Origin of the sequence: Allobosea sp. LC85, from assembly GCF_000735605.1 — a bacterium.
Lineage (GTDB): Bacteria > Pseudomonadota > Alphaproteobacteria > Rhizobiales > Beijerinckiaceae > Allobosea.
Window position 1 is genome coordinate 1 of the sequence record NZ_JPKG01000008.1, and the last position, 56,810, is coordinate 56,810.

The 56,810-nt window shown below is 65.2% G+C and carries 56 protein-coding genes and 1 pseudogene (1 of these 57 running past the window's edge); 31 read left to right on the forward strand and 26 right to left on the reverse strand.

Going from position 1 to position 56,810, the window contains the following annotated elements:
- The 3 genes from FG93_RS32270 to FG93_RS04490 all read left to right on the forward strand — a co-directional run.
- Positions 1-128, forward strand: a 128-nt coding sequence (locus FG93_RS32270; RefSeq protein ID WP_152579303.1) for an aldehyde dehydrogenase family protein, incomplete at its 5' end; no start/stop codon positions are given.
- A gap of 244 nt (positions 129-372) precedes the next feature.
- Positions 373-1,353, forward strand: a complete 981-nt coding sequence (locus FG93_RS33480) for a hypothetical protein (RefSeq protein WP_244448494.1) — start codon at positions 373-375, stop codon at positions 1,351-1,353.
- Complete coding sequence (locus FG93_RS04490) at positions 1,301-2,146, forward strand: LysR family transcriptional regulator (protein WP_244448499.1); 846 nt, start codon at positions 1,301-1,303, stop codon at positions 2,144-2,146. The genes FG93_RS33480 and FG93_RS04490 overlap by 53 nt, the downstream gene beginning before the upstream one ends.
- 18 nt (positions 2,147-2,164) lie before the next feature.
- Here FG93_RS04490 and FG93_RS04495 read toward each other — a convergent pair whose 3' ends face one another.
- The 3 genes from FG93_RS04495 to FG93_RS04505 form a co-directional block, all read right to left on the reverse strand.
- Complete coding sequence (locus tag FG93_RS04495) at positions 2,165-3,118, reverse strand: NmrA/HSCARG family protein (RefSeq protein WP_043232363.1); 954 nt, start codon at positions 3,116-3,118, stop codon at positions 2,165-2,167.
- Positions 3,119-3,907: 789 nt separating this feature from the next.
- Positions 3,908-6,229 carry a molybdopterin guanine dinucleotide-containing S/N-oxide reductase gene (locus FG93_RS04500; RefSeq protein WP_043232519.1) on the reverse strand — a complete coding sequence of 774 codons (2,322 nt, stop codon included), beginning with the start codon at positions 6,227-6,229 and terminating at the stop codon, positions 3,908-3,910.
- A gap of 203 nt (positions 6,230-6,432) precedes the next feature.
- Positions 6,433-8,031, reverse strand: coding sequence for a gamma-glutamyltransferase family protein (locus tag FG93_RS04505; RefSeq protein ID WP_043232365.1), 1,599 nt, complete (start codon positions 8,029-8,031; stop codon positions 6,433-6,435).
- Positions 8,032-8,531: 500 nt separating this feature from the next.
- Between FG93_RS04505 and FG93_RS04510 the strand changes: the two genes are divergently transcribed.
- From FG93_RS04510 to FG93_RS04530, 5 genes are all read left to right on the forward strand, one after another.
- Complete coding sequence (locus tag FG93_RS04510) at positions 8,532-9,197, forward strand: RraA family protein (RefSeq protein WP_043232368.1); 666 nt, start codon at positions 8,532-8,534, stop codon at positions 9,195-9,197.
- 65 nt (positions 9,198-9,262) lie between these two features.
- Positions 9,263-10,792 (forward strand): ABC transporter substrate-binding protein, encoded by a 1,530-nt coding sequence (locus tag FG93_RS04515; RefSeq protein ID WP_043232370.1) that lies wholly within the window; start codon positions 9,263-9,265, stop codon positions 10,790-10,792.
- 180 nt (positions 10,793-10,972) lie between these two features.
- Positions 10,973-11,890 carry an ABC transporter permease gene (locus tag FG93_RS04520; RefSeq protein WP_043232373.1) on the forward strand — a complete coding sequence of 306 codons (918 nt, stop codon included), beginning with the start codon at positions 10,973-10,975 and terminating at the stop codon, positions 11,888-11,890.
- Entirely contained in the window at positions 11,890-12,771 is an 882-nt protein-coding gene (locus FG93_RS04525; RefSeq protein ID WP_200878065.1) for an ABC transporter permease, read from the forward strand. Before FG93_RS04520 ends, FG93_RS04525 begins: the two co-directional genes overlap by 1 nt.
- 222 nt (positions 12,772-12,993) lie before the next feature.
- Positions 12,994-13,977, forward strand: a complete 984-nt coding sequence (locus tag FG93_RS04530; protein ID WP_052513371.1) for a LysR family transcriptional regulator — start codon at positions 12,994-12,996, stop codon at positions 13,975-13,977.
- Between the two features lie 66 nt (positions 13,978-14,043).
- Here the strand turns inward: FG93_RS04530 and FG93_RS04535 are convergent, their stop codons facing one another.
- From FG93_RS04535 to FG93_RS04545, 3 genes are all read right to left on the reverse strand, one after another.
- Positions 14,044-15,285, reverse strand: a complete 1,242-nt coding sequence (locus FG93_RS04535) for a Zn-dependent hydrolase (RefSeq protein WP_043232376.1) — start codon at positions 15,283-15,285, stop codon at positions 14,044-14,046.
- A gap of 531 nt (positions 15,286-15,816) precedes the next feature.
- Entirely contained in the window at positions 15,817-16,497 is a 681-nt protein-coding gene (locus FG93_RS04540; RefSeq protein WP_052513372.1) for a redoxin domain-containing protein, read from the reverse strand.
- Between the two features lie 222 nt (positions 16,498-16,719).
- Positions 16,720-17,625, reverse strand: a complete 906-nt coding sequence (locus tag FG93_RS04545; RefSeq protein WP_043232378.1) for a S1C family serine protease — start codon at positions 17,623-17,625, stop codon at positions 16,720-16,722.
- A 346-nt stretch (positions 17,626-17,971) separates the two neighbouring features.
- On the opposite strand from FG93_RS04545, the gene FG93_RS33790 reads away from it, so the two are divergent.
- Positions 17,972-18,091, forward strand: coding sequence for a VOC family protein (locus FG93_RS33790; protein ID WP_280114119.1), 120 nt, complete (start codon positions 17,972-17,974; stop codon positions 18,089-18,091).
- A gap of 2 nt (positions 18,092-18,093) precedes the next feature.
- Positions 18,094-18,366, forward strand: a complete 273-nt coding sequence (locus FG93_RS04550; protein ID WP_280114120.1) for a VOC family protein — start codon at positions 18,094-18,096, stop codon at positions 18,364-18,366.
- 95 nt (positions 18,367-18,461) lie between these two features.
- Here FG93_RS04550 and FG93_RS04555 read toward each other — a convergent pair whose 3' ends face one another.
- Positions 18,462-19,610, reverse strand: coding sequence for an NAD(P)-binding domain-containing protein (locus FG93_RS04555; protein ID WP_081881301.1), 1,149 nt, complete (start codon positions 19,608-19,610; stop codon positions 18,462-18,464).
- Between the two features lie 76 nt (positions 19,611-19,686).
- Between FG93_RS04555 and FG93_RS31030 the strand changes: the two genes are divergently transcribed.
- The 10 genes from FG93_RS31030 (at position 19,687) to FG93_RS04605 (ending at position 29,641) form a co-directional block, all read left to right on the forward strand.
- Positions 19,687-20,286 carry a M15 family metallopeptidase gene (locus tag FG93_RS31030; protein ID WP_052513373.1) on the forward strand — a complete coding sequence of 200 codons (600 nt, stop codon included), beginning with the start codon at positions 19,687-19,689 and terminating at the stop codon, positions 20,284-20,286.
- Between the two features lie 89 nt (positions 20,287-20,375).
- Positions 20,376-21,158: a GntR family transcriptional regulator gene (locus tag FG93_RS04565; RefSeq protein WP_043232379.1), complete on the forward strand. Its 783-nt coding sequence runs from the start codon at positions 20,376-20,378 to the stop codon at positions 21,156-21,158.
- The gene (locus FG93_RS04570) at positions 21,155-22,660 is read left to right on the forward strand and encodes an ABC transporter substrate-binding protein (protein ID WP_043232381.1); all 1,506 of its coding nucleotides are present in this window, start codon (positions 21,155-21,157) and stop codon (positions 22,658-22,660) included. Before FG93_RS04565 ends, FG93_RS04570 begins: the two co-directional genes overlap by 4 nt.
- Positions 22,661-22,666: 6 nt before the next feature.
- Positions 22,667-23,593, forward strand: coding sequence for an ABC transporter permease (locus FG93_RS04575; protein ID WP_043232383.1), 927 nt, complete (start codon positions 22,667-22,669; stop codon positions 23,591-23,593).
- On the forward strand, positions 23,590-24,444 hold the full coding sequence (gene nikC / locus FG93_RS04580) for a nickel transporter permease (protein WP_043232386.1): 855 nt from the start codon (positions 23,590-23,592) through the stop codon (positions 24,442-24,444). The genes FG93_RS04575 and nikC overlap by 4 nt, the downstream gene beginning before the upstream one ends.
- Positions 24,445-24,455: 11 nt before the next feature.
- Complete coding sequence (locus tag FG93_RS04585) at positions 24,456-25,241, forward strand: SDR family NAD(P)-dependent oxidoreductase (RefSeq protein WP_043232388.1); 786 nt, start codon at positions 24,456-24,458, stop codon at positions 25,239-25,241.
- 11 nt (positions 25,242-25,252) lie between these two features.
- Positions 25,253-26,161, forward strand: coding sequence for a polysaccharide deacetylase (locus tag FG93_RS04590; RefSeq protein ID WP_043232529.1), 909 nt, complete (start codon positions 25,253-25,255; stop codon positions 26,159-26,161).
- A complete protein-coding gene (locus FG93_RS04595; protein WP_152579304.1) occupies positions 26,161-27,705 on the forward strand; it encodes a gamma-glutamyltransferase family protein in 1,545 nt (514 codons plus the stop codon). The genes FG93_RS04590 and FG93_RS04595 overlap by 1 nt, the downstream gene beginning before the upstream one ends.
- The gene (locus tag FG93_RS04600; RefSeq protein ID WP_043232392.1) at positions 27,702-28,682 is read left to right on the forward strand and encodes an ABC transporter ATP-binding protein; all 981 of its coding nucleotides are present in this window, start codon (positions 27,702-27,704) and stop codon (positions 28,680-28,682) included. Before FG93_RS04595 ends, FG93_RS04600 begins: the two co-directional genes overlap by 4 nt.
- Positions 28,679-29,641: an ABC transporter ATP-binding protein gene (locus FG93_RS04605; protein ID WP_043232395.1), complete on the forward strand. Its 963-nt coding sequence runs from the start codon at positions 28,679-28,681 to the stop codon at positions 29,639-29,641. Before FG93_RS04600 ends, FG93_RS04605 begins: the two co-directional genes overlap by 4 nt.
- Positions 29,642-29,656: 15 nt before the next feature.
- On the opposite strand, the gene FG93_RS04610 is transcribed toward FG93_RS04605, so the two are convergent.
- Both FG93_RS04610 and FG93_RS04615 read right to left on the reverse strand, forming a co-directional pair.
- On the reverse strand, positions 29,657-30,577 hold the full coding sequence (locus FG93_RS04610; RefSeq protein ID WP_052513374.1) for a dihydrodipicolinate synthase family protein: 921 nt from the start codon (positions 30,575-30,577) through the stop codon (positions 29,657-29,659).
- A 391-nt stretch (positions 30,578-30,968) separates the two neighbouring features.
- Positions 30,969-31,322, reverse strand: coding sequence for a hypothetical protein (locus FG93_RS04615; protein WP_043232396.1), 354 nt, complete (start codon positions 31,320-31,322; stop codon positions 30,969-30,971).
- Positions 31,323-31,929: 607 nt separating this feature from the next.
- Between FG93_RS04615 and FG93_RS04620 the strand changes: the two genes are divergently transcribed.
- From FG93_RS04620 to FG93_RS04650, 6 genes are all read left to right on the forward strand, one after another.
- On the forward strand, positions 31,930-32,139 hold the full coding sequence (locus FG93_RS04620; RefSeq protein ID WP_043232397.1) for a cold-shock protein: 210 nt from the start codon (positions 31,930-31,932) through the stop codon (positions 32,137-32,139).
- Positions 32,140-32,275: 136 nt separating this feature from the next.
- Positions 32,276-32,488, forward strand: coding sequence for a hypothetical protein (locus tag FG93_RS04625; RefSeq protein WP_043232535.1), 213 nt, complete (start codon positions 32,276-32,278; stop codon positions 32,486-32,488).
- Entirely contained in the window at positions 32,485-34,083 is a 1,599-nt protein-coding gene (locus FG93_RS04630; protein ID WP_043232400.1) for an alpha-amylase family glycosyl hydrolase, read from the forward strand. The genes FG93_RS04625 and FG93_RS04630 overlap by 4 nt, the downstream gene beginning before the upstream one ends.
- A gap of 94 nt (positions 34,084-34,177) precedes the next feature.
- Complete coding sequence (locus FG93_RS04635; protein ID WP_200878067.1) at positions 34,178-35,119, forward strand: glycosyltransferase family 4 protein; 942 nt, start codon at positions 34,178-34,180, stop codon at positions 35,117-35,119.
- Between the two features lie 301 nt (positions 35,120-35,420).
- The gene (locus tag FG93_RS04645) at positions 35,421-36,428 is read left to right on the forward strand and encodes an SDR family NAD(P)-dependent oxidoreductase (protein ID WP_052513375.1); all 1,008 of its coding nucleotides are present in this window, start codon (positions 35,421-35,423) and stop codon (positions 36,426-36,428) included.
- Between the two features lie 50 nt (positions 36,429-36,478).
- The gene (locus FG93_RS04650; protein ID WP_244448495.1) at positions 36,479-37,114 is read left to right on the forward strand and encodes an HAD family hydrolase; all 636 of its coding nucleotides are present in this window, start codon (positions 36,479-36,481) and stop codon (positions 37,112-37,114) included.
- 246 nt (positions 37,115-37,360) lie between these two features.
- Here the strand turns inward: FG93_RS04650 and FG93_RS04655 are convergent, their stop codons facing one another.
- Positions 37,361-37,807, reverse strand: coding sequence for a CBS domain-containing protein (locus tag FG93_RS04655; RefSeq protein ID WP_043232408.1), 447 nt, complete (start codon positions 37,805-37,807; stop codon positions 37,361-37,363).
- A 430-nt stretch (positions 37,808-38,237) separates the two neighbouring features.
- Here FG93_RS04655 and FG93_RS04660 point away from each other — a divergent pair, with 430 nt between their 5' ends.
- A complete protein-coding gene (locus FG93_RS04660) occupies positions 38,238-38,594 on the forward strand; it encodes a hypothetical protein (RefSeq protein WP_052513376.1) in 357 nt (118 codons plus the stop codon).
- A 171-nt stretch (positions 38,595-38,765) separates the two neighbouring features.
- On the opposite strand, the gene FG93_RS04665 is transcribed toward FG93_RS04660, so the two are convergent.
- Entirely contained in the window at positions 38,766-38,972 is a 207-nt protein-coding gene (locus FG93_RS04665; protein ID WP_043232410.1) for a hypothetical protein, read from the reverse strand.
- A 244-nt stretch (positions 38,973-39,216) separates the two neighbouring features.
- Here FG93_RS04665 and FG93_RS33130 point away from each other — a divergent pair, with 244 nt between their 5' ends.
- Together FG93_RS33130 and FG93_RS04675 are read left to right on the forward strand one after the other, a co-directional pair.
- The gene (locus FG93_RS33130; protein WP_152579305.1) at positions 39,217-39,540 is read left to right on the forward strand and encodes a hypothetical protein; all 324 of its coding nucleotides are present in this window, start codon (positions 39,217-39,219) and stop codon (positions 39,538-39,540) included.
- 681 nt (positions 39,541-40,221) lie between these two features.
- Positions 40,222-40,455 (forward strand): hypothetical protein, encoded by a 234-nt coding sequence (locus FG93_RS04675; RefSeq protein WP_043232415.1) that lies wholly within the window; start codon positions 40,222-40,224, stop codon positions 40,453-40,455.
- 240 nt (positions 40,456-40,695) lie between these two features.
- Here the strand turns inward: FG93_RS04675 and FG93_RS04680 are convergent, their stop codons facing one another.
- The 9 genes from FG93_RS04680 to FG93_RS33260 form a co-directional block, all read right to left on the reverse strand.
- On the reverse strand, positions 40,696-41,802 hold the full coding sequence (locus FG93_RS04680) for a hypothetical protein (protein ID WP_152579306.1): 1,107 nt from the start codon (positions 41,800-41,802) through the stop codon (positions 40,696-40,698).
- A 17-nt stretch (positions 41,803-41,819) separates the two neighbouring features.
- Entirely contained in the window at positions 41,820-43,142 is a 1,323-nt protein-coding gene (locus tag FG93_RS04685; protein WP_081881305.1) for an HlyD family type I secretion periplasmic adaptor subunit, read from the reverse strand.
- A 7-nt stretch (positions 43,143-43,149) separates the two neighbouring features.
- Positions 43,150-44,865, reverse strand: coding sequence for a type I secretion system permease/ATPase (locus FG93_RS04690; RefSeq protein WP_244448496.1), 1,716 nt, complete (start codon positions 44,863-44,865; stop codon positions 43,150-43,152).
- Positions 44,866-44,948: 83 nt separating this feature from the next.
- Complete coding sequence (locus tag FG93_RS04695) at positions 44,949-45,227, reverse strand: hypothetical protein (RefSeq protein WP_043232419.1); 279 nt, start codon at positions 45,225-45,227, stop codon at positions 44,949-44,951.
- Between the two features lie 196 nt (positions 45,228-45,423).
- A complete protein-coding gene (locus tag FG93_RS04700; RefSeq protein ID WP_200878068.1) occupies positions 45,424-45,840 on the reverse strand; it encodes a DUF2809 domain-containing protein in 417 nt (138 codons plus the stop codon).
- Positions 45,841-45,848: 8 nt separating this feature from the next.
- Entirely contained in the window at positions 45,849-47,402 is a 1,554-nt protein-coding gene (locus tag FG93_RS04705; protein ID WP_052513395.1) for a cell wall metabolism sensor histidine kinase WalK, read from the reverse strand.
- Positions 47,403-47,473: 71 nt separating this feature from the next.
- Entirely contained in the window at positions 47,474-48,178 is a 705-nt protein-coding gene (locus FG93_RS04710) for a response regulator transcription factor (RefSeq protein WP_043232421.1), read from the reverse strand.
- 13 nt (positions 48,179-48,191) lie between these two features.
- Positions 48,192-49,766: a DUF4153 domain-containing protein gene (locus tag FG93_RS04715; protein ID WP_052513378.1), complete on the reverse strand. Its 1,575-nt coding sequence runs from the start codon at positions 49,764-49,766 to the stop codon at positions 48,192-48,194.
- Between the two features lie 542 nt (positions 49,767-50,308).
- Complete coding sequence (locus FG93_RS33260; protein ID WP_200878069.1) at positions 50,309-51,067, reverse strand: hypothetical protein; 759 nt, start codon at positions 51,065-51,067, stop codon at positions 50,309-50,311.
- Positions 51,068-51,205: 138 nt separating this feature from the next.
- Here FG93_RS33260 and FG93_RS33485 point away from each other — a divergent pair, with 138 nt between their 5' ends.
- A complete protein-coding gene (locus FG93_RS33485; protein ID WP_052513379.1) occupies positions 51,206-51,850 on the forward strand; it encodes a hypothetical protein in 645 nt (214 codons plus the stop codon).
- A 24-nt stretch (positions 51,851-51,874) separates the two neighbouring features.
- Positions 51,875-52,363, forward strand: a complete 489-nt coding sequence (locus tag FG93_RS04740) for a hypothetical protein (RefSeq protein WP_161783771.1) — start codon at positions 51,875-51,877, stop codon at positions 52,361-52,363.
- Here FG93_RS04740 and FG93_RS04745 read toward each other — a convergent pair.
- From FG93_RS04745 to FG93_RS04770, 6 genes and pseudogenes are all read right to left on the reverse strand, one after another.
- Positions 52,348-52,647, reverse strand: a complete 300-nt coding sequence (locus FG93_RS04745; RefSeq protein WP_043232429.1) for a hypothetical protein — start codon at positions 52,645-52,647, stop codon at positions 52,348-52,350. The two genes, FG93_RS04740 and FG93_RS04745, sit on opposite strands and share 16 nt — an antisense overlap.
- Before the next feature lie 973 nt (positions 52,648-53,620).
- Complete coding sequence (locus FG93_RS04750) at positions 53,621-54,136, reverse strand: 2'-5' RNA ligase family protein (protein ID WP_043232432.1); 516 nt, start codon at positions 54,134-54,136, stop codon at positions 53,621-53,623.
- Positions 54,137-54,229: 93 nt separating this feature from the next.
- Positions 54,230-54,562: pseudogene (locus FG93_RS04755) on the reverse strand (cytochrome c family protein); the annotation flags it as partial.
- Positions 54,563-54,738: 176 nt separating this feature from the next.
- Positions 54,739-55,062 (reverse strand): hypothetical protein, encoded by a 324-nt coding sequence (locus tag FG93_RS04760; RefSeq protein ID WP_210165823.1) that lies wholly within the window; start codon positions 55,060-55,062, stop codon positions 54,739-54,741.
- A gap of 26 nt (positions 55,063-55,088) precedes the next feature.
- Complete coding sequence (locus FG93_RS04765) at positions 55,089-56,405, reverse strand: sulfite oxidase (protein WP_244448497.1); 1,317 nt, start codon at positions 56,403-56,405, stop codon at positions 55,089-55,091.
- Between the two features lie 100 nt (positions 56,406-56,505).
- Positions 56,506-56,810 carry the 3' portion of an anti-sigma factor gene (locus tag FG93_RS04770; protein WP_152579309.1) on the reverse strand. The gene runs 499 nt beyond the window's last position, so the window shows 305 of its 804 coding nt (coding positions 500-804); its start codon lies beyond the right edge, outside the window; its stop codon occupies positions 56,506-56,508.

Sequence of the window (56,810 nt, forward strand, 5' to 3'; positions counted from 1 at the left end):
GCTACCGCATCGAGATGTCGCCCTTCGGCGGCATCAAGGATTCCGGCCTCGGCTACAAGGAGGGCGTCGTCGAAGCCATGAAGAGCTTCACCAACGTCAAGACCTGGTCCCTGCCCTGGACGAGTTGATCTCGCGCGGCAAAGCGCATGCCGGCATCACGATACCAAGCCCCTGGCTCTGCCTTTCATCGACCACACATGAAGGCTTGGCCAGGGGCGCGCGCTTCATCCGGCGCGCGCCAGATGGCCGCAGCAGCCCAGAAACAGACTTAGCCGGCTCGTCAGTCATGCCATCCACAAGCCAGATTCATCCTCCCGCTGGCGAACGACCGGAACCCCTCTGTATGGTTGCGCAGGGTCTGGGGGGACGGTCGTGGCTTTTCTGTTCGAGCAATTCATCGGCGGTTTTTTGATTGCCCTCGTATTGACGACGATCATCTCCGCGATCGTCGGCAGGTTCACCACCTCGTCCCGCGTTTTTATCGCCAATGGGTTATCGCTGATCATCGCGACGCTGCTGAGCGGCCTTGGCAGGGCCGACGGCAACGATCCAGATTTTGTCAGTGCTTTTGGCGACTACGCCCTTCCTCAGCTGGTGGTGTTCGCCATCGATTTTCTGCGCAGTCGTGGCGCTGCCGCACGGCGGCGGTCGAAGGCGGAATCGATGGCGTTCAATCGTCCTGATCCGCCGATGAGCGATGCCACACCAGCAGACGTCAAGCCTGGGGCCCTATCGAACCCGGCGGCCCCGTCCGACCTCGAGATCGATCCGCAGCAGCGCATGCTGGCACCGCCGGCTGCACAGGCCGGCCCAGCCCATCCCGGGAGGAACATCATCGCCCGGCATTGGCGCGGCGAGCTGCGCCTCGGCTGGTCCTTCTGGGGCATCGCCGTCCTTGGCAACATCGTCGCGCTGTTCACGATCCTGGCGCTCAACCTGATCTTCTCCACCGACACGGGATACGATCCGGCACCGATCTTTTGGCTCAATGTCCTGACCTGGCTTGTCGTGACGCTCATCGCGATCTGGCAGGTCGTCGGCACCTGGAGGTCAGCGACACATCACGCGGAGCGGCGTGCGGCGTTGAACCGGGGTGCTTTTTGGTCCAGGGCCGCCAAGGTCAGTCTCGGTCTCGGCGTTCTCAGGTTCCTGAGCGATCTCATCAATGGGCCAGCGCCTCAGCTCGCCGAGCTCTACGATATGGCCTGGAGAGGCGACTCCCGTCTCCCCGCCTATTCCTTGCGGGCGATGCGAGACGGGACGGAGATCGAGATCGAAGGGGGGATCAAGTTCGGCCTGGCTGCGGATTTCACTTGGCGTAGGCCAATCGACGGTGACACGACATCTCAATGAGCTCGAGGACGCTCTTGGCGTGCCTCTCCTCAGTCGCACTACGCGGCGCGTCATGCTCACCGACGAAGGCAGTCGCTACTATACAAATTGCCTTCAGATTCTACGCCTGGTCGAACAGGCCGCCGAAGAAGCCCGGGATGCGCGACAGGCTCCCGCAGGGGCCATTCGACTTTCCTGCACGGCAGCGCTCGGTGTTATGCACGTTACGCGCCTTATTTTCAAATTCCAGGACAAGCACCCGGATATCAGGGTTGACCTCAATCTCACCGACGAGCGTATCGACCTTGTCCGCGAAGGTGTGGACGTGGCATTGCGACTTGGACCCACAGCCGATAGCTCGATGAAGCTTCATGCTATCGGAGAAAGCCGTCGCCTGCTGGTGGGATCACCCGGTTATCTGTCCGTTCATGGACGGCCGGAGCGTCCAGCCGATCTGTCACGGCACGAAAGCGTCGTGATGTCCAATGTGGCGGGAAGCGACCAGATTGTTTTCTCCGCCCGCGAGGGGACCAGCCTGATGGTGCCGGTCAGCGGGACGTTGCGTGTCGATCACGGACTTGCCGCACGTGCCGCCTTCGCCGCCGGACGCGGCATCGGCCCTGCCCACCTTTGGCTGGTTCACGATCTGCTAGACAACGGCGAGCTCGAAGTCCTTCTTGACGAATATAGCCTTGCCAGCGTTCCTCTGAGCCTGCTTATTGTGCCTGAGCGCGCGGGCATCGCCCGCGTGCGACTTCTCATCGATTTTCTCGTGGCCGAACTTTCGAAACTACCCGGTATCGGCGCGTCCTGACTTAAACTTCTCAAGCTCTCAGAGCCCGAAGGATCGCTTATCGCCGCGCCATCCCGTCGAGCGCAGATATCGCTCCCAATTGAGTGTATCCGGGTTTAGGCGGCGGCTCCAATCCAGATCGTGCTCTTTGCCATAATATCCGTATTCGACCGCATACTCGACCATTCCTAGAAGTTCCCGGACAAGCAGTTCGTTAGCGGCGAACTCCGGAAAATGGCGCAGCAGGCCATCACGCGTGAAAGCGTTTCGATATTCGGCCTTGATACCGGTCACCCGCTGGAAGGCTTCGACCATTTCGCGCGGTGAGATGACATCGCCAACGATCGGGAGGGTTTTTCCATTGTAAAGCGCAGGGTTCGAGAAGATCTCAAGAACAACCGGCCCGGTCGCGGTGAGCGGATCGACGAAAGGTGCGCGGAAATCTTCGGGAAGGTAGATAGGCAGCAGGATCGTGTCGCCCTCAAAGCGCGGCACATAATATTCGAGCAGGTTCGTGTAAAAGAATGCCAGCATGACGAAGGAATGGGAGATGGGCAGGCCGCGAATATAGTCGGCAACATGCGCCTTGTCCGTGAAGTGCGGCGCATATTTCGTTCCTTTCGAGACCTTGTCGACATTCTCGAGGGTGCTGAAAACGATATGTCCAACGCCAGCCTCAACCGCAGCGTCGGCCAGCTGCCGGCCTAAAGGCGCTTCGATCGTCTCCGGTGGCGCGATGGGCGGCGTCATCAGGAATGCGCCATCCGCGCCCTTCAACGCCGCGACAAGGTCCTTCTGATGGCCGAGTTCGAGTGGCACCGTTACGATTTCGGCACCAAGCGCTTCGAGGCTTTGAGCCGCGGAAGTGTCCTTCTTCCGAGTCAGCGCGCGAACGCGGAAACGCTGGCTTTGCAGAAGCGCCGTGACGACGCTGCGGCCTTGCTTACTGGTTGCGCCAACAATCGCGATCAGCGGCTTCTCAATTGTGGGCATTGCAGGGTCTCATATCTTTTTCCTATGACTAGCGAACTACTGCGCAACCAAGCGTCTTGCAGGGCGTTTCTTCGCCGTGACAGTCGTATATCTTCCCAGCACCTGGGTTCGATACCGATGCGAGCCTGACGCGGCGCGACATCGCTCGCATCGTGAAGGACTCGCTGCAGCGTTACTGCGCGAAGCCATCCGAACAACAAGCAGCCTAACAGAGCGAATTTCGTCGCACTACAAAGGCAGGATGGATAACATTATGCCCTTTCATGGATAAATGAGACCTCGACATATGCCGATCCTCATATGCTTAAGGTGTCATTTCGCGACGATCTTCACCGCGAACTTTCCGAGCGGCCACGCAACCTGTCTGCGATCACATTCCTGACGCTTGGCGCCCTGTTGTCTCAGGAAACGACGACAGGAGGGTCAGGGCTTATCCGATGTCTCTGGCAATCCTCCTGACAGTGGCAGTCGGCCTCAGCCGCACTATCTCAGCACGCATTATCCGAGCGATGTCCTGGCGGGATGGTGCATTGGCAGCGTCGGGGCAACGCTATGCTGGACCCTTGGACTTCGCCTCCAGCAGCGCCGCGACTTGCAAGAGCCCGCGGCAGTGCCGGCAAAGCCATAGCGCTGCCCTGCTCTGCCATTCGAGGGAGCCACTTTCGCCTGCCCGTTGCCTCCACTTGCGCTTGCGCCTTCCAGAGCCGTTGCCCGTGAAGCACAAACGCCGGGGGTATGCGCCAGGTCCTGGGGCCCTCCTGCCCGGGCCCGCTGTCTCCAGCCGGGCTGCTAGGCCGGCACCACTTGGCGGGCGGGCGGGTCATAGGCCTGGATCGGCGGCAGGTTGCCGTCGAAGCGTTCGACCTGGACCGTCGTCAGCTGTCCCGTGCAGCCCTGCGCCAGGGCCGAGGTTCCGATATCCCGGGTCAGGACATTGGGGTTGCCATGGACGCAGAGCGACTTGTCCTCGCTCGGGTCGGCGGGATCGTACCAGGCGCCGGTCGGGAGCTGGATCACGCCCTGGCGGATGCCGTCGGTGACGTGCACGCCGGCAAGGCAGGCGCCGCGCTCGTTGGATATCCTGATGATGTCGCCATCGGCAACGCCGCGCGCGGCCGCATCGTCCGGATGCATGCAGGCGACCTCACGGCCGCGACGCTTGGCCTTGCTGCTATGGCCGCCGAAGTCGAACTGGCTGTGCAGCCGGGTGCGCGGTTGGTTGGCGACCAGCACGAAAGGCGATGTCTGATCGGGCACATTGGTCGGTCCGAGCCAGGTCGGGTGTCCCGGGCAATCCGCCTCGCCAAAGCTCGCGATCGTCTCCGAATAGATCTCCAGCTTGCCGGTCGGCGTCGGCAGCGGATGCCGGGCCGGGTCCTCGCGGAATTTTCGCAAGCGCCCGCCATCATCGGGCAATTGCGGCAGCTCAAAACCCTCGCCCGCCCAGAATTCCTGGAAACTCGGCGCCGGCAGGCCCTGGGCGGCGAGTTCGACCCGGGTCGGCTCGTAGAGATGCTCCAGCCATTGCCGCACCGAGCGGCCCTCGGTGAAGGCCTGGCGGGTGCCGAGCCGCTCGGCGAGATCGGCGAAGATCGCATAATCGTCGCGCGCTTCGCCATAAGGCTCGACGACGGGCTGCATGGGCACGAGCAGCGGGTCGTTGGAACTGCCGCCGATATCCTCGCGCTCGAGCGTCATCGTGCAGGGCAGCACGATGTCGGCATGGCGCGCGGTTGCCGTCCAGGCCAGCTCATGCACGACCAGCGTGTCGAGCCGGGCGAAGGCCTGGCGCAGGCGGTTCAGGTCCTGGTGATGGTGGAACGGATTGCCGCCGGCCCAGTAGACCAGCTTGATTTCGGGATAGATCCGGGTCTGGCCGTTATAGCGATAGCTCGTCCCAGGGTTCAGCAGCATGTCGGCGATGCGGGCGACCGGAATGAAGTCGGAAACCGGGTTTCGTCCCTGCGAGAATGTCGGCACCGGGGCAGCATTGTAGCGCCGCCCGTAATAGGCGATCGCCCCGAGCGCATAGCCGTAGCCGCCGCCAGGCAGGCCGATCTGGCCGAGCGCGGCCGCCAGCACCATGCCCATCCAGACCGGCTGCTCGCCATGCTCGGCGCGCTGCAGCGCATGCGCCACGACGATCAGTGCGCGCCGGCCATGCAGCCGCGTCGCCAGCGCCGTGATCGCATCGGCTGGAACGCCGGTGATCGCCGCAGCCCAGGCCGCATCCTTGGGCTGGCCGTCGGTCTCGCCCAGGAGATAGCGCTCGAAGACCGGCCAGCCGACCGTGCAGCGCTCGAGGAAGTCGCGGTCATGCAGCCCGTTGACGACGAGGCTGTGGACGAGCGCCATCATCAGCGCCGTGTCGCTGCCGGGAATGCAGGAGAGCCATTCGGCGCCGGCCTCCTCCGGCAAGTCGCCCCGGAGCGGCCCCACCAGCACGAACTGGCAACCGCGTGCCCTCGCCCGGTCCATCGCACCGCGCTCGACATGCTTGCTGATGCTGCCGCCGGCCACCATGCTGTTCTTCAGGGCCATGCCGCCAAAGGCGAGCACGATCTCGCTGTGCTCGGCGATCTGCTCCCAGGAGACATTGCGCTTCACCAGGTCCTCGTAGTCGCCGATGACATGCGGCACCAGGACCGAGGAGGCGCCCGAGGAATAGCTGTTGACCGAGCGGACATAGCCGCCGACCGAGGTGTTCAGGAAACGGTGGATCTGGCTCTGGGCGTGGTGGAAACGCCCCGCGCTCGCCCAGCCATAGGAGCCGCCGAAGATGGCGCCCGGGCCGTGGTTGTCGCGGATGCGCGCGAGCTCGCCCCCGAGCAGGTCGAGCACGGCGCTCCAGGACATCGGCAGATATTCGTCGCGCCCGCGCCGATCGTCCGGACCGGGGCCACGCTCGAGCCAGCCGCGGCGAACCATGGGCTGCGCGATCCGCGCGCGATGGCGCAATGCGGCGGGGAAGTTCTGGATGATCTCGTTCGGGTCGGGGTCGCCCGCATGGGGCCGGACTTCCAGCCGGCCATCCTGCATGCGGGCCGAGAACACGCCCCAATGCGAGGTATGCGGACGGAAGGTTTCATCCGCCGCGGAAGATTCGGTCATCTGGTCGCTCGATGTGGTCATCACAGGTCTTTCCACCGGCGACAAAGCCGCCACAGCCGGTCCAGGCATCCGGCACATTGCCCATTAAGCGATTTCTGAGAACCGGTCGATGAGGGCCGGCTTTTGGGCGGCTTTTGGGCCGGCATGGCGCGCCGGCCCGAAAGCCCGCGGCACAATCCGGCCGACAGATCACCTGCCGTCCCTCACACCGCCACCACGTAACCATCCCGGCGCGGGTCGGCGGCACCGGTCATCATGCCGGTCGCGGGGTCGATCGCCACGGCCTGCATGCCGCCGCATTTCATCGTCCAGCCGACATCGAAGGCCTCGATCTCGTGGCCGCGCCGCCGCAGCTCTTCGATCGTCCCGGCAGCGATGCGGTTCTCGGCCTGGATGAAGCGACCGTCCCAGAGCCGTGCCCGCGGCGCCTCGATCGCCTCCTGCAGGGGCAGGCCGAAATCGAGATGCTGCACCGTCGCCTGGGTCTGCGTCTGCATGATGCCGTAGCTGCCGGGCGTGCCGAGCGCGAGCACCGGCTTGCCGGCGCGCGTCGAGACGCTTGGAGACATGCACATCGGCAATTCGTCGCCGGGCTTCGAGCGGTTCGGACTGCCGGGCTGGACATCGGCCCAGTACAGGAAATTGTTGAGGCAGAGCCCCGTGCCCGGCACGACGATGCCGCTGCCGAAGGGGCTGCCGAGGCTGTTGGTGATGCAGACCAGATTGCCTTCGGCATCGGCCGCCGAGAAGGAGGTGGTATGGGCGGGATCCTCCGCCTCCTGCGGCGTCCATTGCTCAGTCGGCCCCCCGATCGGTTCGCCGTCACTGATGCGCTGGCGCAGGCGCGCAATGGCGGCATCGGAGAAGATCTCGGCCAGGATCTCGGCGGAGGGATTGTTGCTCGCGATCCGCAAGCCGGCGGCGAGCCTGATGGCCCGATAGACCAGGTCGAGATGCTCCGGCCCGTCCTTGGTCAGGCTGCAGAGATCGAAGCCTTCGAGAAGCTTGAGGCTCAGCAGGAACTGGAACGCCTCGCAGGGCGGCGGCGGAACATGGATCTCGAGGCCGCGATAGCTCACGGCATGCGGCTCGCGCCAGCGCGGTTGCACGGCGGCGAGATCGGCCATTGTCATCTTGCCACCGAGCGCACTCAGATACCCGACGATCCTCTCGCCCAGCGCGCCGCGATAGAGATGGTCCGGCCCCTTGGCCGCGATCTCGGCAAACGTGCCGGCGAGATCGGCCTGCCGCAGCACCTGGCCGAGCTTCACCGGCCCGCCATCCGGCAGGTAGTTGGCGCTGAAGGCGGGATAGAGCTCGGGCCAGGCCGCGAGCAGCGGCGCCTGCTCGTTGAACTCCTCGACACCGAATTCGGAGAGCGCGAAACCGTCGCGGGCGAGCGCGATCGCCGGCTCCAGGATCTCGCTGAGCGGCTTCCTGCCATAGCGCGCCGCCAGCTCGCACCAGCCGGCGAGATTGCCCGGCACCGCGACCGCATGCGGACCGCGTTCCAGCTCGGCCCGCTTGGTGAAGCGCTCGGCCGGAAAGCTCGCCTGGATCGGCGGCACGAAGTCGAGCACGCGGACGCGGCTCTCGGCGGCGGTCCAGAGCGTCGCCGATCCCAGACCCGTGAGACTCGACATGAAGGGCTCGACCACGGTCAGGGCGGCAGCGGTCGCCGCAATGGCGTCGAACGCATTGCCTCCCTGGATCAGGAGCCTGGCGCCGGCCTGGGCGGCGAGCGGGTGGGCCGCGGCAACCATGCCGTGGCGTGAAAACAATGTCGGGCGGCGGCCATGCATCGTCAGTCGTCCTGTCCTCAGTCGCTGGCTGCGATCAGAGCACAGTTCGCCGGCAAGGACAGGCCGCCATTCCCAGCTTTTCCGGATATGCCGCCGGAGCTCCACGCATGGCTGGGGCGCTCGGACTTCGGCTTCCTGCCCGACAGCCAACCGCCGTCGCAGTGCGGGGTGTCAGCGCATGGCGACTTCAGCGAGGACAACAAGGCCTCGACGGAAGGCATTGGCAAAACAGGAAGTTTTGCCCCAGTGTCAGGCCGTTATTTATGCATCGCTCGCATTTAGGCCTGTGCCGTTGGAAACCGACCGGCTCCTCTCCATGGCCTGCTCGTGAGATTGAAGGGAGCCCACCCCTCTGCGCTGCGGGGTTCGCCGATGCGGAGCGACGCTGCGGTTTGCCGGCAACGCCGGCTATTCCTGACATAGGAACAGTCTATTAGGCCGGCCGCCGGCAGCCGATTATCGTCACGCCCGAGGTTAATCCCAGCACGCGGATCACGTGGATGTTCGACATCAGGCAGCGAACTGATCGAGGAAGCGATGCGGCCGCGTCACTGTTGGCCGAGGTCGAGACGGCGACCCTTGGCCATGTGCTGACGCAGGGCTTCATGACCCCCGCGATCCAGCAGGTCAGCGAGGGGCGTCGCATCTGCGGCCCGGCCCTCACCGTCAGCGCACCTCCCGATGACGGGGCGATACTGGCTCATGCCGTTGCCTTGGCCGCGCCTGGCGACATCATTGTGGTGGACCGGCAGGGCGACGATCGACACGCCTGCTGGGGCGCACTGATGACCGCGGCTGCCATCGCAGCAGGCGTGGCCGGCGTCGTCATCGACGGCTTCATTACCGATCTCGCGGCGATCCGTGCTTCGGGCCTGCCGGTCTGGTGCAGGGGCCGCTCACCACTGACGACAAAGCTCCTCGGCCGCGGCGGCTCGATCAATGCGGAGATCGATTGCGGCGGTGTGCGCATCCGCGCAGGCGATCTGGTCCTGGCCGATGAAAGCGGCGTCTGCGTGATCGAGCCCGCCGAGGCGCAACGCCTGTCCGAGACCGCTCTCGCCATGCAGGCGGCCGAGCTCGGCATCATCGCCCGGATCGCCTCGGGGGAAAGGATCGACGAGATCAACGGGGCGCGGGCCCTGATCGAACAGGCGACGCGGGCCTGACAACACAGGGCCGGAGCCAGCCTGTCGGCTCGACGCCAATCATTCGAAAACAAGAAGAGGGGAACATGACCATGACGCGATTTGGGTTTGCTTCGTTGGCCGGTGCGATACTGGCTGCCTCAGTGACGGTCTCGGCCGCACCCGCTCTCGCCGGCAAGGCCGACGACACGCTGAATGTCGCCTTCGCGCTCGAGCCCGAGGCGCTCGATACCTACAAGATCGCCGGGCGCGAGGGGCTCATCCTCGCACGCCATATCTATGACGGGCTGCTCTACAAGGATCTCGACACGGGCGAGATCAAGCCCGCACTTGCCACGTCGTGGCGCTTCGTAGACCCCACGACAATGGAGTTCGATCTCCGTGAAGGGGTCGTCTTCCATAACGGTGCGAAGTTCAGCGCCGACGACGTCGTCTACACCCTCAACACCGTCCTCGATCCGAATTACGGCACGCGCTTCCGGATTGCGGTCGACTGGATCGAGAAGGTCGAGAAGGTCTCGGACCTCAAGGTTCGCATCAAGATGGCGAAGCCGTTTGCCGGTGCCATCGAGATGCTGGCCGATGCCCTGCCGATCTATCCGGCGGCCTATTTCAAGGAAGGCGGCTCCGCCGGCATGGCTGCCAAGCCGGTTGGCACCGGGCCTTACCGGCTCGTCGAGATGACGCCGGGCATCCGTTACGCCTTCGAGCGCTTCGACGGCCACTATGCCGGAAGTCCCAAAGGCAAGCCGGCAATCGGCAAGCTCGTCGTGCGGACGATCCCGGAGCTGAACACCCAGTTCGCCGAGCTGCTTGCCGGCAAGCTCGACTGGACCTGGCGGATTCCGCCCGACCAGGCGAGCCGCCTCGCCAGCCGTATCCAGGTCGTCAGCGGCCCGATCATGCGTATCGCCTATGTCGGCTTTGCCGTCACGGGCAAGGGCAAGGACTACCCGACCAAGAACGTCCTCGTCCGCCGCGCGATCAACCACGCGGTCAATCGCGAGGCGATCGTCAAGGCCTTCGCGGGCGGCGCATCGCAGGTCCTGAACGCTGCCTGCAATCCCAAGCAGTTCGGCTGCGCGCAGGACGTCGTGCGCTATGATTACGCGCCCGAGAAGGCCAAGGCGCTCCTCACTGAGGCCGGCTTCTCCGGCGGGCTCGACATCGAGATGGTCTTCGCTGCCATGCCCCGCCCGGTGGCCGAGGCCATCGCGGCCGATCTCGCCAAGGTCGGCATCCGGGTGACGCTGAACGAACAGCAATATGCGGCTGGCGTGCAGAAATGGCGCGCGGGTGAACTGCCGGCCTTCTTCACCAATTGGGGCAGCTACGGCACGGGCGACGTCGCGTTCATCATCTCGAACTTCTTCGGCGGTGGCGCCGACGACCTGGTCCAGGACAAGGAGGTGATCGAGCTGGTGGCCACAGCCGACAGCGCCCAGGACCGCGCCCTGAGGCAGGAGAACTATGCGAAGGCGCTGAAGAAGATCGCCGAGCAGGCCTATTGGCTGCCGATGTACGATTTCAACATCAACTACGGCCTGTCGCCTGCGCTCGTCTTCAAGCCGCATCCGGACGAGTTCGCTCGCTGGTGGTTGGCAAGCTGGAAGTAGAGCATCGGACCGAAAAGTGGAATCCGGTTTTCGGAAAAATCCGATGCTCAAACAAAGAGATAGATCGCCATCCTGCGTCCGAACGGACGCACGGCGATCTAGCGCCCGCAGACTCCCGCCGGGCAAGCGGCTGCTCAGGGCAGCCCTTGCACGAGCGGGAGCCATAGGAGCACGCAAGTCATGCTGCCCTTTCTCACGCGCCGCCTGATCGTCGCCGCGCTCGTCGCCCTGGCCGTATCGGCTGTCAGCTTCGGGCTGATGTTCGTCGCCGGCGATCCGGCCGTGGTGCTCGCGGGCCAGGCAGGCAGGGCCCAGGATGTCGAGATCATCCGGCAGGCTTATGGGCTTGATCGCCCAATGCCGCTCCAGTTCTTCAGCTGGATCGGCAAGGCGCTGACCGGAGATTTCGGGACAAGCCTTTACTTCAACCTGCCGGTGGGGGCGATCATCGCCGAGCGACTTCCGGTGACGCTCATTCTCGGGAGCGCCGCCTTCCTGCTGGCGCTGCTCGTCTCCGTGCCGCTCGGCATCCTCGCCTCGATTCGGCCGGGAAGTGCTCTCGACCGGGCGGCCCTGATGCTCGCCGTATTCGGGCAGGCGATCCCCAGCTTCTGGCTGGGGCTGATCCTGATCGTCGTCTTCGGCGTCTGGTGGAGCCTCGTCCCGATTTCCGGAACGGAGACCTGGCAGGGCTATATCCTGCCGGTCATCGTGCTGAGCTATTACGCCATGCCCGCCCTGATGCGAATGACGCGGGCCGGCATGATTGACGTTCTGGGGGCCGATTACATCCGCACGGCGCAGGCCAAGGGCCTGCCACGGATCAGAATTCTGCTGATCCACGCCTTGCGCAACGCAATCCTGCCGCTGGTTTCGCTGGCAGCCGTGCAATTCGGCATGATGCTCTCAGGCTCGATCGTCATCGAGAGTGTCTTTGCGATCAACGGCATGGGCCGGCTGGCGTGGGAGTCGCTGCTGCGCAGCGATTTGCCCGTCGTGCAGGCGATCATCCTGATCCTGTCGCTGATCTACGTCACGCTGACCACGATTGCCGACCTCATCAACGCCTGGCTCGACCCCCGATTGCGGAGCGCCTGATGACAATGCTCGACCTCGACGGCCGCCTGTTGCAGAGGCGCCGGCTCTGGCGGCGCATCAACGCCAGCGTCGGTATCCGCCTGGGCGGGGTTCTGCTGGCTCTGATCTTCTTCATCGCGCTGTTTGCGCCGCTCCTGTCCCCGCATGACCCGATTGCCCAGGACCTGACGCGCCGGCTGCTCCCCCCCTTCTGGCATGCGAGCGCCGATCTCGCGCATCCGCTCGGCACGGATCATCTCGGCCGCGACTATCTCGCGCGTCTTCTCCATGGATCACAGGTCTCGCTCGGCATCGGGATCGGCGTCACGCTGCTGGCAGGCGCCATCGGGACGATGCTCGGCCTGATGGCCGGCTATTTCGGCGGCCGGGTCGACATGCTGATCAGCTTCGTCATCACGACGCGGCTCTCACTGCCGATCGTGCTTGTCGCGCTCGCTGCCGTTGCGCTGGGCGGAGCCTCGCTGAGGACGCTCGCCATCGTGCTCAGCCTGCTGCTCTGGGACCGGTTCGCAGTGGTCGTACGCTCGGCGACGCAAGGGCTGCGCAACCGCGAATTCGTCCAGGCCGCGGTATCGTTCGGTGCCTCGCACCTTCGCATCATGCTGTGTAGCCTGCTGCCGAATCTGCGCAACATCCTGATCGTCGTGGCGACGCTGGAGGTCGCCAACGTCATCCTGCTCGAGGCAGCGCTGTCCTTCCTCGGCCTGGGCGCGCGGCCACCGACCCCGTCCTGGGGTTTGATGATCGCGGAGGGCCGCGAGCATATCCTGTTCGATCCGTGGCTCATTGCCCTGCCGGGCGCCGCGCTCTGCCTGCTGATCCTGGCGGTGAACCTCCTCGGCGACGGTGTGCGCGATGCTCTCGATGCCAAGGCTTCCTGACCGCTACCGGGCTCGCCGGGCGGCCGGGCGCTCATACGGCCTGATGCGTGGCATGACTCGTGCTTCGACGTCATGAGCCCAACCGACCGTCCCTCGACGACCGATAGGTTGCGACAAAGATTGACGAATGGCGCAAGCTGCGTTGCCATTCCGTTTCGAGGTGCGAGTCCCGAGGATGAACCTCAGGGTGCTGCTGTCGGCAGGAGGCCCCGGAGACCGCTGTTGAACACCACGCGCCCCAAGCTCCACCACCTGAACTGGAACCTGCTCCATACCTTCCTGGTGATTGCCGAAGAGCGCAGCATCACGCGAGCGGCGGACCGGCTGCTGGTGCGCCAGCCTTCGGTCAGTGCGGCCCTGCAGCGTCTGGAAGAGACGTTGGGCAGCCAGCTCGTGCAACGCGACAGCCGACGATTCGTCCTGACCAAGCGTGGCGAACTGCTCTACAAGGAATGCGCCGAGATCTACCGCAGCGTCGCCCGGATCGGTGAGAAGCTGTCGGAGGCACATGACGAGCTGACAGGGCTCGTCCGTATCCAGGTCGTCACTCATGTCGTCCTGCCGGCGTTCGACCGGGCTTTGACCAGCCTCAGCCGCCGGCACCCGGGTGTCACGGTCCGGATCGATGTCGCGACCAGCCAGGATATCGTCCGCTCGGTCTCGCAGAAACTCAGCCCGTTCGGCCTCTGCCTGCTCCCGAATCCGCTGGCCGGCCTGACCTGCCGGCTGCTCTTGCGGGAAGAGTTCGGCATCCTGTGCGGACGCGATCATGAGCTCTATGGCCGCTCCGATGTCGGCCTGGATGAACTGAAGGACGAGGCCTTCATCGCGCTGGCTTGCGGCCAGGACGGTGCCCTCGAGCCGATGGTCTCGCTGCGCGAGGGAGCTGGCCTCGGCCGCCGAACCGTCGCCTCCAGCCCGAACCTGGAAGAGGTGGCGCGCTTGATCGCTGCCGGCCTGGGCATCGGCATTCTGCCCTTGGCCTCCGTCTCGGATGCCGTTGAGGCGGGCACGCTGTGGAACCTGTCATCGGCGGGCAACGGGCTTGGTGCCGATCTGTATTTCGTGACCAGCCCCACCATGGCGATGAGCGCTGCCGAAACGGCGTTCCTGCAGCTGTTCGAGTCCGAGCTGGCAAGTGAAGAACTGGGCGATGACCCCGCCGCCGAAGGCGGCGTGCCCGATATGCTTGACCTTCCCCTTTAATGCATCGGCCCGAAAAGTGGATTGCGGTTTTCGGGAAAGCCGATGCAAACACTGGAGGTAGATCATCTAGCGGTCCGCCCGGGCCAGGACGCTCTGCAAGAGGACGTTCAGCCCAGGCTCGAGATCGTCCCTGGTGCAGAGCTCCAGGTTGTTGTGCGTGATGCCGTTTCTGCACGGAGCGAAGATCATTGCAGCCGGCGCGTGGCGCGCCACGAAATAGGCGTCATGCCCGGCCTGGCTGTGGATGTCCTTCGTCCGGTAGCCGAAGGCGAGTGAATTGGCGCGTATCTCGTCGACCAGATCCGCCGCGAAGATGTCGCCGCCCCAGTTCCAGCTGTCGAGAATCTCGGCCGTGCAGCCGGCGCGAGCCGCCGACTCGCCAATCGCCCGGCGCATGCGCTCCGCCATGACGGCTGCGGTCTCCCCGTCGGGATGGCGGACGTCGCAAACGGCCTGTGCCCAGTCGGATAAGATGCCGGGCTTGTTGGGCCAGGCGACAAGTCGCGCCGCCGTGGCCTTGCCGCCGCTTCCGGCATATTGCCAGCCCAGATCGTCGACGGCGACCAGCAGCCTGGCCCCCGCCACCAGGGCGTTCTTGCGTCGCTCCATCGGCCAAGGGCCGGTATGGGCCGTTTCCCCGCGGAACTCGACCAACATGCCGGTCGACGGATAGCCGCCAGTCACGACACCAACCTGCATGCCCTCCCGGTCGAGATGCGGACCCTGCTCGATATGAAACTCGAAGTAAGCATCGAAGGCGTGCGGGGTCGGCTCCATCTCCCCGCGATAGCCGATGCGCGCCAATTCCTCGCCGATCGACTTGCCGTCGTCATCCATGCGTCCCCTTGCCCAGTCGAGCGGATAGGCGCCGACGAAACAGCCGGAGCCGACCATCGGCGGCGAGAAGCGCCCGCCTTCCTCGTTGGTCCAATTGACGACCTCGATGGGCCGGCGCGTCCGATGGCCGATCGCGTCGAGGCTGCGGCAGATCTCAAGCCCAGCCAGTACGCCGGCGATGCCGTCGAAGCGGCCGCCATTGATCTGCGTATCGAGATGGCTGCCGATGACCACGGGAGGCAGGCCATTATCTGTTCCAGCCCGGCGGGCAAAGATATTGCCGATTCCATCGATCCGCAGGCTGAGGCCTCCGTCACGGCACCAGCTGGCGAACTCGTCACGCATCTGCTTGTCCGCATCGGACAGAGCCAGCCGCGAGAGCCCGCCCGGCCGACCCGGGCCGATCTCGGCCGAGCGCTCGATCGTGGCCCAGAAGCGTTCGATGTCGATCCGGGTATCCGCAGGGACCATTGGTATCTTACTTTCCTGACGCAGGCGGGCGATATCCCGGCCTCGAACGGGGCAAAGCCCCGGGGGAGGCATTTGCCTTTGAATGCAGCGACGATTGTTCGGGGTCGCTCGCCAAGCGGCAAATAGATATTCGCTATGCTAGGCATCAACGCGCCGGCCCAAGGGGCCTTTCGCAGCCCTGCGGATCAACGGACGCTCTGCGCGCGCTACGGCGCCTGGCCTTGTCATCACGCTCCGGCTTCCATGGTTCATCGCCACGTCATCTGCTTCGACGTTGAGCCGGAAATGGCGGAAAGCCTCAGCGGACGGATCGGCGGGTCCGCAATCCAGCGCCTCCGGCCGCCAGCGACCCGCCCAAGAGCGGAGATAGGGTTTGGAGCGCGAGCAGGCGTGATCACCACGGCTCACCGCGTCTGCGCCTGTTCTTCGTCTAGACCATCGGACCGGAAATCGTATCCGGTCCGATGGTCTAACCTTTTGTGTTTGCATCGGCTTTCCCGAAAACCGCAATCCACTTTTCGGGCCGATGCTTTAGTGAGCCTGCGTGCCCCCCGGTTCGGACGCAAAGAGGGCTCGCGCTGCAGCGAGGATTTCGGCCGTCGAGGGGAATTTTCCGATCCCCGCGAGCCCTTCTGCTGCGCATTCGATGTTCGCCCAGCGGATGATCCCATGCGGATCGATCAGGAATTGGCCCTTGAGCTGGGGCCATTGCCGCTCCATGTCGGCGCGGTCGGTCGGGGTCTCCCTGTGGCCGTCGAGCCTGGTCAGCAGGTCGGCCGCCTCCTTGATCGGCAGGGGCTGCGGGAACTCATCATTCGGATTGATCCGGAGCGTCGCAAAGGCCTGCAGCAGTTCCGGGGTCGCGGGCGGCTTCGGCACACCATAGGCGCGATGGGTCGAGAGCTCCGGATCGACCGCCAGGCGCAGGTTGCTCGGGCGAAACCTGAAGTAGAGCTGCGCATTCTCCAGCGGCGTTGCCACAATCCCGAGCGTTTCCACGCCGATGGCCTTGAGCTCACGATCGGTCGCCGCCATGTGCGCGATCGCCCGCCGGCAGAACGGGCACCACAGCCCCACGAACAGCGCAAGGAACACCGAGCGCCTGTCGCGGTAATCGGAGAGTGACGCGATCCCGCTACCATCGACCGTGGGGAGCACGAAATCAGGCGCCAGTTCGCCTGGCGAGACCGGGGGCCGTAATCCATTTGCCATACGAAGCGTCTCCGCCTGAGGAACTGGACCAAGTGAGAACCGGCAAGATCATAACACCGTCCGGCCGAGGCCAGCGCGAGCAAACCTCTTCCGAACCGGCCAAATGACCTGACGAAGTATAGCGCTGCGAGAGCCTGGTTCCCACCCTCGCGATGCAGCGCAGCGGGATTCCGGAAACAAGAACCGACGCGCCGAGGCCGGCTCCCGGCCCGCTTCGCCCACTCACTGCAAGTGCGGCTTCTTCAGGAAGCTGGCCCGGTCGGCCGATCTGATGCGGAGCCATGTCTCGCGGCCATCGCGGACGACCCTGATCGGGACCTCCGCGCCTGCTGGGCCGCTCGCCCAGAGCTTCCGGTAGAAATCGGCCAGGCCATCGATTTCGCCATCGCGAACATCCGAGATGATGTCGCCGGGGCGCAGGCCCGCCTGGGCTGCCGGCCCGCCCTCAGTCACGCTCATCACCACGACCTCGCCGTTGCTCTCGGCCGAGAACGCACCGAGCCAAGGGCGTGGCGGCTTGTCCACCCGGCCGCGGGCGAGCAGATCGTCGAGGATCGGCGGGAGCAGATCGATCGGCACGGCCATGTTGACGTCAAAGATCTCGCCGGCCCGGCCCATCCGCAGATGCAGCGAGCCGATGCCCAGAAGCTTTCCATCCGGTCCGATCAGCGCCGCGCCTCCCCAGGACGGGTGCGCCGGCGCGGTAAAAATGGCTTCGTCGAGCAGATATTCCCAGTAGCCGGCGAATTCCTGCTTGGCCACGATGCTGGCCTGTACGACTTGCCCGATGCCGTCTGCAAGCACGACGTCCTGGCCGATTGCGGCATCAGTGGCGGCGCCGAACGCGACGGCAGGCAGATCGAGCCGTTCAAGCGCCTGCACCAGGCCAAAGCCGGTCTCCTGGTCATAGGCCAGCGCATGCGCGGGAACCACGCGTCCGGTCCGGGTCGTCAGCCAGACGTCCTCGGCCTCGGTAATGAGGTAGCCGATGGTGAGCACCAGCCCGTTGTCGCGAATGACCACGCCGCTGCCCTCCCTCCTTGTGCCCAGCGCGGAGGCCGTGAAGGCATCGGCGGGAATGGACGACCGAACGCCCACGATGGAGTGCAAGATCGGGCCGATTCTCATCGTTCCATCCCGAATGGAGGCCGAACCAAAGCGAGACGCGCCGACCGACCGAGATTGGCTGCGTCTATTGGAAGGTATGAACCGGCCCGGTCAACGCAAGGCCCCAGCGACGATCGAGCGCCGACCTGACTGAATGCGATCGGCACAGGAGTGCCGGCTCGGCCGCCCGGGCCTTCCCGTCCAGGTTGTATACTCCTGGATTGTGGAGCACCAATGGAGGCAACGACAGATCGGACAACCTCTCCCGACAAAGCTCGACATGCTCGCAAAAAGGGCGGGACAGGCCCCCTCATTGAGGGGGCGAACCAGAACCCATTCCTCAAGAAGCAGCTCCAAGGCACTCACCATGCGAATCTATGTGACCAGCGTCTTTGTTGACGACCAGGCCAAGGCCCTGAGCTTCTACACCGATACGCTCGGCTTCATCGTGAAGAATGATGTTCCCGTCGGGACCACCGCTGGCTGACGATGGTGTCGCAAGAGGACCCTGGGGGGACGGAACTGCTGCTCGAGCCGAGCGAGCATCCGGCGGTCAAGCCCTACAAGGACGCTCTCGTCAAGGACGGCATTCCCGCAACCTCATTCCAGGTCCAGGGTCTGAATGCGGCGTTTGCAAGACTTCGCGAGCGCGGGGTCGTGTTCACGTTGGAACCGATGGATGCAGGACCTGTGCGCATGGCGGTCCTGGACGATACCTGCGGGAATCTGATCCAGTTGATCGAAATGAAACGGGCGAAATGAAACGGGAATGATCCCTTTTCGGGCCGATGATCTAACCCTTTGTGTTTGCATCGGCTTTGCCCCGAAAACCGCAATCCACTTTTCGGGCCGATGCTTTAGCTGACGAGGCCGAGATAATCCGCAAGTTCGCGCGCGGCAGCGGCGCCCGCCCGATTGGCGCCGATCGTCGAGGCTGACGGACCATAGCCGACCAGATGGATCCTGGGGTCCTTGGCGATCTGGGTCGCGAGCCGGCCGGTCATGACGATGCCGCCCTTCTCCTCCCGGATCTGCAGCGGCGCCAGATGGTCGAGCGAGCTGCGAAAGCCGGTGCACCAGAGAATGACATCGGCCCTTTGTTCAGCCCCATCAGCCCAGCGCACACCCTGTTCGGTGATCTCGCTGAACATCGGCAAGCGCTGCAGCACGCCGCGCTCGCGGGCAGCGAGCAAGGCCGGTGTCAACGGAATCCCGGTCACCGACACGACGGAACCGGGGATCAGGCCCTGCCTGACCCGGTCTTCGACAATCGCGACGGCGGCCCGCCCATCCTCCGCCGTGAAGGGGCGCTCCCGGAACTGCGGCTCGCGCCTGGTCACCCAGGTGGTCGAGGTGACGCGGGAGATCTCATCGAGCAACTGCAGAGCTGAAATGCCGCCGCCGACGACGATGACATGCTTGCCGGCGAATTCGTCGGCCGTGCGGTAATCGCGCGTATGAAGCTGCCGGCCCAGGAAGCGATCGGCTCCCGGATACCCCGGAATATAGGGGGTCTCCCAAGTGCCGGTGGCATTGATGATGCCGCGGGCCGAGAAGGTTTCGCGATCGGTCTCGATCCTGAAGCGGTCACCGCGGTCGCAGACGACCTTGACCGCCACCGGGCGATAGACCGGCAGCCGGAACTTGCGTTCGTAGGCTGCGTAGTACTGGGGAACAGCCTCGGAAGCCCTCACTTCCGTGAGACCGGGCTCGATCACATCGGAGAACTGCATGCCCGGCAGGTCATGGATCCGGTTGACCGTGCTCAGGGTCAGCGTGGGCCAGCGATATTGCCAAGCGCCGCCTGATTCCGGGGACTTGTCGAGGACGAGATAGTTCCTGCCCGCGGCGAGGCCGAGATTCTGCAGGTGATAGGCGGAGGACAGCCCCGCCTGGCCGGCGCCGATGACCATGACATCGACCTTGAGCACGGTCCGGACATCGCCCCTCAGTGGGGACGGTTCAGCCGTGCCGGGCACATCGGAAGGCTCAAGATCGGCGCTCATTCCCAAAGCCTGGGACAGGCGGCACGAGAACTCAAGCCGCCTTCCCTTGGCAGCGTTCGGCTGCGATTGTGCAGGCATGCCTGCACATGCACGCTCCCTCCGCCTCGGATTGCTCGCCATTGCGCTCTTCGGTGTCGGCTGGCTTGGCAGTGCCCATGGCCAGGCCAGCAGCGCATTGCGGGCAGCTCCGGACGCCCCCGCCCCTGCCCTGTACGGACCGGGCGCCGTCTATGCGCGGATTCCGGCCCGGGATGAATACGGGCGGGATCAGCTGGCGATGTTCCGCGCCTGGAACCCCGACCCGGTCGGGAACCATGAAGCCAATCTTCGGGCGATCCAGCCAGCGCTCGCCAGGGTGGTGCGCACCGCGCAGGCCGAGAATCCCGGCCTGCGTTTCGTGATCGGCTCGGGGCGACGCGACCGCAAGCTGCAACGCCGGGCGGTCGCCTGGGGCTGGTCCAGGACGCATGCAAGCTCGCACCGCTCAGGGCTCGCAGTGGATTTGTGGCCGCTCGATGCGGAGGGCCGGGTGATCTTCGATCCGAATGCCCAGAACCGGATCGCGGTGGCGCTGAAGCGGGCCGCCACCGAACTGGGCCTGTCGCTGCGCTGGGGTGGCCGCTTCCGCGGCTACAAGCACATGGACCGCTCGCATTTCGAGCTCGTGTCACGCTGACCGCTGGGTTCCCGGCGTTTCGATGGAATGTCATTTGAGATGTCACAAAGCACTTGTGAAATCTCAGAAGCTGATCCAGCATGCCTGCCATGCTCGATACCTCGCCCGCCTTCGCGCCAGCCCCGTCGCTTCCGGTTGCGGAAACGCAGCTCGATGTCGCGACCCGGCGGCTGCGCAAGGCGGTCGTCTCTTGCGAGCTCGCGCCGGGCGCATTCGTGCATGAGGCTGCCCTGGCTGAGCGCTTCGCGCTCGGACGCGCCGGCATCCGCGTCGCGCTGACGGAACTGTCAGTGGCCGGCTTCGTCGACCGGCACGCCCGCCAGGGCTGGCAGATCGCGCCCGTCGATGGCGCCCTGGTCGCAGCTGTGCTGGACGGCCGCCGCAGGCTGGAGCCCTCGCTGGCGACGCTGCAGCCGAGTGGGCAGACACAGGCCGCACTGGCCGCGCTGCTCGGCGTGATGGACTCTGTCTCGGGCCGGACTGAGCCGGTTGCGCTCTCGACCGCGCGCTCCGCCGAACGGCAGCTGCGCAACCTGCTGGCGGCGGCAACGGGTCCGCTGGCCCGCCGCTGGCTCGGCGACATCTGGGACCATGCCGACCGGATCGTGCGCATGCTCGACCTCGCCGGCCACCCGATTCCGCCGGCTGAGCTCGGCGATCTGGTGAGCGCGCTTGCCGCAGGCGATGCGGAGGCGGCGAGCCTCGCCATCGCGGCGGAGCACCGGCGCTTCAGCGAGGCACTCGCGCAGGGCCTGATGCTGGCGGCAGCCCGGCCTGCGCAGCCGCTCGTCCGCTCGGCGCGACGCACGAGACGGACCGCAACCATCACGACCGAACAGCCCCGCCCCCTCTCGAAGGAGCAGCAGCGATGACCCCTCTCTCACGGAATGCTCGTCTTGCTGCGCTCGCCGCGGCGCTCGCTTTCTCCGCCGCTCCCGCCCAGGCCTCGAAGGAGCGCTTCGTCGTCGACCTCGTCAACGAGCCGTCATCGCTCGATCCGCAGGTGCAGTGGAACCCCGACAGCTACTATGTCTACCGCAACATCTTCGACAATCTCGTCACCCGCGACGACAAGGGCGAGATCGTTCCGCAGGTCGCGACGAGCTGGAAATACCTCTCCGACACCGAGATCGAATTCGATCTGCGTTCCGACATCCTCTTCCATGACGGCTCGAAGCTGACCGCCGAGGATGTCGCCTACAGCGTCAAGCGCATCACCGACCCGAAATTCGGCAGCCCGCAGCTGGGCCAGTTCGACAAGATCACCGAGGCCGTCGCGCTGTCGCCGACGAAGGTGAAGCTCACCACCAACGGCGCCTATCCAGCCCTGCTCGCCCAGCTGGTCAAGCTCTCGATCGTGCCGAAGGCGGTCGTCGAGGCGGTCGGCAAGGACGCCTTCAACCTGAAGCCGGTCGGTAGCGGCCCCTACAAGTTCGAGGGCTGGCAGCGCGGTGTGCAGGTCTCGCTCACCCGCAACGATGCCTATTGGGGCGTGAAGGGGCCGTTCCCGGCAGTGATCTTCCGTGCCGTGCCGGACGGAGCGACCCGGGTCGCCAATCTCCAGGCCGGCACCAGCGATCTCGGCGTCACGCTCGACAGCGACCAGGCGGGCCAGCTCAAATCGGCGGCCAAGGCCAAGGCTCTGATCGGCCTGACCGAGCGCGTCGCCTATTTGCGTCTCAACACCACCAAGCCGCCCTTCGACAACGTCAAGCTGCGCCTGGCCGCAGCCTATGCCATCGACAAGGAGGGCATGGTCGACGGCCTGCTCGGCGGCTTCGACAAGCCCGTTTCGCAATTGCTGACGCCGGCAAGCTTCGGCTGGATCGAGGGCATGACCGGCCCGAGCTTCGACCTCGCCAAGGCCAAGGCCCTGGTCGCGGAGGCCGGCCCCGCGGCGAAGGCCGAGATCGAGCTCGCGACCGCCCCGGTCTTCGATCAGCGCATCGTCCAGGCGATCCAGCAGCAGCTCGTTGATGCCGGCTTCACCGTCAAGATCGCGATGTCCGACATGGCGACCTATCTCAAGCGCTCGCAGGCCGGCCCCGAGGCCACCTCGACGCTCAGCTTCGGGCGCTGGTCCTGCGCCTGCCAGGATGCCGATGGCGTGCTCTTCCCGCTGGTCCACAAGAGCAGCGGCTGGTCGGCCTATCGCAACCCGAAGGCCGATGGCCTGCTCGAGGAGGCGCGCCAGACCCTCGACAAGGACAAGCGGCTCGCCGCCTACAAGCAGGTCCACGAGATCATCGCCACGGAAGCCCCGCTCGTGCCGCTCTATCAGGCCGCCGTGCTCTACGGCGCAACCAAGAACCTGCAGTTCAAGCCGACGCCGAATGAAAGCATGTTCCTGAACCGCATGAGCTGGGTGGACTGAGGCTTCGTGCAGGGCTTTCTCCTCAGGCGTGCCGGACAGGCGCTCGTCACCATCCTCGGGGTGGTGACGCTGATCTTCTTCGTCCAGCGCCTGACCGGCGACCCGACCTATCTCTTGGTACCGGAGACCGCGACCAAGGCCGATGTCGAGGCGCTGCGCCATGCGCTCGGCTTCGACCGGCCGCTCCTGGTGCAATATCTCGACTTCCTGGCCGATCTCGCCCGCTTCGATCTCGGCCAGTCGGTGGTGCAGCGCGTGCCGGTGCTGACCATCATTGCCTCGCGCCTGCCCTACACCCTGATGCTGGCGGCGGGCGCGCTCGTCGTCGCCTGCGGCATCGGCGTGCCGATGGGCATCCTGCTCGCGGTGTTTCGCGACCGGCCGATCGCCAAGGCCGCTTCCGGCATCGTGCTGGCGGCCCAGAGCATGCCGACCTTCTGGAGCGGCATCCTGATGATCCTGGTCTTCTCGGTGCTGCTCGGCTGGCTGCCGCCCTCCTCCACCGGCGATCTTTCGCATCTCATCATGCCCTCCTTCGCGCTCGGCCTGCTCAGCATGGCGACTTTTGCGCGGATCACGCGCTCGGCCCTGCTCGACGAACTCTCGAAGGACTATGCCCGCACCGCCCGCTCGCGCGGGGTCCGCACCGGCCGGCTGCTGCTGCGCCATGTCGCCCGCAACGCCTCGATCCCGTTGATCACGGTCGCGGCGCTGGAAATCTCGAACCTGCTCGCCGGCGCGGTGATCGTCGAGACGGTGTTCGCCTGGCCCGGCATCGGCCAGGTCACGGTGCAGGCGATCCTGGCCCGCGATTTCATGATCGTGCAGGGCGTCGTGCTGATGGGGGCCTTCGTCACCGTCCTGCTGAACCTGCTCTCGGACGTGCTCTACAGCATCATCGATCCGCGCATCGTGCTGGAAGGGACGCGATGAGCGCGATCGCTGCGCCTCCCGCTCGCCCGCGCCGCCTCGCGCTCAGCCGCTGGTGGCCGGTCGCGGTCATCGCGCTGGTGGTGCTGGCTGCGATCCTGGCACCCTGGCTCGCGCCCTATGACCCCAACGCCCAGAACCTGGCCGGCCGCCTGAAGCCGCCGGGCACCGTCTCGCGCAGCTTCCATTACTGGCTCGGCAGCGACGAGCTCGGCCGCGACCTGCTCAGCCGGATCATCCACGGCGCGCGCGTCTCGCTGATCGTCGCCTTCGCCTCGGTCATCCTGTCGGGCACCGTCGGCACGGTGCTCGGCATGATCGCGGGCTATCGGCGCGGGCTCGTCGAGATCGCGGTGATGCGCGTCGTCGATGTCTTCCTCTCGATCCCGGCCGTGCTGCTGGCGATCATCACCGTCGCGGTGCTGGGCCCGAGCCTCGTCAACGTCATCATGGTGCTCGCGCTGACGCGCTGGCCGCGCTACGCCCGCGTCGCCTACAGCCAGACGCTCTCGGTCGCGACGATGCCCTATGTGCGGCTCGCGGCGCTGATGGGCGCCGGCGCGGGGCGCATCCTGTTCCGCCATATCCTGCCCAACATCATCGGCGCGGTCAGCGTCGTCGCGACGCTCGAATTCGGGCTGATGGTGCTGTTCGAGGCGGGCCTGTCCTTCCTCGGGCTCGGCGTGCAGCCACCGACGGCGAGCTGGGGGGCGATGCTCTCGACCGGCCGCAACTATGTCGCGACTGCCTGGTGGGCAGCGACCCTCCCCGGGCTTTGTCTCTTCGTGCTCGTGCTGGCCGTCAACCTGACGGGCGACGCCGTGCGCGACCGCCTCGACCCCCGTTTCCGCTAGGGATCACGACCATGTTCGACGACATCAAGGGAAAACGGGCGCTCGTCACCGGCGCCTGCGGCGTGATCGGGCGCTGGATTGCCGAGACGCTGCACGAGGCCGGAGCCGTGCTGGCGCTGACCGACGCGCGAGCGGACGAGCTCGAGGCCTTTGCGACATCGCTCGGCCTCAGTGGCGACAGCTTCACCAAGGTGGCCGACCTGACCGACGAGGCCTCGATCAAGGCGCTTGCGGCCGAGATCGGCACGCGCTGGGGCGCGGTCGACATCCTCGTCAACAATGCCGGCATCTATCCCAGCGGCTTCCTGCTCGACACCTCGACGGAAGAGTTCGACCGGATCTTCTCGGTCAACCTGCGCGCACCCTTCATCCTGACCCGCGAGATCGCGACGCAGATGGTGCGCAAGGGCGTCAAGGGCTCGATCATCAACATCTCGTCGGGCGCCTCGCGCAAGATACGGCGCACCGTCGTGCCCTATTGCACCTCCAAGACCGCGCTTGACCGGCTCACCAAGGGGTTTGGCGTCGAGCTCGCGGAGTTCGGCATCCGCGTGAATGCGCTCGAGCCCGGCTTCGCCGCCGGCAGCAAGGTCAGCGACCTGACCGAGGCGCATATCCAGAGCACGATCTCCCAGATCCCGCTCGGCCGCCCGTCCTCGCGCGAGGATGTCGGCAATGGCCTGCTCTATCTCGCCAGCAGCGCCTCGGCCTATGCCACCGGCGCGACCCTGACGATCGACGGAGGCAACTCCATCGGCTCGCTCGCCGTGCATCAGGACAAGAAGAACCCGCTCTAGTGGAGGATGAGATGACAACCTCCCTTGCGCCTGCGCGCTTTCCCGTCTCCGATTACGAATGGCCGCAAGGCAAGAGCAGCGCCTTCTGCTTCAGCATCGATGTCGATGCCGAGAGCCCCTATCTCTGGAACCTGTCCGAGGGCGCGCCCGCCACGCTCGGCCAGATCGAGCAGCGGCTGTTCGGCCCGCGCATCGGCATCTGGCGCATCCTCGACCTGCTCGACCGCTACGGCATCAAGGCGACGATGTTCGTGCCGGGCCTGGTGGCGAAGAACCATCCGGAACTGCTGCCGGCCTTCGTCGAGCGCGGCCACGAGATCGGCCTGCACGGCTATTTCCACGAGATCGCGACCGAGGCCGGTCCCGACGAATTCGCCCGCGCGCTCGATGAATCGCTGGCGCTGTTCAAAGCCCAGGCCGGCATCATGCCGAAGGGTTTTCGCTCGCCGGCCTGGGAGATGACGCCGGCCATGCTGGCGGAGGTGAAGCGGCGCGGCCTCTATGACAGCTCGCTGATGGGCTTCGACCATCCCTACACGATCGACGGCGTCACGCAGGTGCCGGTGCTCTGGGCGGTCGATGATGCGGTCTATTTCCGCTTCACCGGAAGCCTGACCGACCGGGCTCCGCCATCGCCACAGGGGGGCATCCTCGAGGCCTGGCTCGACGAGTGGCATATGCTGCATCGCGAGGGCCGCATGATGATGCTGACGATCCATGACTGGATTTCCGGCCGGGCCGGACGGGTTCGGATGCTGGAGCGGCTGCTCGACGCGGTGACCTCATCGCCCGGCGTCTGGATCGCGACTGTCGGCGAACTCGCGGCCCATCATGCCGCAAGCGCCAATGCCCAGCGCTTCAGCGTGCCGCTGCGCCTGCCCGAAGCGAGCGCGCCGCGGCGCTTCAAGACGCCGCGCTGATGCAGACCTTCACCGTCCGCCGTCCCGCCGTCCATTCGGCCCGTGGCCTCGTCGCCGCACAGAACCGGCACGCGGCCGAGGCCGGCGCGGCCGTGCTCTCGCGCGGCGGCAATGCGATGGATGCGGCCGTCGTCACCGCGCTCGTGCTCAGCACGGTCGAGCCCTGGCTCTCCGGCGTCGGCGGCGGCGGCTTTCTCGTCCATGCCGACGGCAGGACCGGCGCGACCGAGACGCTCGATTTCAATGTCCGCGCGCCCGGCGGCATCGACCCGGCGGATTATCCGCTCACCGATGCCCAGTCTGGCAACTGGTTCGCCTGGCCCTCCGTGGTGGGGGACCGCAACGTCTCCGGCTATGGTGCGATCTGCGTTCCCGGCGCGGTCGCGGGCTTCGCCGCGGCGCTGGAGCGCCATGGCACCCTGTCCTGGGAAGAGGCGCTGCAGCCGGCGATCGAGCATGCCGAGCGCGGGCTCGAGATCGACTGGTTCGCGGCGCTCTGCATCGCGATCGAAGCAGCCGGCATCGCCCGCGATCCGGTGCTTGCGGCCCTGCTGCTCGACAATGGCCACGCGCCCAAGGCCGGGGCGGATACACGGCGCTTCAAGCCGATGGCGCAGAAGGCGGCGTTGCTCCGGCGGCTGGCGAAATCCGGTGCGCGCGATTTCTACGAGGGCGAGACGGCGCGCGTGATCGCGGCCGATTTGCAGGCCGGCGGCTCGGCCATCCGGCCCGGCGATCTCGCGGGTTATGACGTCACCTGGGCGCCGGCGCTGACCGGGCGCTATCGCGACTTCGACATCGCCGCCATTCCCGGCCTGAGCGGCGGGCCGAGCTTCCTCGATGCGGCGGGGCGTCTCGCGTCCGGCCCGCTCTCGCGCGAGACCTCGCCGGCGCAACGGGCCCTGCTCTATGCCAACGCCATCCGCGAAGCCTATGCCACGCGCCTGACCACGCTCGGCCATGCCGCGACGCCACAGGCGGGCTGCACCTCCCATGTCAGCGTGGTCGATCGCGACGGCACCATGGTCTCGCTGACCAACACCCTGCTCTCGCGCTTCGGCGCCAAGGTCGCGCTGCCCCATGCCGGCATCATCATGAACAATGGCATGATGTGGTTCGATCCCCGCCCCGGCCAGCCGAACAGCATCGCAGCCGGGCAGAAGCCGCTCGCCAATATGTGCCCGCTGGTGCTCAGCCAGGACGGGCGGCCCGTGCTCGCCATCGGCGCGGCGGGCGGGCGCACGATCTTCCCGACGGTGCTCCAGCTCATCTCAGGCATCGCCGATCTCGGCTTGTCCCTGGAGGAGGCCTTCCATCGCCCGCGAATCGATGCCTCGACGCCGCGCATCAAGATCGACGCCCGCGCCGAACCCGATGTCGCCGCGACCGTCGCCACAGCCTTCCCGGTCGAGATCGTCGAGGACACGCTCTACCCCGTGAATTTCTCGATTCCCTCGGCGGTGATGACCTCTCCCTCAGGCGGCTTCATCGGCATGGCCCACCCGACCAGCGCCTGGGCAGCGGTCGTGGCGGCAACCGCATGAGCACGAGCGGCGCCCCCGTCCTGGCGATCGAGGATCTCGTCGTCGAGATCGACGGCAACCGCATCATCGACCATGTCTCGCTCGCGGTCGGGGCCGGCCGGATCCTCGCCATCGTCGGGGAATCCGGCTGCGGCAAGAGCCTGACCGCGCTCTCGGTGCTCGGCCTGCTGCCGAAGGCGGCCCGGTTCAAGGGCGGCGCGATCCGGCTCAACGGGCGTGACCTGTCGCGGATTGGCGAGGCCGCGCTCTCCGACGTCAGGGGCAATGAGGCAACGATCATCTTCCAGGAGCCGGTCGCGTCGCTGAACCCGCTGATGCGCGTCGGCGAGCAGGTCGAGGAGGCGCTGATCCTGCATCGCGGCCTCTCGGCCAGGGCCGCACGCGAGGAGGCGATCGCGATGATGACGCGTGTCGGCATCCCCGATGCGGCCAGGCGCGCGCGGCAATATCCGTTCGAGCTCTCGGGCGGGATGTGCCAGCGCATCATGATCGCCTCGGCGCTGATCTGCCGCCCGGCCCTGCTCATCGCCGACGAGCCGACGACGGCGCTCGACGTGACGATCCAGGCCCAGATCCTCGACCTGATGCGCCGCCTGCGCGAGGAGGTCGGTACCGCGATCGTGCTGATCACCCATGACATGGGTGTCGTCGCCGATCTCGCCGACGATGTCTGCGTGATGTATGGCGGCCGCATCGTTGAGAGCGGCGCAGTCGAGCCGATCTTCGCCGCGCCGCGCCACCCCTATACCAAGCTGCTGCTCGCCACGATTCCGACGCTGCAGGGTACGCGCAAGGCGGTGCTGCGCACGATCGAGGGCATGGTTCCGAGCGCTGGATCCTGGCCCGATGGCTGCCGTTTCCGGACGCGCTGCCCGCTCGCGGACGAAGCCTGCCTGGCGCCGCCGCCTCTCGGCTCCGTCGGCAAAGCCCATCGCGCCGCCTGCTGGCATTCGGACCAGGTCGAGGCGCTGGCATGACGCTGCTCCAGGTTCGCGATCTCAAGGTCCATTTCAAGCTGCGTCGCGGCGTCGGTGTGCCCGGCGGCGTGGTCAAGGCGGTGGACGGCGTCTCCTTCGACGTCGCGGCCGGCCGCACGCTGGCGCTGGTCGGCGAATCCGGCTGCGGCAAATCCACGACCGCCTATGCCGTGATCGGCCTCGAACAGGCGACGGGCGGCACGGTCGCGTTCGATGGTCGCGACATCACCGGGCTCAAGGGGCGCGAGCGCGCTGCGCTGGCGCAGGAGATCCAGATCGTCTTCCAGGACCCGAGCGCCGCGCTCGATCCGAAGATGAGCATCGAAGCCAGCATCAGCGAGCCGCTCGCCATCGCCGGCTGGACGCGCAGCGACAGGCGAAAGCGGGTGGCCGAGCTGCTCGACCGGGTCGGGCTGCCGGCAGCCTTCACCGAGCGCCTGCCGAGCGCGCTCTCGGGCGGCCAGCGCCAGCGCGTCGTGATCGCCCGTGCGCTCGCGCTGTCGCCGCGCCTGCTCATCCTCGACGAGCCGGTCTCGGCGCTCGATGTCTCGATCCGCTCGCAGGTGCTGAACCTGCTGCTGGAGCTGCAGCGCGATCTCGACCTGGCCTATCTCTTCATCTCGCATGACCTCTCGGTGGTCAGGCATATCGCCGACGAGGCGATGGTGCTCTATCTCGGCTCGGTCATGGAAAGGGGGCCGATCGATGTGATGTTCGAGGCGCCGCAGCACCCCTATACGCAGGCGCTGCTCTCGGCGATCCCGCTGCCGGACCCGCTGCTGCAACGCCGGCGCGAGAAGATCATCCTGACGGGAGACCTGCCGAGCCCGCTCTCGCCGCCGCCGGGCTGCCCCTTCGTCAGCCGCTGCCCGATCCGGATCGAGCGCTGCAGCGCGACCCGCCCGCCCCTGCTGGAAACGGCGGCAGGATCGCGCGTTGCGTGTATCCTGAGACGTTAGGGCCGGGCCGCTCGATCAAGCAGCGGAAAGCCGATGGACCGAGCGGCCATTGATCGGCCGGGGCAAATCGTCGAGCGCGTATGTCAGGTCCTCGACGAGAGAAGACGCCGCCGCGACCAGAGGCAGCCGACAGGCAGGGCCGATGCCGGGATGCTGAAGCGACAATGCCAGTTTGATGGCGACCGGGTCTGGTTCCCGGCCGACCAGGCTCAGAATCGGAATCAAGCGGCGCTGCAGGATTTGCGCCTGCTCGAAGGAGCCGGCGCGGCATGCGTCCCTGATCCGGCCGAGCAGGCGCGGCGCAAGGTTGCCGATGCTGGTGATTGCGCCACAACCGCCCGAGGCAAGGTAGGCCGGGATGGTGTCGCCCGCACCGGTCAGGCGCATGAAATGCCGGCTGCAGCTGCGCATGATCCGGTCGCAGCGCGCGACGTCGCCGCGGCGCTCGAGGACCGCCATGATTGTCGGCGTCGCGGCCAGTTCGGCCAATGTCTCGGGCGCGAGCTCGACGGCGCAGCGGTCCGGATCATTGTCGATGATCAGCGGCAAGGGGGTTGCAGCGGCAACCGACAGGATGTGCTGGACGAGACCGGCCTGGGTCGGCTTGTTGTAGTAGGGCAGACGCAGAAGAATCGCATTGGCTCCCGCCGCGGTGGCGTTGCGGACATCTGCGATGCTCTGCGCCGTCGCATTCGACCCGGCCGCCGCGATGATCGGATAGACCGGCCCCGCTGCTGCCCGCGCCAGCCCGAGCAAGCGCATGCGCTCTTCGTCCGTCAGCGTCGCGCCTTCGGCGCTGGCGGTCCCGAGAACGATGCCGTCCGCCCCCTCCTGGATCTGCCAATCCACCAGCCGCAGGAAGGCTGGTTCGTCCAGCGTGTCGCCGCTGAAGGGTGTCACCAGTGGGGTGAACATGCCGCGAAGCCAGTGATCCATCGGAAACCTCAACACATCAGACCATCGATCGTGGCGCGGCGCTGCGGGCCCCCGCCCCCGGAACGAGGTTCTCGTTCCGGGAAGGGTGCGACCACCGACGCAGATTCGGCCGGTTTGGCGTAAGGGTTCGATACGGATCGGCATGGGTCTGGCGTAAGGGCGCCGGGTATCCGGGACCGACGGCGAACCTCACGACGGCGTGGACGCGGCAACGCCCTCCCAGCGGCTTATGGGATGCTTGTGGCGCGGCGTGCAGAAGCGCCTCGAAATCTGGTTCTCGACCTGAACCGGCCGATCGCCATCGCGCGCGCAGATCGGCATCGAAAGCGGCCCAACCGCGGACGAACGGCTGCGATCGATCCGCGATCGGCATCCAGACCCCGGAATGACCTCAGGTCTTGGTAAGCCCGAGAGCGACAGCGCAGGCTCTGGCGACATCGGAATCGGGCGACGAGCTACCCGGCATTGTCGCCCATCCCCCCTTCGCGATGAAATCGCCCTGCTGCCAGGAGCCGATCTTCTTCAGTTCGGCAAGTTGTTCGGTCGCGTTGGTCTGCTGCTGGAACCTGACCACGCAGATCGGTGAGAGAGCGGCGATCACGGCAGTGTTGGAACGCGCTGTGGCGTCGCGCTCCGACCGACCCTGCGTGACCCAGCCGCCCCAGCTGAAACCAATAATTGCAAGCGCGACGGCTCCGCCGACGGCGCCCCAGGCGGCCGGCTTCAGTTCTGCTGGAATTTTCATGAGATTTGTGTTTCCCGATCGGAAGAAAAATCTCCCGATGACCGACAGTATCACCTTTTCAGATCAGGTTATTTATTTTCATCGTACCGCCTTATTATTCTGTTTTTGGAATTTGCAATGAGGTCTCGTCGCTTCTCGGATCAGCCTGCGCTCCTCGTCAGCGAGCACGGCTGCGGGCGAACGGACCTGCGATTCACCTCGCTCGACACCGTTTGACACCTCGCCCCAGTGGCGATCGATCAACATCCGATCATCACGTCCGGTTCTCAAGTTTTCCAGGCCGCCTCATCAATTTCGGCATCATCGACGTCGATATTTCGCGGCGTAGCGAGCAATTATTCGTCGCAATGTGAATAATCCTCCTTCCAGAAATCCGAAACGACGTCAGGGAATAATTAGGGAGCGACATCATTTTTGTGAATTATTCGTCACAAGAAACTTATTGTTTACTTTTTTGACAATTCGTTTACTATCGAATTGTCGATAATTTGTTGGCTGTTTTTTCCGCGCGCCTCCGCGCGCCTGACGAACCCCCTTCGAAAATCGTGGTGAACCCATCGAGCATTCGCTCGGTAGGCGACAAGTATTGCCAGAAGGAGAGTTCGTTATGAGCACCGGCACCGTAAAATGGTTCAATTCCACCAAGGGCTTTGGCTTCATTCAGCCTGATGACGGCAGCCAGGACGTCTTCGTCCATATCTCCGCCGTCGAACGCGCTGGCATGCGCGAGATCGTCGAAGGCCAGAAACTTGGCTATGAAGCGGTTCGCGACGCCAAGTCCGGCAAAATGGCGGCCGAGCAGCTGCAAGCCGCGTAATCGAGATTCAGCCTCGCCGATAGCCACGGATGTACTGGTGTCGTTCATGAGGTTGGAAGGAAGGGCCAGGTTCAACGCCTGGCCTTTTTCGTACCCGCTGGCCGGCGACGGCCGGCACCGCCATCAGGAGCAAACCCTGTCCAGGAGCAACAGAGCCCGCGTCCAGGCTGAGGCCGCATTCCTCAAGACGCAAACCCGATCCCTGTCGCGCAACCGGATCGTCTCCGAGACCGACGCGGTCAATCAGGCGCGCGACGCCAACACCGCCAGGCTCAAGGAGCAGCGGCTGAACAAGGAGGCGCTCGACCGCGCCGCAGTTGCGACCGCTCCTGGTATCCCGCTCCCATGACCGCGCCATGGTGGCAGAGCGGCGTGATCTACCAGATCTACCCCCGCTCCTTTCAGGATGGGAATGGCGATGGCATGGGCGACCTCAGGGGTATCGGGCAGCGGCTCGACTATCTCGCCGGCCTCGGGATCGACGCGATCTGGATTTCGCCGATCTATCCCTCGCCGATGGTCGATTTCGGCTATGACGTTGCCGACTACCGCGACATCGATCCGCGCTTCGGCACGCTCGCCGATTTCGACGCTCTGCTCACCCACGCCCATGCGCGCGGGATCAGGGTCCTGCTCGATTTCGTCCCAAACCATAGCTCCGACCGGCATCCCTGGTTCGTTGAGAGTCGCTCCTCGCGCGAAAATCCGAAACGCGACTGGTATCTCTGGCGCGATGCCGCAGCCGATGGCGGCCCGCCCAATAACTGGGTGAGCGATTTCGGCGGTTCGGCCTGGGAATGGGACGAGGCCACCGGCCAGTATTATTACCACGCCTTCCTGAAGGAGCAGCCGGACCTCAACTGGCGCAACCCGGCCGTCCAGGCTGCGATGTACGACGTGATGCGTTTCTGGTTCGACCGTGGCGTGGACGGTTTCCGCATCGACGTGCTCTGGCACCTGATCAAGGCAGAAGTCTTCCCGGACAATCCGCCGAACGCCGCCTATCACCCCGCGCTCGGCGATATGCACCGCGTGCTCCAGCTCCATTCCACCGATCAGCCCGAAGTCCATGCGATCGCCGCCGAGATGCGCGCGATTGCCGACAGTTACGGCAGTGCCGGGCGGGGTGAGCGCGTGCTGATCGGCGAGATCTATCTGCCGGTCGATCGCCTGATGCACTATTACGGTCGTGAACGGCCGGAAATGCATTTGCCCTTCAACTTCCAGCTGATCGAGGCTGTGTGGGAGGCGCGCGCGCTGGCCACGCTCATCGCCACTTACGAAGCGGCCCTTCCGCCGGGCGGCTGGCCGAACTGGGTGCTCGGCAACCATGACAGGCCTCGCGTCGCCGCCAGGCATGGACAGGCTCAAGCCCGCGTCGCGGCGATGCTGCTTCTGACGCTACGGGGCACTCCGACCCTCTATTACGCTGACGAACTGGGCATGAGTGATGTCCCGATCCCGCTCGAACAGATGCGCGACCCGCGCGGTCTGCGTGAACCCGGGCTCGGCCTTGGCCGGGATCCGGTTCGTACGCCCATGTCATGGGATGGAAGCGCACATGCCGGCTTCAGCACGGTCGAGCCCTGGCTGCCGCTCAATTCCGATTGGCCGGCGCGGAATGTTGCGCGGATGATGACTGACCCTGCTTCAATTCTCTTGCTTTATCACCAGCTGCTGGCCGTCAGGCGTGCGCATCCGGCATTGGCGATCGGCGATTTCGCGCTGCTGGCCTCTGACGGCGATGTCCTCGCCTATGAGCGTCGAGAGGGTGCGCAGCGGCTGATTGTAGCGCTCAATCTCGGCGGACGGCGGCAACGCCTGCAGCTACCCAGGGAGGCAACCGGTTGCCGTTCGCTTCTTTCGACGATCGGCGCGGCGCCTCTCATCGAGAACGATGTGCTGCTGCTCCGGGCAGACGAGGGCGTCATCCTTGCCGCCTGATCCAGAACCAGGGAAGGACGCTCGCTTGCGCATCGCCATGCTGGCGCCGATCTCCTGGCGGACCCCACCCCGCCATTATGGTCCATGGGAGCTGGTGACAAGCCTCTTGACCGAGGCCCTGGTGGCACGAGGCGTCGATGTCACGCTCTTCGCCACCAAGGACAGCCGGACGTCCGGCACGCTGGCGGGACTTTGCCCGGCGCCGTATTCCGAGGACCCTGCCATCGACGCCAAGGTCTGGGAGATGCTCCACGTCGCCCATGTCTTCGAGCGCGCGAGCGAGTTCGACCTGATTCACAATCAGGCGGATTTCGTGCCGCTCGCTTTCTCGCGGCTGGTCGAGACGCCGGTCGTGACAACGATCCATGGCTTCTCATCGGACCGTATCCTGCCTGTCTTCAAGGCCTATGAGGATCGCGTCCATTATGTCGCGATCAGCGACGCCGATCGCCATCCGGACCTGCGCTATGCCGCAGTGATTCATCACGGTATCCGGCTCGAGGACTTTCCGTTCAACCCCGATGGCAGCCAGGACCTGCTCTTCTTCGGCCGCATCCACAGGGACAAGGGAGTGGCCGAGGCGATCGCGGCGGCACGTCGGGCGGATCGACGACTGGTCATTGCCGGCATCGTCCAGGACGAGGGCTACCACGCGGCGCAGGTCGTTCCCGCACTCGACGATCGCTCGGTCGTCTATCTCGGTGCGGTTGGCGGGGCGTTGCGCACGCAAACCCTGGGCTCGGCGCGCGCGCTGCTTCACCTCATCAACTTCGAGGAGCCTTTCGGATTATCCGTCGTAGAAGCGCTTGCCTGCGGCACGCCGGTCATCGCCTTCAACCGCGGCTCGATGCCGGAGCTGATCGAGCACGGCGTTACGGGCTTCCTCGTCGACAGCGTCGATGAAGCCGTCGCGGCTGTCGACCGTATCGGGGAGATCGATCGCGCAGCCTGCCGGGCGTCAATCGCCTCGCGCTTTACGGTAGAGCGCATGGCCGACCGGTACTTGAATTTGTACCGATCCCTCCTCGACCGCTAACGCAGGATGCGATCGTCTCGACTGGCGATGGGCCTGGCAACCCCATCGTCCTGATCATGAAATGGAGCGGCAGCGACATTCCGGCAGCGGTCGCCGATGTCGCCGTCGTCGCTCTCCTGAGACAAGGCCTCTAGCCGCCGCTCCGTCCGTGCCTGCGCACCTTTCCCAGGTCCCGCAACGTCGGATACAACGATCAATCCGAGCATCAGGCTGCCCCCGGCGATGACCGCTTGCCCTGGCCGAGCCGGCTCCCACCCTGCCAATGCCCGCCGCGCCGTCCAGAACCGGAGAGGAACGATCGATGGAACGCCGAGATCTGCTGAAGGCGATCGCGCTCGCCTCCTCCGCCGGCGCGGCCAGCGGGCTCTCGCTGGCCGCTGAGGCCCAGGCCCAGACGGGCAAGCGTGGCATCGGCACAAGGGATATCGCGCCGCTCAGCCCGGATTATTTCACCCCCGAACGCTTCAAGGGCAAGACGCTCATCGTCACCGGCTGCGCCCGCGGCATGGGCGCACTCGCAGCGCTTCGTGCCGCCCGCGAAGGCGCCAATGTCGTCGGCGCCGACTGGTTGGAGAAACAGGGCTCCGAGCACATGAATGCGATCGCGAAGGCGGGCGGCAACGCCGAATTTGTCTTCGGCGACATCTCCGAGACCGAGACCTGCGAGCAGATGGTGAAACTCGCGGTCGCTCGCTTCGGCCAGCTCGACTACGCCATCAACAATGCCGGCGTCATGGACGGTGTCTATTCCGGCGCCCCGTTCGAATACGAGCGGCAAAAACACCTGCTCTTCGCTCCGATCCACGAGGCAACCGACGCGTACTGGGACAATGTCATGCGCACCAATGCGACCGGCGTCTTCAAGTCGATGCGTGCCGAGCTCAGGCAGATGGTGAAGCAGAATCTCGGCGGCGCCATCGTCAATGTCGGCTCGGTCGCCGGCCTGACCGGGTTCGGCGGAACGCCGGCCTATGTCGCGAGCAAACATGCGGTGACCGGCCTCACCCGCTCGGCCGCGATCGACTATGCGGCCTATGGCATCCGCATCAACTCGGTGAACATGGCACAGACCGCGACCCCGATGGTCGAGCGCGCGCTGGAGCTCGTGACCCGGAAGATGCAGGACGCCGGCGGCGGCCCGAGCATGAGCATGCTGAAGGCCGACAGCCTGCTGCAGGCGGCCGATTCCCATAAGCGCGACGCCACTCCGGCGGAACAGGTCGCCATCATGCTCTTCCTGCTCTCGGACGAAGCCTCGAACCTGACCGGCGGCACCTACGCCACGGATGGCGGCTGGACGGCCTATTGAGTGGGCAACGGCGTGGTTCGCGGCGGCTCATCGATGTGCCGGCTCTTCTCATGAACGCGATGCCCTCCTATCCTGGTCCGATGCGCTTCAAGGCCCTGATGGTCGATGTTGACGGCGTGCTGATCGTGCATCCCGATCCAAAGGGATGGTCGGCCAATCTCGAACGTGATCTCGGTCTATCCAGAGAGACCTTGCAGGCGGAGTTCTTCACGCAGCACTGGTCGGACATCATCCATGGCCGCGCCGATCTCCATGCGCGACTTGGCCCCGCATTGGCGAAAATGGGAGCGACGGTGAGCGCGGACACCCTTGTCCGATACTGGTTCGAAAGGGATGCCCATATCGATCAGGACCTGCTGGGACAACTGGCGGAACTCCGGGAGCGCGGCCTCGTCTTGCATCTCGCGACGGTCCAAGAGCATGAGCGGGCGAGATATCTCTGGCATACGCTCGGGTTCGAGCGCCATTTTGACGCCATTCACTACGCGGCCGCCCTCGGCTGGGCGAAGCCGGCCCAGGGCTTTTTCGCCGCCATCGAGGCGCGAACGGGCTTTCAGCCTCACGAGTTGTTCTTCATCGACGATGCCCCGGCGAATGTGGAGGCCGCAATCGCGCGGGGCTGGAGCGCAGCCGTCTGGAACCGGCGAGAGCGGCTTGCCGACCTGCTGATGGAGCGGAGCGCCTAAGGCCCGCCATGGCTGGAAAGCCGCCCATGTCCTCTCGCCCCGTTCTGCCAGCCGGGCTCGACCTGCCGGCGTCAGGCGGCATTCCTGGGCAGGCTCATCCGGGCGCCTCCGGTCCAAGAGCTGGAGCTTCGCAACCCCAGCCTCTCAGTCCAGGCCCGGATGAACAACCTTCAAGGCTTCGATCTAACCCTCTGTGTTTGCGTCGGCTTTCCCGAAAACCGCAATCCAGTTTTCGGGCCGATGGATTTAGTGGGCCATGGCTGTCGAAGCGTGCCGCGATGCGTCGCGTGCAACGAGCCGCGAAACCTCGGCGAACAGCTCCTTCGGCGCTCTCAGCGCCAGATCCGACAGCGAGAGGATACCGGTCATCCGTTTCTCCCGGTTCATCACCGGCATGTGATGGATCTGCTTGTCCGCCATGCGTTGCGTCGCATCCCTGAGGTCATCATCGTCGAAGCACCAGGTGATGCCCTCCGTCATGACCTTTCTCGCCTTAGTCGTGTTGGGATCGGCCCCCTCGGCGCAGCCACGGCAGGCAAGGTCCCTGTCCGTGATCATTCCGATGACACGATCATTTTCTCCCACCGGGAGGCACCCGATGTCCGCGTCGCGCATCTTGCGCGCGACCTCGGTCAGCGAGATGTCCGGAGAGATCCATTCCGCATGTGCGGTCATAGCGTCACGAACGAGCATGGCTACCTCCTGCTCTGAGCGGCTTTAGATCTGAGGCATGTCGCTCGCTGAAGGGATTGCCTGGTGGTCTCCATGTTGCGCCGTAATGCGCTGCGACCAGCCGAGCGCGCGATCCGCAAAACGGCCCTGCGCGCCGAAAGCGTGGTCCGGGGAAGGACTTTGGCGATGGTCCGCCCCAGAGAGCGGCATGCCCGTGGATGATAACGGATCATGGCGGGGTGGGCCAGCACGCTGTGCTGGCCGCCAGGCTATTTGGCGCAGACAGGGCCGGCTGCAGGGCCGGAGACGCGGTGCTGCAAAGCCGGTACGCGCGCAACTGGCGATCATCCCACACCTCGCGAGGACGCGCGGATTTGCGCTCAGCATCCGCGCGCCGCTCCTCCTCCTGCGCTATGATGCGGACGATTGGTCCGGCCAGCAGGAGCGGAGCATGATCCACGCGGCGTGCCATACGGCCGATGAGGCGATGCGGGTCGAGTTCGATGCAACCCCCTGGTTCGAGCAGGCCGATCCGGCCGCCATTGCGCGTCTCGCCAAACGGGGCTGGTCGGCGCCCTGGGTCGCTGACGCCCTCGAGCACCGGACCGGATATGAAGCGCTCCGCGACCTGATCCGTTACGCGCGGGACCGGCTGGAGATCGAGTCGAGGGAGGACCCATCCTGGCCGACCTTCGAGTGCCGTGTCGATGGCGCCGAGGCGACCGCATGGCTCGAGCGACATCGATCCGATATCGCGGCGGAGATGCGCCGCGCCGCCTCCCGCGGCCGGGACGAGGTCGCCGGTTGATCGCGCGTGCGCCCTGTCGCGACCGAGTTCACCAGGACGACGTCCGGGTTCCGACATCTTAGGTTGCCGGCGGGGCGCCAGGATTGGCCATGGTCTCGGCAGTTTACAGATGGGAGGCGGGCTTAATGGGCCAGTCAAGTCCCCTCGTCTGCACCAGCTTTGAGCGCAAATTCATCGTTCGGGTTTGCTGGAGACACTCTGTTTGAGATCCTTTAGCGCACCGAGCGCCAAATCTTCCAATAGTTGAGCGTCCGAATCCAGCAGGTCAAGCTCAACTTCTATCGCGTCGATGCTCTCCGCTCTTAACTTGTCGACTCTGTCGTGAATAAGCTTCGCGACCTGAAGGACGTGTTCAGGCAGGGTTTCGAATCTTTTCATTTCTAATATCCGCTGAGCATCTTGGATTTGCCCCGGGGAGCATTGCGCCGACGGCGATGGGATAGCATGGCAGAATTTGGCATTGCGGCGAACTCGCCGCGGTGCCCGATCATCCTCGACGGCCGTGAGGGCAGTCGGCGAAACCTGGGCTGGCTTCGAGACGGCATGCGCCCGAAGGGAACAATACCAGGGGCTTAGGTGTTGCCAAACAACGGCTCTCTGCCGGATCGCAGGAGGAGCAATGATGATAAAACGCACCTTCATCGCCCTTGCGCTCGGTGGCGTGGTGGCTGCCGGAGCAAGCATGATGCCACAGGCGGCAGTGGCGCAGAACGACCTTGCCCCTGCCCTGGCGGGCGCGCTCGACAGGGTTGACGCCGAATATACCAGGCACAATCGCGAGCACCGGATGGCGGAAATCCAGTGGAACGTCGATCGGCAACGCTATTATGGGCGGCGGGGTTATGGGCCGCCTCGCGGATACGGATATGGGTACGGACACGGTTACGGCCCGCCGCGCGGATATGGATATGGCTATCGGCGGCACTATGACGATTGGGATGACTGATCCTGTCGCCTGACGAGGCGAAGCGGGGCCGGGAGATCGCCGGCCCCCGTCGGCTGCTCTCAGCCGCTGCTGCCCGCCTTTACCTCGGACGCAGTCGCCGATTGGCTCCCTGTGGCGCGATCGAGACACTGAGCCATCTCCGAGGTGCCCCATTTGTGCTTGGAACACTGCTCCGTCCCCTGTGTCAGGTCGCGGGCGATGCCTCGCGGCTGCTGGGAACCGCTGCAACCCAGCAGTGAAAGAGCGACGAGAGCGAGCATCATTGATCGCATGTGGTTCCTCCTTTGAACGCGCGAGAGCGGATCATGCCGGTTGGGCAAGAATGTGAGGTTCGTTCGGAGCCGGCAAATCGGTGTTTTCGTGAGCACCTGCGGACTCTGCGCGGCAGTGTTGCTACCGGTTTGGATGCCGCGCTGCGTTATCAAGGCTTTGACGCCATGTCCGCTTGCCAAGAAATGGTCAGATTTCCCTGATTTTATCGTTAATGAAGCAATAATCTCACTTAAAATGAGATTATATTCAAAATTGTTAAAACGATATAACTTGTAATCACGGAACGATCGTATGAATTTGGTTGAATACGATAAAGACCTCGAAATCTTGAAAATTCATCGAATTGACGACATCAAAGCGAGACCCAACAGGTTTTCTTCAGCTCGCCTGGGTATTGCGGGGTGAGCTGTGCCGGAACAGGTCCAGCTCAGGAAGGCGGTCGTCGCCTGGACGGATGAGGCCGGTCCCGTCACCATCAAGACGGTTCAGGACGCGTTGCGCTGGATCGAGAAACATGTCGCCGACGATCCGAAATGGGCTCGTACGCGGGTAGCCCTCCAGGAGGCGCAGGTGGTCGGCTCCCTCCGCAAGGTGCGTGCCGCAACCCGAGCCTTCGAAGAGGCGATCGGGCGCTACCCATGACGGCGCTCGATCACGCTGCGTTTGGACGAAATCGTCCAAACGCAGCGTGATCGACACTCATCGTTTAGAGCATGCTTGATGCGAAAAACCGTTGCCACTTTTTCGCAGCATGCTCTCGTGCGAGGAGGCCCGCGGAGAGCTCGCGCCATCTCGGCTTCTGGGCGGGCTCGGAGGGACGGGGCTGCTGCCTTTTGCGAACGAGACCTTTGTCAACGGGACCTGTGTCAAACGAGACCTGTGTCAAATGAAGCCGTGCAGGAGGTGGGTGGCCGGCCCCAGGGCCCCGTCCTGCAGGCTGTGCGTGTCGACATAGGATTGGCCGGCGAAGCCGATCGAGATCGCGCCGATGTTGCCGGCAAGGTGGCTCACCGCGAAGGCGCCGCCATCCCCGGTTGCGGTAAGCTCCGGCGCATGAGGGACAGGGGCCTGAGCCGGTTCGGCATAGTCGAAGAGACGGCTGAGGAGTGGCGGCGTGACATGGTCCACCTCGGCACCGAGCAGGCTCGGCGGGACGCCGACGGCAGCGATGACATGATCGACCGTGCTGGAAACCTCGGCCAGCATGTGGGTCGGCACGCTTGCGACCGCCGCCAGCGGCGGCATCTCCGATAGGGGCTCGTTGAATATGCTGGTCAGATCTGTGGCGATGCGGGTCGCGGCACCCGCGATCTCCTGGGCCAGAGCTTCGCCGAAATGGTCGAGCCTCAGCATACCGCCGCTTTCGGCGAACTGGCCGAGCTGGACCGCGATCTGACCGATTGCGCCGGTCATCTCGTGGGCGATGCGGCCGGCAAGATCGAAGGATGTCGAGCCTTCGCTCTGGCCGGGTAGCCCGACCGTGGCGGGCTGGGCGATCGGCTCGACCAGCTCCGTCGAAACAAATCGGGTCGCCGTGGCGGCCGGCTCCGCTGCAGTCATCAGCATGGCGGGGTGGTTTGCCAGTGAGGCCGTATCGGTGTGATCGGAGCCATGCGACGGTGACAGGTGCGACGGCGACAGGACTGCGTCGGAGGCCGCTCCAGCGTCCTGACCCGGATCGAGCGCAATCGGTCCACCGGTCGTCAAGCCATGGTGACCGGCGGAGGTCGCGTCCTTCGCCGGCGGCTCAGGGGAAACGATCGGAGCAGCTTGGCGCGGAGCCGCTTCCGCCAAACGTTCCTCGATGACGCTGGCGACGGCGCCCGCGACCAGGCCGATGGCGAGCATGCTGCCGAATGGTGGATCGGCTTGGGCCTGTGATTGGGCCTGTGATTGGGCCTGGGCTTGGGCCTGCACCTGTGCTGCGCGCGGAGCCGGGCGGCCGGGCGCAGCCGTTGGTTCCGAAGCGAGCCGTTGTCGTTGCGCCATCGAGCTGTCCTCCCTCATTATTTCTCTCGGAACGAGCCGGTGATCTCGTCGAGCAATGGGCCGGCGAGATATTGAATCAGGGTACGCGCCTGGGTGGTCACCACCACCTCAGCCGCCATGCCGGACCTCAGTTCGAGGGAGGACCTCCTGACGTCCTCGGCGTTCAGCCGGACCTTGATCGGGTAATAGGCCTGACCCGAGCGCTCATCGACGCTCCGATCCGCCGAGACCATGGTCACCTCGCCGCGCAGCTGCGGCCGTTCGTTGCGGTTGACGCTGACCAGCCGGACATCGGCGCCCCGTCCCGGCGCGACGTCGCTGACGTCGGTGACCCGGACCCTGGCATCGACGACCAACGGATTGTCGGAGGGGACCACATCCATCAGCCGCGCACCGGCTTGGACCACGCCACCCTCGGTGAAAACGGTGAGTCCGACCACGGCGCCGGTCGCAGGCGCCGTCACCCGGGTTCGTTCGAGCATGTCAGCGGCTGCCGCGATCTTCGGGGCCAGCGTCGCAAGCTTGGCCTGCACCTGCCTGAGCTGTTCGGTCACTTCGGCCACATGGCCGCGCTCCTGCTTGGCCAGCTCGAGCTCCGCTTCCCCCGCCGCTTCTTCGGCACGTGCGAGCTCGGCGAGCTTCTGGCCGCGCTCGGTATCGAGCGCGGCCAGGTTTCGCTCCAGGTTCAGCACGCGGGTCCGCGGCGTATAGCCGGACGCCAGCAGCTGGCGTGCGCCGGTCGCCTCTTCGTCCAGAAAGCCGCGCTGGCGCGTGAGCCCGTCAATCTGCGCTCGTAGGCCGGATTTCACCTCGCCGAGCTGGGCGAGGCGCTGGCGAAGGATATCGGTCGCGGTGGCGTATTGGCGAGCGCGCGCCGCCATCAGGGCGCTTTCATTCGCCATGGCCTGGGCCACCTCCGGCTCGGACCTGCGCGCTGCAAGGCTGGCGAAGTCCGGCTCGGCGCGGCGGTCACGTTCGGCGATCAGCCGGGATTCCTCGGCGAGCCACTGGTCACGCTCGCCATTGAGCACATCGAGACGGGCGCGCGGGTCGGCGTCCGAGAGTTCGATCAGCACCTGGCCCTTGGTGACCTGGTCGCCGTTGCGCACGCGCAGGCGCTGCACGACCCCGCCAAAAGGGTGCTGAACCGATTGTCGCTCGCCCTCCACCTGCAAGATGCCAGGCGCGATCGCGGCGCCCGATAGCGGAGCGACCGCACCCCAGAGCGTCAGCGTGCCGACAAAGCCGGCCAGCACCAGGAGGCCAAGCCGCTCCGGGGTTTGAACATTCGCATAGAGGCCGCGCCGGAACGCCGTGAGATCGAGGGTCGTCATCGTCATGACCGCCTCACGTGACCGTGGCGCTGTCGCGCGCCGGCAGCATGGTGGCCTTGATATGCGCGTAGACGTCCGCCGGAGGTCCAAGCTTTTCCATCCGGCCGCCACGCACGAACATCAGTGCGTCGACCACGTCGAGCACGGTGTTGCGGTGTGTGACCACCACGATGGTCGTGCCCGCGGCCTTCAAGGCCAGGAGGACATTGCGCAGAGCCTCTTCGCCCTGGCTGTCGAGATTGGCGTTGGGCTCGTCCAGGACCAGCAGCGAGGGGCGGCCAATCAGTGCGCGTGCGAGGCCCAGGCGTTGGCGCTGGCCGCCTGAGAGGCCGACGCCGCCCGGACCGAGCAGCGTGTCATACTGGTCCGGCAGATCCAGCACCATCTCGTGGATACCGGTCATCCTGGCCGCCTCGACGATGTCGTCGATCGAGGCGTCGCCGAAGCGGGCGATGTTCTCGCGCACCGTGCCGGTGAACAAGCCGACATCCTGCGGCAGATAGCCGATGCGCCGTCCGAGCTCGCTGCGCTCCCACTGGCTATAGTCGAGGCCGCCGAAGCGGATCGCGCCATCGGATGGGGCGATCGCGCCGACCAGAAGCCGGGCGAGCGTGCTCTTGCCCGAGCCGCTCGGCCCCACCAGGCCGACAGCCTGGCCTGCCTGCACGGTGAAACTCATGAGCTTGATGATGGGATCGCGACGCGAGGGGACCGAAAAGGCAATGTCGCTGACGCTGAGCGCGTGCCCGGCCGGCGGCACCACGGTGCGGTGTTCCACCGCCGGCACCTCGGCCAGGAGCGTGCGCACGCTGAGATAGCCCTCGCGGGCCTCGTTGAATTGGCGCCAGGTGGCAACCGCCTGCTCGACCGGAACGAGGGCCCGACCCATGACAATGCTGGCCGCGAAGATGGTCGCCGGCATGATCTGGTGATCGATGGCGAGCCAGGCGCCGACGCCCAGCATCAGGGCCTGCAGGAGCAGCCGGGCAAAGCGGATGGTTGACGCCACCAGCGCGTTGCGGTCGCTCGCCTTGGCCTGCTCGCTCATCATGCTGTCGCGGCTTGCCGACCAGTTGCGCTCGATCGCCGGCTGCATGCCCATCGCCACCACCACGTCGGAATGGCGCAGGATGTTCTCGGTGAACACGAAGGAGCGCGTTCCGGCGGCTTCCGACAGCCGAAGCGAGCCACGGGTGATACGCTCATTGAGGAGCGCGAGCCCGAGAAGGCCGGCGGCGCCCAGCGTTGCGAGAGCGCCGAGCCAGGGATGAATGAAGAAGAGAAGCAGCAGGTAGAGCGGGATCCACGGCAGGTCGAAGGCGAAGTAGACGCCGGGGCCGGTGATGAAGGTGCGGAACTGGTCGAGCTCACGCAGGGGCTGCGAGCCGCGCGAGTGCCCCTGACGCGCCGAGCGCACCACCAGGGCTTCGAACACGCGGCCCGAGAGCATGGCGTCGAGCCTGACGCCACAGCGGATCAGGATCTGCGAGCGCAGGACGTCGAGCGCACCCATGGTCGCAAGCGAGATGGTCAGGATCAGCGTCAGCATGGCCAGCGTCGTGACGTTCTCGCTGACCAGGACGCGGTTGTAGACCTGCATCAAATAGAGCGGCGAGCTGAGATAGAGCAGGTTGATGACGCTCGAAAACAGCCCGGCGAACATGAAATGACGCCACTGCGAGATCAGCGCGTCGCGCAATTCATCGCGAGACGGCACATTCGGAGACATCAATGCGCGGATCCGAGGATTGAAAAGAATGGCGGCACGAGGGGCGGAGCCCGAAGGCCCCGCCCCAATGTCTCAGTGACGCCTCAGAGGAGGCCGCCGAGCAAGCCGCCGCCCCCCTGGGTGTCGGTCGTCGAAGCGCCGATGCCGTCATTCGACAGGCCGACGCCCACCAGGGTCGGAGCCGACAGGCCGAGGCCGAGGTCGCCAATGCCGGTGAAGCCGGCACCGCTATCGCCCGCATCCACCTGCAACACGTCGGAGAGGTTGAGCCCCAGTTCCGGGTTCGTCGCCACTGCCGCGCTGGCCTGCGTGCTACCGGTATCGACAGCGGTGTCGCCGAGCAGAGTGTTGAGAATCGACATGTATGCCTGTCCTTTCAGTAACGTCAGGAGTGTCGGCTGGGTCGCAGCCGACCCGAAAACGGTAGCGTGGGTGTCCCCGAAATTTTCTGGCTTTTTGGGGGCAATGTTGGGATTGCAGAGGCAATTCGGTGATTGCCGTGGCGCCCGTTCGGCCATGGTGCGGCGGTCGCGGGTAACCTGACGGCACCGGTGCGAATCAGGCACCGCGTCCGCTGAAGCGGTCGGTCGCCCAGCCGAGCGCGATGCCGGCGCCATAGGCCGCCAGGTTCCAGAGCGAGAAGACACGCCCGAGCAGCAGCGCGCCTGGCGTCGTCAGCCTGAAGGCGTCGAGCCAGGGCGTGTGATGGAGGCGGCTCAGCTCAACGCAAAGCGCGATCAGCGCGGCGAGGATTGCAAGCCAGGACGCAGGCTGCCGCAGGGCGATGACGGCCAGCAATAGGTAGACCATCGTCCCCCAGAGAAGGGAGCCGCCATATTTCACGATGCCGAACGGCAGGCTCAAGCCCATCCCGAAACGGCGCAGGAGCAACCCCGAGGCAATCGTCGCGAGGCAAAGGGCGATCATCATCCCGCGCGAGCGCAGGCTCGCCTCAGGCAGGCTCGTCTCAGACATGGCCCGTCTCAGGCATGGGTTTCCGCCTCGGGCGCCCGCTGCAATGTCAGGGCGAAGGCGGTGCCGGGCTCGTCGTCGAGAAGCCCGATCGCGCCGCCATGGGCGTTGAGCATGGAGCGGACGATGGACAGCCCCATGCCGGTTCCCCCGCTGTCGCGGCGCGTGGTGAAGAAGCTGTCAAAAATCCGCGCCCGGTTGTTCGGGGAGACGCCGCTGCCGTTGTCGCGAACGGTGACGCGAAGCCGATCTCCCTCCGTGACCGCGGCGATATCAAGCTCGGTTGCGTCGTGGCGCAGCGCATTGTCGGTGAGATGGGCGAGGATGATCTGAAGGTTTTCGGCCGAGATGCGGATGGCACTGTCGAGATAGCCCCCAGTGCGGATCTCGATGCCGGCAAAATCCCGCCGCAGTCCGGCGATCGCCGGAGACAGGCTGGTCGTGCCGCCGGTCGGCGTGCTTTCGGCGCGCGCGAGTTCGCGCAGGCGGTTGGTGATCGCGGTCAGGCGATGGGTGTCGGCGATGATGTTGCCGAGGAAGTGGCGGCGCTTCTCCTCGCTCATCACCGGGCCGTCGCCGTCGCCATCGTCGCGCAGCAGCTCGGCGGCGCCCTCGATCGAGGTCAACGGCGATTTCAGCTCGTGCGAGACATGGGCCGCGAAGGTCGCGATGAAATCGGAGCGGGTGTTCAGGCTGCCGGCCATCTCGAGGAAGCTCTGCGACAGGCGCGCGAACTCGGCCGTGCCGTGGTTTTTCAGCGGCCGCATGGCGCTGCGGTCGCCATGGCCGATGGCCATCGTCCGCGCGATCAGCTCATGCACCGGGCGGGTGATGGTCCGGTGAAAGGCAAGGCCGATCAGCAGGGTCAGCGCGGCGACGGACAGGCCTGCCAGCACGATTTTTCCGCGCTCCTCATAGAGATGACGGAAGACGTTGCTCGGCGTGCGCGAGGCGTAGAGCACGCCGGCGACCCGATCCCGCAGGATGATCGGCGTCGCCGTGAAGATGCGGATGCTGGTACCGCGGCTGAGCGAATAGAGCGGCGGCGGCGCCTGGCTCGAGACGCGCTGCCGCAGGGTCGCGGCGAACCCTCCCTGCAGCGCTTTTGCGACCTCCTCGACATGGGCGAGCGACAGGCCGATCTCCTCGCGCCCGGCGATCACCACACCCTGGGGATCGAGCAGCCGGAAGCCGGCCAGAGTGATCGCCTGCGTTTCCAGCAGCAGGGGCGAAAGCCGCTCGCCGGCGGCCCGGAAGGCAGCGCTGGCGGGCTGGGACGCGGCCCGCGCCTCCGGCCGGCGGCCAAGCAGGCTGTCGCGCGTCAGGTCGAGACTGGGCAGGATCCGCCTGAACGGCTCGTCCGGAAGCGATGTTGGCGTTGCCGGAACTTCCGCCCCCAGCGCAGCGTCGGCCGGCAGGTTGTTCTCGAAGTCGCGCCGGATGGCAGCGGTCAGCGCCACGCTCTGGGCGATCAGCTCGGCCTCGGTCTGGTGGACGAGCTGGTTCTCGTAGATCCGGAAGAAGAACAGCCCGACGAAAGGCAGGGCCAGCACCGCGCTCAGCATCAGGAAGACGATGAGGCTGAGATTGGGCCGCCATTTCGCGGCGACCCGGACCGCGGAAGAGCCGAGCGCCGTCAATTCCCGGCCTCGCAACGCCCAAGCCGAAATCCGACGCCGTGCACGGTGTCGATGGCGCTGCCGCAGCCCGAGGCCGCGAGCTTGGCGCGGATGTTGCGGATATGGCTGTCGATCGTCCTGTCGGCGACATGGATCGCGCCGCCATAGGCGCTTTCCAGGATCTGCTCGCGGCTGAAGACCTGGCGGGGGCGGGCCGCAAAAGTCTTCAGGATCGCGAACTCGATCCCCGTCAGCGGCAGCGCCCTGCCCGCGAAGCTTGCGAGATGCGACTCAGGCTCAAGCCGCAACGCCCCCCAGGAGAGCGGCTCCACCGATGCCGCCCCGGCCGATCGGCCGGAGCGCGTGCGCCGCAGGATGACGGTGACGCGCGCCACCAGTTCGCGCGGGCTGAACGGCTTGGTGACATAGTCGTCGCCGCCGATCTCGAGGCCGAGCACCCGGTCGATCTCCTCGTCCCGCGCCGAGAGGAAGAGGATCGGTGCGTCCGACGACCTGCGGAGCCGGCGGCAGACCTCGAGCCCGTCCATCTCGGGCATGCCGATGTCGAGAATGACGAGATCGGCCGGCTGCCGCCGAAAACTCTCCAGCGCCTGCACGCCATCCCTGGCGATGGTCGTGGCCATGCCGGCCTTTTCAAGTGCGAAACAGATGACCTCGCGGATATGACTGTCGTCATCGACCACAAGAATGCGGGGCGCCATCGTCACGTGCCTGTCACTGGCCGGCTGCGGCCGGGCTGCTCGTGCCCCCGAACGGGGCGGTGGGAGTGTTAGCCAAGTAACGCGACAGGCGCCACGCGCGAAAGCCCCAGGCCCGCCAATCCGCCTGTTCCCTTTGGTGCCGATCGGCCATGTACTCACGGTTGCCCGGCAGCCTGTTGGGGTTCCAGGACCAGGTCGAATTGGGAACCGTGCGGCCGACGGCGGCAATGCGCGGCGTGTAGCGATCGAAGGCCGGGATCGCCTGCGGTCCGAGCGATGTCAGATAGGCGGCGTCGAGACGCGAGCCGGTTCCGCGCAGTTCCTGGGAATGGCGAAAATTGTAGTTGGCGATCACCGCCGGCGCGTTGACGAAGCAGAAGGCGTAGAGCGCCAGCGCCAGCGCGGCAGCATTGGCCGAGACGAGCCAGTTGACCGATTTCCGCCCGACGATCTGGACGATGATCAGCACCAGGCCGAGCGCGACAAGCAGCATCCAGATGAAGGCGACGAGCCGGAGAGAGGTCAGCGAATAGGCTTCGACATAGAGATCAAGCCGCAGCAGCGACGAGATCATCAGCATGATGTTCTGGCCGACCCAGACGAGGACCAGCGGCCGGACCAGGCGATGGCGCTCGGAGGCGCCGGCCGGCCGCATCGCGACCATGACGAAGAGCGCCGCCAGCAGCGCCGTGACGACGAGCGGATAGGCGCCACGATGGGCATAAGCGGCATAGCTCATGCCGTCCGGCAGCGCGACGCCGCCCCAGAGATAGGCGATGTCGAGCAGGGTCTGCAGTGCGAAGAGCGCGTTGAACAGGACGAGCGAACGCAGGATCGCCGTGTCGCCGAACAGCCCGTGGCGATCGGCCGTGAAGGTCGTCGCCGCCACTTCCGGGATCGCCTTCGCCGCGCGCTGGCGGGCGAGCCGGACATGCAGCATCGGCCAGACCAGGCAGAGCATCATCAGCCAGAACGCGGCCCGCCAGGGCGAAGCCAGGTCGAGCAATAGCCAGAGGTCGATGCGGTTCAGCCAGATCTCGACGAGCGGATTGGCGGAGGCGAACAGGGTCGCGAAGACGCCGAGGAGGACCAACGGGACGACCCAACCGATGAGCCAGGCGCTGCCGGAGGACGCGCGCGGCCGTCGTGCCGAGAGGCGGCCGACACGGCCGATATCCCGGATCAGCCTGCCGGCGCCGGCCAGCAGCATCGGCCGCGCCTGCCGGAGCAGTTCCTGCCAGCGCGCCTGCTGCTGCTGGCTGAGAATGACGGCAAACGCCGCCGTGCAGAAGATGGCGACGAAGGAGGACAGCAGGCTGACCTCCTCGGCGATGGCGAAGAGCCCCGCCCCCAGCACCAGCAGCGCCAGGGTGCGCCTGCCGGCGCTGGCGCGGACCGGGTTCGCCCAGAGCGAGGCGATGGCGAGGGCCGCGAGGAAATAGGCCAGCGAGATGCCGAGCCTATGGCCGTAGAACAGGAGATCGGCCAGCAGCACCAGGCCGGCGGCGAGCCCGAGCCGGGTCGTCAGCCAGCGCGTCGCGCGGGTAGCGGACGGCGATGCCGTCAGCTCGGCTGATGGGGAGGGCATGGGCACTGTAGGCACTGCTGAACGGGAGGACATGGGCATGGGGCTTCGCTGATCGAGGATTCGGGCGCGCGGGGGCCGCGCGGCGGAGCGGGAAACGCCAGGATGGCGGTCTCGGCAGGGAGCGGCCTGGCCACGAGCCACCAGCCATCACTGGCCAGCCGGCGCGGCAGCCTGGATGCGAGGGAACGGGGAGCGATGATCTCTGCCATGCCCCAGGGATGCAGCAGCAGATTGCAGCGCCCGCCCGGAGAAAGCTCAGGATTTCAGGATTGTTGTGCAGATTTCGTGCAGCGGCGCGCGGAGCGACGGTCCGGCGCGCGAACTCGCCATGCGATGGTCCGATCGAGACAATTTCAACCAGCGCTGGCTCGGCTGGTCGTTTAGGCGCAGACGTTAGCGAACGACCGTTGCTTCGCCGATATTCCGGCCTTCCCACAGGTAGAACATCTGCGCTTTACCAATGGCTTCCCTGCCCTCTTGCGTGAGAAACACGAATCCCAGACGGCGCCATTCGCCGGGATGCATCTATAAGTCGCCCAGCATCAAGCAAGCATCCCATCCCTGCGAAGAGCCTGCAGGGATGCAGACACACCCGTAACCCGGCGCGATAGGTCCTTGGCGCCCACCGCGGCGGTCTCATGCAGCAGGACGTCCGCGATAAGATGCGGATGCATTGCCTTTAGTCGCTCGGCCCTTTCCCTCACCGGATGGCTCCATGTCGACGAGGGTGACGAGGCCGCCCGGATCAAAACACAATATACTTGCCGCCCCCCACCAATCTGCCCGGCTTCATAGGGGCCAAGGTCCGAGAGGATGGTCAACTCTGCTCCGTCGTCGAAAGTGATGCTCAGTCGCATTCCAGTACTGCTAAGGGACGTAACCCGCCTTCCGACAAGCCGATGCAGCTTCGTCGCAGGCGCCTCGTCCGCAACGCATCTGTAACTCCAGGCCGTTCCGTCTGGCTCGATATGCTCCACGGCCCGCTCGGAAGTGATTGTGCTGCGCTCGAACCGGAACTGCAGGCCAAACGGATCGAGACAAACCTGCATCAAGGTGTCACCGATAAGGTGATCGAGTTCTGAGGCTGGCGGAAACTCGTGCATGCCGTAACGATGTCTGATGTTTCCATGCAGATCAACGGAGACGGGTTGATGTCGGATTATGAGGGAGAGATCGTCGCCGGCGCGGCTAGATTGGGGCCCTGTTGCTTCTGCGGACAGGTAATCCAGGAGAGCGAGATCGATCCCTGCCGCGTCACTGTCGAGACCCGGAGCGAGAATTGGCAGGTCTGGTTCTGCCACAGCGCTTGCCTCCGCGATCGGCTTAACGACCCTCCCGGTGTCCTTGGCTTCTCCGCGCCAGCTCACTTCTAGGCCAGGTGCGGGGTCACTGAGGGGAGCAACCTTTGGATTGACGGCATTTCATGGCAGTCTGCACCTATGAGCTTCACGGTGAAATTGGCCGTTTTCCCAGCCCGGAAGGCCCCGATTCCATATGAGACGCTTGCTGGCACTTTCGCGACCTTAGAAAATGCCTGCGAGGCGGGCAGGCTGGCTCTCACCGCGGTGACGGAAAAGGAGCTTTCAGCCATAGCTCCCAACCTCGAGCCCTGCTTCCAAAAATTCAGCAATGGCCATATGGCAGCAATCAAGGTGCCGCCTGGTGAAGTTTCCGGATATCTCGTCCTCGATGAGAAGGGCGTGGAGGTCGCCAATTGGACAACGCTGGATAAGGGCGTTGCACGCGTCGCTAGCGACCAGACCGGTGAAGGGAATGAAGACCCCACCGACATCCGGCTAGGTCGACTGCGCCAGATTGCGTGGGACGAGTGGGATCCGATCGGCATTCGTTGTGCCGATCATGAGGCTTGGCGAACAGCGGCCGCCGGCGAGTATGACAGCTACATGCTGCAGGTCGCGTCGATTTTGAGCTCGGGCGGTTCGACGGACGAAGCCGTTCGCTACCTCGATGAGATCGTAACCGATCACATGGCTTTGGGACCAACCACGGAGGCACAAAGGCAGTCGTCGCGAAATACGGTTGAAGCCGTAGCAGCCTATTTGAGCGAGACTTTGAACGAGTAGGTTGGATTTGCATAATAGGACGAGTTGCTGAAAGGACGAGTTGCTGAACTGTCAGCGCCGATGTCAGAGGGACAACTGATGGGAAGGCGCCCGATTTGGGTCCAGACGATTTCGGACGAACAACGCGCCTCCTCGCTGTCCGACCTCGAGCGCGTCGGCTGCGGGAAAATCATCGGCTATCTCCCGCTTCAGACAGTCCGCATTTTCCTCGGCCTGAAGGTCAAGGACGTCGTACACACGGCATCGTCTCGCGGAGTTTCCGCAATCAGTATTGGCCCGAAGGACTGCTGCATCAAGAGCGGCGCGCTCTTCGTTTACGATCGCACGCAACTGGCGGCCTTGCTTGAGGCTTCAACGATGGCGCTCGAGCAATCTAATTTCCCGGGAGAACCCGAGCTTTTTGTCCGCGCAATTGCGCGAGATTGGCTAGAGGCCGATCATCCCGTGATGCCAATCATCAGGGCAGCATTCGCGAACGGGCATAGGCCCGCGGTGGGTCAGCGATCATTATGATGATCCTGAGGGCCTTCAATTTCTCCAAATCGGACACGCATCGCGTAAGGTCTCTCGCCTTTCAGGCCCTCCACGACCCCGCGGATTACCGAGACGTCAAGCCTTTGCGCGCCAGGCCCGTAAAAATCCTTCCAGTCCGCCTCGATGAATTTCGAGAGGCGAGATAGCTCAGTCAGTAAGTCATCCTTTGCGAGACTGCCCTTGGCGTCCAGGTGCTCGATGAGCGTCTGGAAGATCAATCCGTAACCGTTCATAAGCGCTGCGATATTGGAAGCAGAGTGCATCTCGACACCTCCACAGCGTGAACCACCCTGATCACGCGCTCGCGTCCTTACGCGAGTCCGGCACTTGAGATAAAGCATCTTCTTGCTTCTTACGCTAGATAATCCAGATGTATCGTGCTTATGCCATTCTGGGCGGAGACAGATTGCCCCCTATCGTCAAACATTATCGAAGTCTGCCCTCGGAACTAACGGGTGGAGAAAACAAGGGAGACTTGCTTGGTAGCCCCGTCGTCCTATTGATTGAGGAGACGGGTGAGGGGGTCTTCCTGTATCGATATGATCGAACCGCGTGGAGCGTTGGCGATACCTGGTACCTGAGCGCTGCCGATGCAGAGGAGCAGGCAATATTCGAATACGGAGATTTGATTGGTACTTGGCAGGTAATACCTGACGAGGCTGGAGATGCAGTTGAATTTGCCGTTAGAGCCGCAACGCATAGATAATTTGAAAACGGCTCTTCAGGCTGCATGAGAGGGGTTATCTGCATCGCTAACCCCTTGGCGCTGGCTATAGGATACGCGATGCTTGTTCGCCGTTTTGCGTGAGCCCTTTTCTTTTCCGGCATTCTTGCACGTACGCGCGATGCAGTTCCACTATTTGCTCGCGAGACAGTCCCCTCCCTCCTCTATGCGACTCCCTAGCCTTTTCGCGGCACTCACCACGATCACCACCCTGAGTCCTCCGCTGCGACTGGGCTTCCGCGACATTCGCAAGCAAGAAAGCCGTGAGAAAAACGGTCAAAGGAATACGCATGGTCAGTCCTCTCGCGAAGGGTTTCGACACAGGTGGAACGCACAATACACTGCGCCAACAAATACTGAAGACCACCCCAGGTACAGTTGGGTAAGGTAGATCTCGGCGCGATGTTCGATGTCGCCGGTTAGATCGCGATACCTTTCATGGCCGGAGCCTAGTGGTCAGTTGAGTCGTTCGACGTGGCAGTCAGCCCTTGTGCCGCGATGACCGTTTCTAGCTAGGTAAGTGATCGCGTCTGCAAAATGCTGACCGGCGGCCAGGAAACGCACTCTGCGACATCAAAGGTGAACGTGAACGGCGTGAACGGGCGTCTGGCGAAGTCGAGAGCAGCCTCCCGCTGCGACGCGGGGACCGCCATCGCGATTGTCAGATGCGGCCTCCAGTGCTCCGGGAGGTAGTGCGGGTCGCAGAGCGCGGGATCGACGCGTGCATGCAACCTTGCGTGGGCTTCGATCAGGCGCTGATCGCGGCTCGGCTCCAGCCACAGCACCAGGGGCTCGGTAGCGAAGGCTTCCATCCTCTCGAAGGTCAGCGAGAAGGCCGGTTCCCCCACGAGAGCCTCCCCAGCGGCGGCGAGCCTGGATGTCTCGATCGCCGGGTACCGAGCAAGCGTGATGTGGGGCCAATAGCCAAGCGCGCGTATCGAGGGCTGGCTCTCAAAGGCCGAGGCCTTGTCGACCAGGTCCCAGAAGGGCTTTGCAGCGCTGCGCGTGCGCAAGGTGATGCCAAACATGCTGCAGACTGTGTGCCCCGCCTCGCCCGTTCAAGCAACGGCAGAAGCGGGGCAATGCGCGGGCTGTTACCGGCAACTGGCGCGCGCCTCCCCTCACCCTCCCTTATTGCCGCTCGCATCGAACTGCTTGAGAAAAGCCAGCAGATCGGCGATCCGCTTCTCGTCCTTCAGGCCGGCATAGATCATCTTGGTGCCCGGCACTTTTGTGCGCGGGTTCTGGATGTAGTCGGCGAAGGTGGCGTCGTCCCAGTTCAGGCCCGACTCCTTCATCGCGGCGCTGTAGCCATAGCCGTCGCGGGTTCCGGCCTTCTGGCCGATCACGCCGTTCAGCGTCGGCCCGACCGTGTTCTTTGCGGCATCACCAAGCTGATGGCAGGCGCGGCACTGGGCATAGATCTTCTCGCCGGCTGCGGCATCCTGCGCGCGGCCGGCTCAAGCATCGGACCGAAAAGTGGAATCCGGTTTTCGGAAGAATCCGATGCTCAAACAAAGAGCTAGATCGCCGCTCCTGCGTCCGAACGGACGCACGGCGATCTAGGCGGCGGCCGCGAGCAGCGCGGCGCCCAGAGAGAGGCAAGCTTCATGTCGATTGAGTCCTATTCCTATGGTTTGGGCGCGAAGGGGCTGACCCAGCCGCCGGCCTGGGCCGGCGCCTTCGGCGGAAAAGCCTGGGCGAGATAGTCGAGCAGGATCGCGCGCATCTCGGGGTCGGGCGGCGGCATGCTGTGCTTCTCGGTCATCCAGGTCAGGGTTTCGTCCCAGCGGGCGCGATCCATGCCCTGCCGGCCGACGACCTTCATCGAATGGCAGCCGATGCAGTAGCCAAAGGTTTCGTCGCGGCCGCGGAAATCGGGCAGCGTCTCGGGGGTCTCCTCCTGGGCGAAGCTGCCGGAGGCGGAGAGGAGGATGGCCGCAAGAGCGGCCATCCGGAGCGAGCGAAGACCGGGCATCGTCAACCGACCAGGATCGCGGTGCGGTGGAACGGGTTGGAGCCGTAGCCCTGCGGGTTCCAGTTGGTCGCGACATGCGGCTGGGCGACCCCGCGGGAATCCGTCGCGCGGGCCCAGAGCTCGAAATAGCCCTCGCTCGGCAAGGTCACCGTCCCGGTCCAGCGCACCCAGTCGTAGCGGTTCTTCGGCTTCGCCAGCGTCATCGCCTGCCAGCGCTGGCCGGCATCGAAGGAGACCTCGACCTTTGCGACCTCGTGATCGCCGGCCCAGGCTGCGCCGCGCAGGGCGATCTCGCGCGTCGCTGCGGGCAGGCGCGTGCCATTGGCCGGCGCGGTGATGATCGAGCGCACCGGCATCGAGGTCATGTCGGTGAAGTTGGTCTTGCCGTCGGCATTCGAGCCGGGAACGATCGGCACGGTCGGGATACGGTAGGAGGTTCCTCCCATGCCCTGCCCGTCATGCGGCGTCGCGCGCACCAGGATCCGGTTCAGCCATTTCGACGAGAGCGAGGCCGGCCAGCCCGGGACGACCAGGCGCAACGGGCCGCCATGGATATGCGGCAGCGGCTCGCCGTTCATCGCCCAGACGATCAGCGAATGCGGCTCGAGCGCCTTCTCGATCGGCATGCCGCGCGAGATCGCATCGCGGCTGGCGTCGCCGGAGAGATGCGGATCGGCACCGAAATGGCCGGTGAATTTGGCGCTGGGCTTGAGGCCCGCCGCCTTCAGCACATCGGCAAGCCGCACCCCGGTCCATTCGGCGCAACCGGCGCCGCCATTGGTCCATTGGTTGCCGCGTCCCGCCGGCTGGTAGAAGGAGCGGCCATTGCCGCCGCATTCCAGCACCATCCGGAAGGTCTGCGCAGCGAAGCGGGATTTCAGCTCGGCGAGCGTGAGGGTCAGCGGCTTCTCGACCTCGCCCTCGATCTTCAGCTGCCAGGTCTCGGCATTCGTCACCGGCTCCGGGATCTGGCCGTTATTGCGAATGAAGAACTTGGCGATCGGCGTGGTGTCGTCATCGAGCAGGTTTTCCGGCGTCTCGGCGACCAGCGGGCGGTCTCCCAGCAGCACCAGGCCCTTGTCCTTCCCGGGATAATCGAAGGGCTGCGGGCCCTTCGGCGGGGCGGCAGTCGGTGCGCCCTGCGCGGCGGCGGGCGAGACGGCTGAGAGCCGCGGCAGCCCGCCGACCGCGATTCCGAGCGCGGCCAGGCTGCCGCCGAGCAGGAGGCGTCGCGACGCGCGTGGCGCAATCGGACTGTCGGGGACTGAAACGTGATGCGGTTCGGCGGCGGCATCCCGCGCCTGGACGTCTTCCAACATGGTGTCTTCTCCCGAGGACATGTTCCTCGCTGGAGACGACGCCGGGCGGATGCGATTTATTCCAGGTCGAGAGAAAAATTCCGGCGGAGAGAAAAAGCCCTCAGCCTACGCAGGCCGGGCGGAGGCTGCGCGCCTCGGCCAACGCCGCGATCTGCTCGCGCGGGATGCTGCGCTCATCCTCTGTCAGCCTGGCGACGAGTGCGGCAATGCCGTCGAGGCGGGCGGGATCGATGCCCTGCCCGATCAGGGCGTAGCTCGCATGATGGCCGCGCCAGGCACGGATCGCGAAACCCTCGCGATCCTGCGCGGCCGGCCGCCCCGGCAGGCTGTCATCGGCGGGTGCGATCCACAGGCCGACGCGACAGCCATTGGGCCCGACATAGCCGGCGAGCACGCCGCCGCCGC

Coding starts and splice junctions, on each gene's coding strand:
- FG93_RS04495 (WP_043232363.1), bottom strand. CDS start 3,118: ATGCCCACAATTGAGAAGCCGCTGATCGCGATTGTTGGCGCAACCAGT.
- FG93_RS04500 (WP_043232519.1), bottom strand. CDS start 6,229: ATGACCGAATCTTCCGCGGCGGATGAAACCTTCCGTCCGCATACCTCG.
- FG93_RS04505 (WP_043232365.1), bottom strand. CDS start 8,031: ATGCATGGCCGCCGCCCGACATTGTTTTCACGCCACGGCATGGTTGCC.
- FG93_RS04510 (WP_043232368.1), top strand. CDS start 8,532: ATGTTCGACATCAGGCAGCGAACTGATCGAGGAAGCGATGCGGCCGCG.
- FG93_RS04515 (WP_043232370.1), top strand. CDS start 9,263: ATGACCATGACGCGATTTGGGTTTGCTTCGTTGGCCGGTGCGATACTG.
- FG93_RS04520 (WP_043232373.1), top strand. CDS start 10,973: ATGCTGCCCTTTCTCACGCGCCGCCTGATCGTCGCCGCGCTCGTCGCC.
- FG93_RS04525 (WP_200878065.1), top strand. CDS start 11,890: ATGACAATGCTCGACCTCGACGGCCGCCTGTTGCAGAGGCGCCGGCTC.
- FG93_RS04535 (WP_043232376.1), bottom strand. CDS start 15,285: ATGGTCCCTGCGGATACCCGGATCGACATCGAACGCTTCTGGGCCACG.
- FG93_RS04540 (WP_052513372.1), bottom strand. CDS start 16,497: ATGGCAAATGGATTACGGCCCCCGGTCTCGCCAGGCGAACTGGCGCCT.
- FG93_RS04545 (WP_043232378.1), bottom strand. CDS start 17,625: ATGAGAATCGGCCCGATCTTGCACTCCATCGTGGGCGTTCGGTCGTCC.
- FG93_RS33790 (WP_280114119.1), top strand. CDS start 17,972: ATGCGAATCTATGTGACCAGCGTCTTTGTTGACGACCAGGCCAAGGCC.
- FG93_RS04550 (WP_280114120.1), top strand. CDS start 18,094: ATGGTGTCGCAAGAGGACCCTGGGGGGACGGAACTGCTGCTCGAGCCG.
- FG93_RS04555 (WP_081881301.1), bottom strand. CDS start 19,610: ATGAGCGCCGATCTTGAGCCTTCCGATGTGCCCGGCACGGCTGAACCG.
- FG93_RS31030 (WP_052513373.1), top strand. CDS start 19,687: ATGCCTGCACATGCACGCTCCCTCCGCCTCGGATTGCTCGCCATTGCG.
- FG93_RS04565 (WP_043232379.1), top strand. CDS start 20,376: ATGCTCGATACCTCGCCCGCCTTCGCGCCAGCCCCGTCGCTTCCGGTT.
- FG93_RS04570 (WP_043232381.1), top strand. CDS start 21,155: ATGACCCCTCTCTCACGGAATGCTCGTCTTGCTGCGCTCGCCGCGGCG.
- nikC (WP_043232386.1), top strand. CDS start 23,590: ATGAGCGCGATCGCTGCGCCTCCCGCTCGCCCGCGCCGCCTCGCGCTC.
- FG93_RS04585 (WP_043232388.1), top strand. CDS start 24,456: ATGTTCGACGACATCAAGGGAAAACGGGCGCTCGTCACCGGCGCCTGC.
- FG93_RS04590 (WP_043232529.1), top strand. CDS start 25,253: ATGACAACCTCCCTTGCGCCTGCGCGCTTTCCCGTCTCCGATTACGAA.
- FG93_RS04595 (WP_152579304.1), top strand. CDS start 26,161: ATGCAGACCTTCACCGTCCGCCGTCCCGCCGTCCATTCGGCCCGTGGC.
- FG93_RS04600 (WP_043232392.1), top strand. CDS start 27,702: ATGAGCACGAGCGGCGCCCCCGTCCTGGCGATCGAGGATCTCGTCGTC.
- FG93_RS04605 (WP_043232395.1), top strand. CDS start 28,679: ATGACGCTGCTCCAGGTTCGCGATCTCAAGGTCCATTTCAAGCTGCGT.
- FG93_RS04610 (WP_052513374.1), bottom strand. CDS start 30,577: ATGGATCACTGGCTTCGCGGCATGTTCACCCCACTGGTGACACCCTTC.
- FG93_RS04615 (WP_043232396.1), bottom strand. CDS start 31,322: ATGAAAATTCCAGCAGAACTGAAGCCGGCCGCCTGGGGCGCCGTCGGC.
- FG93_RS04620 (WP_043232397.1), top strand. CDS start 31,930: ATGAGCACCGGCACCGTAAAATGGTTCAATTCCACCAAGGGCTTTGGC.
- FG93_RS04630 (WP_043232400.1), top strand. CDS start 32,485: ATGACCGCGCCATGGTGGCAGAGCGGCGTGATCTACCAGATCTACCCC.
- FG93_RS04645 (WP_052513375.1), top strand. CDS start 35,421: ATGGAACGCCGAGATCTGCTGAAGGCGATCGCGCTCGCCTCCTCCGCC.
- FG93_RS04650 (WP_244448495.1), top strand. CDS start 36,479: ATGAACGCGATGCCCTCCTATCCTGGTCCGATGCGCTTCAAGGCCCTG.
- FG93_RS04655 (WP_043232408.1), bottom strand. CDS start 37,807: ATGCTCGTTCGTGACGCTATGACCGCACATGCGGAATGGATCTCTCCG.
- FG93_RS04660 (WP_052513376.1), top strand. CDS start 38,238: ATGATCCACGCGGCGTGCCATACGGCCGATGAGGCGATGCGGGTCGAG.
- FG93_RS04665 (WP_043232410.1), bottom strand. CDS start 38,972: ATGAAAAGATTCGAAACCCTGCCTGAACACGTCCTTCAGGTCGCGAAG.
- FG93_RS33130 (WP_152579305.1), top strand. CDS start 39,217: ATGATAAAACGCACCTTCATCGCCCTTGCGCTCGGTGGCGTGGTGGCT.
- FG93_RS04680 (WP_152579306.1), bottom strand. CDS start 41,802: ATGGCGCAACGACAACGGCTCGCTTCGGAACCAACGGCTGCGCCCGGC.
- FG93_RS04685 (WP_081881305.1), bottom strand. CDS start 43,142: ATGACGATGACGACCCTCGATCTCACGGCGTTCCGGCGCGGCCTCTAT.
- FG93_RS04690 (WP_244448496.1), bottom strand. CDS start 44,865: ATGTCTCCGAATGTGCCGTCTCGCGATGAATTGCGCGACGCGCTGATC.
- FG93_RS04695 (WP_043232419.1), bottom strand. CDS start 45,227: ATGTCGATTCTCAACACTCTGCTCGGCGACACCGCTGTCGATACCGGT.
- FG93_RS04700 (WP_200878068.1), bottom strand. CDS start 45,840: ATGTCTGAGACGAGCCTGCCTGAGGCGAGCCTGCGCTCGCGCGGGATG.
- FG93_RS04705 (WP_052513395.1), bottom strand. CDS start 47,402: ATGCTGAGCGCGGTGCTGGCCCTGCCTTTCGTCGGGCTGTTCTTCTTC.
- FG93_RS04710 (WP_043232421.1), bottom strand. CDS start 48,178: ATGGCGCCCCGCATTCTTGTGGTCGATGACGACAGTCATATCCGCGAG.
- FG93_RS04715 (WP_052513378.1), bottom strand. CDS start 49,766: ATGCCCTCCCCATCAGCCGAGCTGACGGCATCGCCGTCCGCTACCCGC.
- FG93_RS33485 (WP_052513379.1), top strand. CDS start 51,206: ATGAGCTTCACGGTGAAATTGGCCGTTTTCCCAGCCCGGAAGGCCCCG.
- FG93_RS04745 (WP_043232429.1), bottom strand. CDS start 52,647: ATGCACTCTGCTTCCAATATCGCAGCGCTTATGAACGGTTACGGATTG.
- FG93_RS04750 (WP_043232432.1), bottom strand. CDS start 54,136: ATGTTTGGCATCACCTTGCGCACGCGCAGCGCTGCAAAGCCCTTCTGG.
- FG93_RS04760 (WP_210165823.1), bottom strand. CDS start 55,062: ATGGCCGCTCTTGCGGCCATCCTCCTCTCCGCCTCCGGCAGCTTCGCC.
- FG93_RS04765 (WP_244448497.1), bottom strand. CDS start 56,405: ATGTTGGAAGACGTCCAGGCGCGGGATGCCGCCGCCGAACCGCATCAC.